The organism is Paenibacillus sp. NPDC058071, assembly GCF_042885235.1.
In the GTDB taxonomy this organism is placed as follows: domain Bacteria; phylum Bacillota; class Bacilli; order Paenibacillales; family Paenibacillaceae; genus Pristimantibacillus.
Genome location: NZ_JBHVSK010000004.1, coordinates 115,343 through 172,004, shown reverse-complemented (window position 1 = coordinate 172,004; position 56,662 = coordinate 115,343). Strand labels below are relative to the sequence as shown.

Genomic DNA, 56,662 nt, shown 5'->3' with positions numbered 1-56,662 from the left:
GGAAGTAAGCTTATTGTGGTACAAACTCGAAACCAGCTTGTCAAGCGTTGTTCTTTTCCCCGTACCGGCCGCTCCCGCAAGCAAGATGACATTCCTTGCCTTGCCTCTTCCGCCATTCACATAGCCTTGTTTATAGGCTGCTATTAGGTCTTTAATAAATGCTTGCTGTCCGACAATACTGTCGTAAAGGTTTCGTTCGGTTGCTAGAAAGATCTGATCCAATTGCTTGGAAGTCAAAGACTGGTTTTGATCCTGCGAATAGGAGCCGGCCGACATAGGGGCCGTAGAAGAAGGCATCGTGCCTTGCCGCTGCGAATGTCCCTGATCGTCAGGCCTAGAGCTGTATTGTTGCGCTTTCAATGGCGGACTCCACGACTGGTCAGCCTCTTCTTTCCGGGCAATAACCCCTTTTTCCCTAACCAGTTCGACTAGTTGCAATTCGGGAAGAAGGAACCTGAGCGTGTTTAATAGTTTTCCCAACTTATCATTCATTTAAGTTTATGACCCCCTACTAATGAGTCTTATTTCCTATATTATAGCACTAGAATAGGCGCGTTTTTACTGTAATTCCAATGTTTCGGCAAATGACGTCAATATATAAAAAAGAGGCAGCTATCGACCTCGATAGCTGCCTCTTTACGGTGAAACTTCATGAAGATTACAGGCTTGGGAAAACGAGCGTTTGGATCGAATGCGCCGGAATCGAACCCTCAGCGATTTGCTCGCGGTTGCGCAGCACGTAAGGCTGCTCTGCATCGGAGCGGTTCAGTACAACAACAACCAGCTCGCCGTTCGGATTGCGGAAAGCGGTTGTGGACAGGTCTTCCGTATATTTCGAGGAAGCAACGCGAACCGCGCCCGGACGAATGTATTTGCTGAAATGTCCGATGTAGTAGAACGAAGATTGGAACGTCAGCGAATCATTTTTCGTATCCGCAATAATTGGAGCGTCGCAATAGTTGCCTACATGGTTCGGGCCGCCTTGCTCATCCAGTACGATATTCCAATCGGTCCAGCCGGACATGCCATTGTTCAGGTTGCCCATGATGTCATGCGCATAGCGCTCGCCGCTTTTCCACGAACCGATCTGCACGCCGCCTTCGTGGCAGCCTTCCGTGAACATGAGCGCTTTGTCCGGATAGCGATGCTTCACCGCCGACAGTGCGTCGAAGTGATCGCCGGAATACCAGTGGAAGCCGATCCCCCAAATGTATTTGGACGCTTCAGCGTCGTCGAATGCTGTTTTCGCACGGTCATAGACGCGTTCCTTGTTGTGGTCCCAGATCATCACTTTCACGTCTTGGCGGCCTGCTTTATGCAGCTCTGGACCCAAGTGATCGCGAACGAAATCGCGTTCTTCCTCAGCCGTGTAAATGCAAGAATCCCAAATTTGCACCGCTTTTGCTTCGTTTTGAACCGTCAAGCCCCATACTGGCAAGCCTTCTGCTTCGTAAGCTTCAATAAACTTGAGGTAGTATTTCGCCCATACGCCCCAATATTCCGACTTCAGCTTGCCGCCGTTGTTCATTTCGCCGTTCGTCTTCATCCAAGCCGGCGGGCTCCAAGGAGATGCATAGAACGTGAAATCGTCGCCTGCGAGTTCCTTCGCTTGACGAATGTATGGAATGATCAGCTCGCGGTCGTGGCTGATATCGAATGTCTCAAGCTCCGTGTCTCCGTCTTGCACATAGGAGTAGTTGCCGAGCGCAAAGTCACAGCTGTTAATGTGCGTGCGGCAAACCGTATAGCCGATCCCGTTCTCTGCGTCATAGTACGCATCCAAGATGCGCTTGCTGTTCGCTTCTCCCAGCTTGGAAGCTGTGACAGCCGATGCTTCAGTAATCGCGCCGCCGAAACCGATAATCGTTTGGTATTCAACGTCATCGTAAACGTTAATGATTTTGTTCTCTACGCCGGCCGTGTCTTCGCGCAGTTCCAGAGGCGCCGATTCAGTCAGCCGATCCTGCGAGCCTTGCGAGGTTTGAATGACTTTTACTTTACGAGTTGTCATAATGGAGTTGTACTCCCCTTCCTGTTCCGTATTTCCTTTATTATAATAGGAGCCAGTCCCGCACTTGAAGAAACAATATGGTCGAATACCTCAACAATCTGATTGAATAAATAAAGCATGCCTTGAATGGAGGCCGTCCGATGAAGGACATTTCGGTCCACTTAAGCGATTATTCGAAGCATGAGGAGCTGTTCCACCAAGAATTCCGCCACGGATTGGATACTTATATCGTGCGGCTTCAAGCCGAAGGTGAGTGCCAAGCTCTGGTAGACGGCGCCATCCGCAATATCCGCCCCGGCGATCTGCTCCTCTTTCAACCGGGTGATATCTACGATCTGCGCATCGGATTCTCGGAGGATAAACCGAAGCTGTCCATCGATTACTACATTATGAGCACCGGACCGGGCATGGAGGAATGGTGGGCGCAGAAAAAGCGGCCGACCTTAGCGCGGATCGCCGAGGACAGCAGACTGCGCGCCGTCTGGCATCAAATCGTGTTGGAGAAAGGCCGGCTCGACGGCGGACAGCCGGGCATTGTCACCTCGCTCGTCTGGTCCCTGCTCCTGTTGATCGACCGTGCGATCGAGGAAGTGCCGGAAGACCATTCTCCGCTTGCCTATCATGCGATTCGTATTCGCCAATTTATCGAGGAGCACGCAGCCGAGCCATTCACGCTTGCGCAAGCAGCCCAGCATACGGGACTTAGCGTCTCGCGAGCGGTTCATCTGTTCAAATCGCATTTCGGCGTCTCTATCATGGGCTATGCACAGCAGCTGCGACTAAGCCGAGCAGTCAAGCTTCTGGAGCACAGCCCGCTCTCGCTTGAGCAAATCGCGGCGGAGGCGGGACTTGGCAGCTACGCTTATTTTCACCGGTTATTCCGTGCACGATACGGCGTTTCGCCAGGCGCTTATCGAAAAAAACAATAAGCGGGGTGCAGTCGTTTCATACAGCCGTTCATCAATGGACGATGCCGCCAAACGCTTGCTTTCCCCTTTTGATTATTTCATACTGAACCCTGTAAGCCTTTCTTAGAGAGAACTATAGACCAAACCAAGGAGAGATGGACCATGACTTTGCAAAACAAAACCGCTATCATTACCGGGGCCGGAAAAGGCATTGGCAAAGCAACAGCCATCGCGCTGGCCAAAGAGGGCGTCAGCCTCGGCTTGCTCGCCCGCACCGTTTCCGATCTTGAAACGCTCCAGGCTTCGCTGACCAGCGAGTACGGCGTCAATGTGTATACGGCCACTGCCGACATTTCGAATAAAGAAGAGGTCGACCAAGCGATCGCCAAGCTGGCGGGCAAGCTGGGCTCGATCGACATTTTGATTAATAACGCAGGTACAGGCCACTTCGGCACTTTGCTCGATATGGATCCGAAGCTATGGGAGCAAATCATTCAAACGAACTTGATGGGCACCTATTATGTAACCCGGGCGGCGCTGCCGACGATGATCGGCCAAAACAGCGGCAGCATCGTGAATGTCGCATCGACTGCAGGCGAGCGCGGCTTCGCGACCGGTTCTGCTTACAACGCTTCGAAATTCGCTGTTATGGGCATGACCGAAGCGCTGATGCAGGAGGTTCGCAAATTCAACATTCGCGTAACGGCTTTGACGCCAAGCACGGTGAACACCGACCTCGCACAGAACGCCGGGCTGAAGATTGGCGATGAAGACCGCATGATGCAGCCGGAAGACGTAGCCGAGCTTATTCTCGCCACGTTAAAGCTGCCTCAGCGCGTCTTTATCAAGACGGCAGGCATCTGGACGACAAATCCGCAATAACGCTGAAGGACGTGGAAATGAAGAAGAACCCGCTGCTTTGCAATGGGTTCTTTCTTTATTTTTTGATTAACGCTGTCGAGAACTGGATCGGCGTACGGCCAATTGCATTCCGTAGAACGCTGCGGAAGACAAAAGCCGCGATATTATTGTAGTTACTGTAGAAGTCGGACAAATCGTCGTTGAAAAATTGCACGACTCGCGCCTTGAACACAGGATAAACGAACGCAGATCCGAACACTGTCTTTGCGGCCGTAAACTGGTACAGCCTATTCGATTGCAGTCCAGTACGGTATAACGACACGATCGTTCTAGGTGAAAGCGGTCCTGGCAGTGGTTTGATCGTTGCGCTCCCCACCCTTACCCGGATATGAATCCGTATATTGCCGAACGCCTTCACCGGAACGAGCAGTGTAGCAAGCGCCTTTGCCTTACGAATGCCGCGAACTTGGATTGTCACTTCATATTCGCCTTTATTCAATGGGGCAAGCGGTCCTACCCGTACAAGCGGATCGCAGCCAATGGAGTATCGAAGCTCGCTGTGAAACGTCGCCTCTGGCGGTGACAGTCCGACTTGCGGACTTTTGGCAGCTGTCTTCATTGTTCGTCCTCATTCCTTACCGGCAACTGCAGCTAACCGGAACTTGAATTTGCTATATTCTATTGCTTCAAGCGCTGCGATGAAACAGCGAATGCCGTCCACACACAGCAAAAAGGCAGTTCTTCGACGTGCCGAAGAACTGCCTTTCCTTTTTGTCCGTTTATGTGCCGCAATACGTTCGATAAGGACGATCCGAATCGCCTGCCGGCGAGGCATACTCCCGCTGCTGATCCGTATGGGCATACGGGTTCTCGAGAGCGGTCAGAAGCCGTTCCATCACGCTGTAATCGCCTTGCTTTTCGGCCGCTTCAAGCGCTTCTTCAACCCGATGATTGCGCGGGATGACAGCAGGATTGCTATTCCGCATCAATTGCCGCGAAGTGGCCTCCCTCTCCGCTCCTCCGCCCGCACGAGCACGCCACTTGACGTACCATTCGGCAAAGCTCGCATGGCCCGATAAGGACGGTTCAACCGGCGTGTCGAACGTGAATGCGAGAAACGTATTCGTATAATCGGCCCCGGCATCGCGCATCATTGTGAGCAGTTCCTCGATCAGCGCTTCATCCTCCGCCTCTTCCCCGATCAAGCCCAGCTTGGCTCGCATGCCTGACAACCAGTTGGCGTAGTAGCGATCGGGAAAAGCATGAATCGCCTCTTCGGCGATTTTAACCGCATGATCCATGCTCTCGTCCAACAGCGGCAGCAGCGTCTCCGCGAATCGAGCCAAGTTCCAAGACGCTATATACGGCTGATTACCATATGCGTATCGCCCTTCGCTGTCAATCGAACTGAATACGGTTCCCGGATGATAACCATCCATAAAAGCGCATGGGCCGTAGTCGATCGTCTCCCCGCTAAGCGCCATATTGTCCGTATTCATAACGCCATGAATAAAGCCGACTAGCTGCCATTTGGCTACAAGCGCCGCTTGGCGCTCCATTACGCCTTGCAGCAAAGCCAAATAACGGCCGCTTCCGCCCTCCTCGGCGATTTCCGGATAATGCCGCGAAACGGTATAGTCAGCCAGTGCCCGAAGCTCCTCCTTCGTGCCCCACGCCGAGACGAATTGGAACGTGCCCACGCGCAGATGGCTCGCCGCCACCCGCGCCAGCACCGCGCCGGGCAGCAGCTTCTCGCGGACAATCGATTCACCCGTTTCCGTTACAGCCAGACTGCGCGTCGTCGGAATACCGAGTCCATGCATAGCCTCACTTATAATGTACTCCCGCAGCATCGGTCCAAGCGCAGCAAGCCCGTCCCCGCCTCTTGAATAAGGGGTGCGTCCCGAGCCTTTCAACTGGATATCGTATCGTTCGCCATTCGGCGCAAGCTGCTCTCCGATCAGCATCGCCCTGCCGTCTCCGAGCCGATTGAAATGACCGAACTGGTGACCGGCATAAGCTTGCGCCAGCGGGAAAGCGCCTGTCGGCATCGCGCCCCCGGCCAACACCGCCGCCCCACTCTCGGTTCGCAACGCCTCAGGGTCAAGCCCCAGCGATAGCGCCAGCCGATCGTTGAGTACAGCCAGCTTAGGCACACTCACCGAACGGGGACCGAGAGGCGTAAACAGCTTCTCTGGCAGCCGGGCGTAGCTGTTATCGAAATGCCAGCCCGTTTCCGCTCCTATTGCCACTTTATCGTTCATCATTGTTCTACATCCTTTTATGCGAGTCTAAATCGTTTTCGATTCGTTATCAGCATCATACCATATTGCTCCGCAACCAATGCGATAGATCGTTGTTCAAGCGAAAAAAGGCCCGCGGATGCCATTCGCTTCCGCGGAGCCTTCTACTGCAAACTTTAAGGCTTCAAGAAATCGGGATGGGCATAGCTTGGGTTCGGATACGTATAAAACCCTTGCTTCGTCGCCCGGCCAAGCTTGCCTTTGTCGATATACTCATTCTTCAGCAGCTCCGCCGCTTTCTTGAATTCTTCGTCCCCGGTGGCTTGCGCCTTGGCCAAACCGATATTATAAGCGGTGTTCAAGCCTACGACATCCAGTATCGCAAACGGGCCGAGCGGCGCTCCCGTGCCAACCATCCACGTCTTGTCGATTGTTTCCGGATCGGCGATTTCACGAACAAGCAGCTTCTGAGCCGCCTCCAGCAACGGCACCAGCAGCGAGTTCAAAATATAGCCCGGCTGCTCCTTCTGCAACGGAAGAGCGACCATGCCAATCGCTTTGGCGAAGGCGATAACGTCCTGGAACACAGCCTCATCCGTTCCGGGATGCCTCATAATTTCGGCTGTGTTGTTCCTCCATATTTCATTGGCGAAATGGAGCGCCAGAAATCGCTCTGGACGTCCTGTCGAATCTGCAAATTGGCTCGGCAGAAGCGTGGATGAGTTGGTTGCGAAAATGGTCTTAGCGGGTGCGACGTTCCCCAACTGCGTGTAAAAATCGGTTTTTATGTTCACCACTTCTGGAATGGCCTCGATGACGAGATCGGCGTCGGCAACCGCCTGCGACAAATCGCTGTTGAAGGCCAGACGATTATACGCTTCGTCTGTGTCTGCTTGAGAAGCACCCAGATCCCTCTGATAGTGGGGCTTTAGCTGCTCGATTCGCTCCTTGGCCTTCGCCAGCGCCTCATCATTAATATCGTACACCGTCACCTGAAAGCCTTTGAAGGCGGTTTGATAAGCGATCTGGCTTCCCAGCACGCCGCTGCCGGCGACCGTCACTTTTTTGAAATTCATACTCTACTCTCCTTTTGTTCTGCTGTACTGCCATAACCGTTAATGTTTCCTCGAATGTGGAATTGCATACCGCTAACGTTTCGTTATCTGGCGGCTTAAATCGCTGCTTTGGAAAATGAAAAAATGATCTGTGCCGGTAGGCACAAATCATTTGAAGTGTTGGAACGTTGGTCATGGATTCACTGAATCTTTTTAGTTGATACGGCTGCTCTACACTGGATTATTGGGTGGAGCTTTCAAACTGTTGCTGTTTTGACTATCAGTAACCAGTCTGTGTATACTTATATAGCTTTATCATTTTGAGAGAGAGGGAGTGTCCGCTTATGAAGAAGAGATCGCGTAAATCCTTGTCATCAGGCTATGGATACTCTATTGCCGTTTTTTTCTAGAAGCCATTTTTACGGGTGAAGTCTGTCCAAATGACTTTTTGAAGCGAAAACTGCCATTCATCACAAAATGACGAGGTGTCTATTCATGAACGAGAAAATTACTAGAAGAAATCCAGCAACAATGCCAGCACCAGTTGGAAACTATACGCATATTACGAAAATCCCTAGAGGCGCAGAGTTCTTCGTCACATCGGGACAAATCGGCGTAAACGCACATGGCGAGATCCCGGCTGACTTTAATGAACAAGTGGTTCATACTTTTGCCAACATTAAAACCGTTTTGGAATCAGAGAGCTTGAATAGTGAACATATTATTAAAGTGAACATATGGGCCACTGAAAAAATAGATTGGGATTTTTTGTACGCGGAGTGGGACAAATTATTCGGTCAAGATTATCCCGCGATGACCGTTGGATATATTACTGAACTAGGCCTGCCTGAAATAAAAATTGAAATCGAAATTTGGGCTGCAAGCGTATAATTGCGAACTCGCTCCCTTCATCCAAGCCGTGAACCTCTACAAGGTTCACGGTTTTTTTTGTATAAGATCGAAATTTCTTTGAAGGGTAACTCGACCGCTTATGCAGCACGCCGTTTTACCTCTTCTCGACCCAAGTCGCTCTTGTATAGCCAATTCTCATTCCCGCTCTCTCCATATTGTTCTGGCTGGTTGAAGCATAGGCGCATTGGCCGACTACGAGCTGGCAACTGTGGGACGCCGCCACCTGCATCCGTTTGCGCAGAAATGCGGATTGCAGCCCGCGCCGCCGATACTGCGGCAAAGTCGCGGCGAACGTCAAGGAGGCAATCCCCTCTGCCATATGCATCGCTGCAACGCCTGCTGGAACGCCTTCGACGAAGCCAAGAAAGATGCGCCAGCCCGGGCGATTGAACAAGACGCGATTGTTTGCGGCAACGTAGGGCGCGCCGCTTTCATTCATCCCGCTTCCTAAGCAATGCAATTTGCCGTATAACTCAAACTCATTCTCCTCGATTTCACGTATGGTGATGTGCGGCGGCGGTTCCTCGTTCGAGACATTTGGCACTCCATACATGGTCGTATGAAACCCGCTTTGATAAAAGCCTCTATCTGCTAATAGCCGCTGTAATTCGGCATTCGACTTCGAGGGAATGATCTCAAACTGACAGGCTCTTTCCCGCTCCTGGTAAAAAGCTAAAATACGGTCCACCTGATCCGCATCCGCCGATGAAAGCCCTTTGACTGTATTAAAAGAGCCCCAAGGCATCGTATTCGCATAATAAGCAACCGCGCCGCCAAACGTTTCAATCTCAACGCCTTCCGGGTTGCCTTCGCGCTCGCGTATAGCCGCCATTCTAGAAGACATGTATTCGATTTCCGATCGTTCCAGACGTTCGGCCAGTGATGGGGTCAGGACTGGTAGAGTCAATGCAGACTGCCTCCTCGTTTGTATTCACTTATACTCTTTTGTTTACAACAATTGGACTATGTTCCTTCTACAACATTCCTCTTGGCGTTGTTCAATTCCTCCTTGCAATAAAGAAAACAGGTCAATCTCATTCGAGCGCGTGGAACAGAGCAGCCCCCCTGTACTAAATCGACTAATCCCCGAATAAGATGGCAGATGAGACGTGCAGAAGGACAAAACCAATGAATTCATGGGGAGGAACAATCCATGGCAGATAACAAGCCGGAATCGCAGAAGCCCGAACAACAGTCGGTACCGGATCAGAGTACCAGCGGAGGCCACGCCTATTCGCGGCATGCAAGCAAGCATTCGGACCTGCTTCATTCACAGACGGTCGGCGAGCGAGGTCCCGCACTGGAGCAGGACAGTGCTACACATGAAACGCTGGAAGCTTTAATTTATGGCAAGCTGTTAGAACGGCCCGTCCATGTCAAAGGCTGCGGCGCCTTCGGCTACTTTCAAACCCTCCATTCTATGACCCCATACACGATGATCCCTTTTCTCCAACAGCCTGGCACGCAGGTCCCGGTAGCAATCCGTTTCTCGCTTGCTGTCAGCAACAAAGGGACACCGGATACTTCCCGCAACGTACGAGGCTTCGCCACCAAATTTTACACAGAACAAGGCGTATTCGATCTCGTCTTCAATCATATCCCGATTTTTTCCGTCAGGGACGCGATTCGTTTTCCTGCGGCGATCAACGCCTTTTTACCTTCTCCAGTCAATAATTTAATCGATCCTAACCGTTTCTGGCGATTCGTCGCTAGTGCGCCCGAGTCCACCCTCTTCGTCGTCTGGCTCTACTCCGATGCAGGAACGATTAAGAGCTTGCGCCATATGCCGGGCCACAGCGTCAATACATATGTTTGGCGAAACCACGAAGGCCAGCGGCTATATGTGAAATATCACTGGCTACCGATAGCAGGCGTTCAATACATCGACAGCCGGGAGTCCGCCAAGCTTTCGGGCGAGAATCCAGACTACGCGGCAAAAGATCTTTACGATACGCTTGCTGCGGGAAAAACGGTGGAATATGGCCTTTATGTACAACTGATGAATCCGCAGGACGAGGCCTCTCTCCCTTACGACCCGCTGGATGCAACAAAAATATGGGATGACCGTCAATACCCGCTGCACCCGGTCGGGCGGCTTGTTTTGAATCAAAATCCGGACAATTATCAAGAACAGGTTGAAAAGCTATCTTTCTCGCCGTCGAACTTGCTGGAGGGCGCCGAATTCTCGGCCGATAAGCTGCTGCAAGGAAGGGCTAATACATACGCCGATTCGCAACGAAGACGTCTCGGTCCCGAATTCCGCAAAATACCGATCAACCATCAACAAAATTGGACCCCTGCCGATCAAATTACGAGCGGCGACGGCGTCTTTGTGGAAGGCCGCTTGCAGCGCAGCGATATTCCGAAGCCGGATAACTTCTCACAGGCAGGCCAATATTACCGTTCTCTATCACCGGCTCAGCAGAACAATCTCGTGAGCAACTTGGCTGGCGATCTATCAGGCGCTTCAGCGGATATTCAAAATGTGGTGCTCAGCTATCTGCACGAAGCGTCCGCTGAGCTAGGAGATAAGGTAGCGGCGAAGGTTCAAGCGCACGGTAATGGGTAATGGGTAATGGGTAATGGGTAATGGACAACGGGCGAGCCGTTAACGGAGAACGGGTGAAAGGTTACGTGAGCGGGTGACGGATTGCGAGTGAGCGTTAATGGAGAGCAGGGGAGAAGGTTGGCCGTGAGTGGGTAACGAATAGCAAGCGATCATTAACCAGGAACGGGTGAGAGTTTACCCGTAAGCGGTTAACAGATAGTAAACGGTAAGGTTAACTGTGAGCCGATATCAGGTGGCAGGTGGCGGCACGTACGAATATTCAAAGCAGCGAGTGTTGTCTCACATAAGCGGCGACGGTTGGCCGATTACAGGGCATCTTCCTGATTACTAGGGGATGCCTTTTCGCATGCAAGTTGTAACGTTATTGCTCCAGAGTAGGGATTAAGGGTACAGTAGGATAGAAATAAGGACGTGTGCTGAGGGGGTCCCGACTTCTAATGCAATGTGTCAGAGTTCGTGTGCTTATAATCTGGATGGAGAGGTGAATGGTTATGAAAATCGGAAGCATTAATCATCTGCTTTTTTCGGTCTCCGATTTAGAGCGATCCATAGCGTTTTACGAGGATGTTTTTGAAGCAAAGCTATTAACCAAAGGCAGAAGCACAGCCTACTTTGATCTCAATGGACTGTGGCTCGCTTTAAATGTGGAAAAAGATATTCCGCGAAACGAAATCAAATCCTCCTATACGCATATTGCTTTTACGGTAGAAGAAATAGATTTTGATGATCTTGTCCAGAAACTCGAGCGGTTGAATGTCCATATCCTCTCGGGACGCACGCGCGACGAAAGAGATAAGCGATCCGTTTATTTCACAGATCCGGACGGTCATAAGTTTGAGTTCCATACAGGATCGCTGCAAGACAGGCTCTCCTACTACAGAGAAGAGAAAACGCATATGACATTTTACGATATGATAGAGGAAAAATAGGGCGGGAATGATTCAGGGGAGGCTCTAGTTGACACTCGTCATGAAACACCAAGCGCCTAGCTTAGGGAGCGGTGCACAGTGCGGAAAGCTTCATGAGGCAGTAACTGCCTTTTTGCAGTTATTTTAGGTCGGGACAGTGGTTTTTCGATGAATAACTGCTTTTTGGTAGTTATTAGGGCACATATGACCTCGCGATGTCCATCGTACGGGAGAATAACTGCCTTTTTGCAGTTATTTCGCTTCGGAGGCGGCAAACCCGAGGAAATAAATGCTTTTCTGCAGTTATTCACCCTGGTTTGCTGTGCCGTCTATCTGAGCCTACCTAGTCACGAATATTGCCGAAAGCCCGATAGCGGATGCTGCAACTGCCCCCGCCCCGTCAAACATCATGCTCCCATCCATTCCGGCTGGTCCTCCGAGTTGGAATATCCGACATCTCTCCAATCCCTCAACCGCGCCATCATCCACCGCCTACTCACCATCCAAACGCACAAAATGATAGAGAAGCAACGCTCATGTCTGCGGTCGGTCAAGCAGATGATTAATGGGCCCTTGCTGGTACAGCCCCCGCGCTTTCCCTCGATCCTCCGCTGCCAGCTTCAATAGCGGCTGTCCTGGCGAAAATGCTCGGGCGTAACGCCAACCGACTTCACAAACGCCCGGTAAAAGGCGCTGCTGCCGGAAAAGCCGAGACTGAGGCCAATGTCCGTTACGGAGCGGTCGGTGCGCTGCAGCAGCCGCTTCGCCTCGTCGATTCGCAGTTGAAGCACATATTGATAAGGTGTCGTTCCGACGAGTGATTTGAACGTCCGAATAAAATGAAACCGGCTGCGCATCGCAATGGCCGCCAAATCCACAATAGCAATCGGATCTTTGTAGTGCGAATGGATATAGTCCATCGCCTGCCCCATGTACGGGTCGCTTCCCGCAGGCTCTCCGCCGCCAACCTTCACGCCTCCTGAGCCCTTGTGGCTGCCAGACAAAGCGCCCGTCAAATAGTCGAGCACCTGCAGCTCGATCTCTTCTTGCGCTAAACGGCTTCCGGTATCGTACGCCAATAATCCGTTCGTCCATTGACGCATGCGGCCGGCGAGAAGCGTGCGGTCAAACTGCTGCCTCAAACCCAGCTCTACCGAATCCCGCCCTACAAACTGCTTCAATCCCTTTTCCTTCACTTTAAAGATGAGAACGCCCGCCTGTTCGCCGATTCCAAAAACGTGACGCTCTCCAGGAGGCTGGACAAGTCCGTCGCCCCCCGCCAATTTATAGTCACGGTCCTCCTGCGTAAACACGCATCCCCCGTCCATCATTACGGTAATTTGAAAATCTTCGTCATGTCGATGAAGATTATTGGAAAAAGGTCCTTCTATTCGCCACAGTTCCATCTGCGGCGTGGAAACTTGAACAATCATGTCTGCTCACCCGATATCATTATAGCAATAATTTCGCGGATACGAAGCAATTATCGCAAAGACGGCCCGTTTCCCTTCCGATAAGATAAGGAAAAAAAGAAAAGGTGATTGTCATGTCTCAGCCCGCAATGGCGGTAACGCCCAGACGAACCGCCAACGTCGTCTTGTTCGGCGTCAGCCTGGCGCACTTGCTCAACGACGCCATGCAAACCGCAGTCCCGGCCGTTTTTCCCATTTTTCAAAAATCGATGCAGCTCAGCTTCGCTGAAATCGGTTGGGTCGCCTTTACGCTCAATGTGACGGCTTCCATTCTTCAGCCGCTGATCGGTTACTACACCGACCACAAGCCGATGCCCGGCCTGCTGCCGCTAGGCATGGTGTTCACACTGCTCGGCATGGTTGGATTGGCTTTCTCTCCAGGGCTCGCAATGCTCCTTGTCTCTGCGGCGCTCGTCGGAGTCGGCTCTTCCGTGCTTCATCCTGAATCTTCCCGCGTCGCCCATCTTGCGGCAGGCAAAGGCAAAGGAACGGCGCAATCCGTCTTCCAGGTCGGAGGCAACACCGGTCAGGCGCTAGCGCCGTTGATGGTCGCGTTCATTATTGCGCCGCAAGGCCAGCTCGGCTTCCTATGGTTTACGCTGCTGGCAGTCGCAGGCATCGGCATTCAATGGTACATCGGCAAATGGTACGGCCAACAAATGACCGCGCAGGCTTTGGCAAATAAAGCCCGCCAAGCCGCCGCGAAGAGTGAGCAGGCGTTCTCCAAAGACTTCGTCGTATTCGTCATGACGATTTTAGTGCTGCTCCTGTTTTCCAAGTTTGTTTATTTGGCAAGCATGACAGGATACTATTCGTTCTACTTTATGGACAAATACGGTCTTTCGTTGGAACGGGCGCAGGTTTCTCTGTTTGCGCTGCAATTCGCCGGCATGGTCGGTACGCTGCTAGGCGGCCCGCTTGCCGACCGGTTCGGCCGGAAGAAAATCATCTGGTTTTCCATTGCCGGTACAGCGCCATTCTCGATCCTGCTGCCCTTCGCTGGACCGGTCGGCTCCATCTTCCTTTGTCTGGCCATCGGCGCTATCTTAATGTCCGGCTTCTCGGTCATTATCGTCTACGCGCAGGAAATGCTGCCAGGTCAAGTCGGCATGATATCCGGACTGTTCTTCGGACTCTCCTTCGGCATGGGCGGACTCGGCTCGGTACTGCTAGGCTGGCTGATCGACCAAACCAGCATCGCGTTCATCATTCAAATTTGTGCATACCTTCCGCTGCTCGGCATACTCGCTGTTTTACTGCCTAAGGACTCCCGGCTAATGGGGCCAGGCCAAAGCGCCAAAGCCTGAATAAGCAGCTAGAAAAAAAAAGATCGGCAGGCACACCCCTCGACTGAGGCGTTGGCTGGCCGATCTTTTTTTTAATGCATCGGCCTGATCGCTTAGCTTATACCGAAAGTGCTATAACCGTTTTATCGGCACGCATATTTCGCAATACCCCTCGATCAGCGCTTTTCCCCTATACCGTTCTACAATGGGCTTATTGTCCATTTGGTAGCCGCTGCTGTGCAAGGCCGGAAAAATATCCGCCCACGCTCGTTCCATATCCTCGGCCGTATGCTTGATCTCAAAGACCATATACTCTCCGCCTGAGAATTGACCCTCGCTGCATGGAGCATCCGCGGGTTCATCGCCTGAAATAACGATGCAAGCATCATATCGGCAGTTCTCTGGAAGCGTGGTCTGCGGATTGTCTTGCGGAATGCCTAGCAGGATGGCCGATTCGGAGAGCTTATTTCTCTCACCCGCCCATTGCTTCAACGTCTCCATCGCCTGCCTGTTTACAGGTCCATACGGACCAACTTGCCTCACGTATGCCACACGGTAGGAGGGCAGCATTTCAACTGTTCTGTTCATTTAATCTTCCTTTCTTTTCTAAATACTAACTGCAAGATGAATCTAACATGATATAAAATAATATTCATTCTATTTTTTTGTAACTAAATTATTTTCATTTTCAAATGAAAATTGTTGTTTTTCGATTTTTTTCTATAATCGATTTGACCACTGTTCCTGTTGAGAATTAATTGGTCATAAAATAAAAAAAGACTTCTCTTGCAGTACCGGCTTTCATGATCGGCAGCTAGAGAAGTCTTTATCTTTTTCAACCTATCTGTAACCCTACGCCAATCGTTATTGGCCCGGATAGATCATCACTTTGATGGCGGAATCCTTTTGCGTACGCGCCGCTTCTACGGCCGCCTTCGTCTCGCTCAAAGGGTATTTATGTGTAATGACTTTTTCAATATCGATGTTCGAACGGGATAAAGCTTGAATAGCGGCTGGGTACGTGTTGGCGTATCGGAATAAGCCAAGCACGTCAAGCTCTCCGTCTACAATGGCGTTGACGTCGAGCGGCACCTCGGAGGACGCCGACAAGCCGACCAGAACGATCCGCCCGCCCCGGTTGACCGTTTTCACCGCATTCGATAGAGCGCTAGCGTTGCCCGACGACTCGATGACAACTGTAATTCCTCTCCCTTCCGTCAGTTCATGAATTCGCTGGGTCACGTCCTCATGCAAAGGATCAATTACATGTGTGACTCCCATCTCTTTCGCCAGCTCCTGCCGGAACGGTACGACATCCGTTGCATAGATTTCGCTCACTCCGAACATTTGGGCAGCTTGAACAGCCAGCAGACCGATTGGGCCAAGCCCTGTGACGAGAATACGATCGCTTGGCGTTACCCGCGCGCGGTTCATAGCATGCAGGCCGACCGACAGCGGTTCAAGCAGTGCACCCTGTTCGTAAGTCATGGCATCAGGAAGCTTGAACAGGAAATCGCTGCGAACGGCGACATATTCAGCCCATGCTCCGTCGACTGGCGGCGTCGCCATAAATACGACGTCCGGACACAGGTTATAGCGGCCCGATTTGCAAGCCTCGCAGCGCCCGCAAGTGACGCCAGGCTCGACGGCCACCCGATCTCCGACTGCAATGTTGGAAACGCTGGCTCCCACCTGAACGACCTCTCCCGCCAATTCGTGGCCGAGAATAATCGGCTGTTCGACGACATACCGGCCTATTCTTCCATGCTCGTAATAATGAACGTCCGAGCCGCATACCCCAATACAATGCACCCGAATCAAGGCCTCGTCTTCTTTCGGAACCGGAATCGGGATCGTCTTCATTTCGATGTCGAGCGGCTTATTGAGAACCGCCGCTTCCATTACGTTCTTCGTCATTTTCGTCCACCTCTCGCATGATGTTCGCACGAATCTTTGACAGCGCTGTCATTAACGCCGGGTCTCAGCCATTTCAATTGCAAACTGGATCTGCGCTTGCCGCATGACTGCACCGACCCAACTAGCTCATATCCGAAATGGAGCCTGCCCGTTACTTCAATATATCAAAGAGACCTGCCACTGAACAGCACCGATATGCGATTGATAAGCTGACTGCGCGACATCAAGCAGTGAACGCCTTGCCCCAGCTCCAGGTATACGAAAAAGGGCCGCTTAACCGCTTTTTGCTCCATCCGATAGATGTTTGCATAGGGGGCACGGTCGCCGCCACCGTGCTGCGTCCTGATCCATGGCGTCTTCGGCGCTAAAACGCGCTCTGGGAGAGGGGCTCGCAAAGAGCCCCTCTCCCAGAGTGCAAATGATATAGCTTCTATGTCAGGTATAATCGTCAGCGGGACGTATCTTGTAGCGATCCCAGTTGCGTTTAACATTGTTCATAACGTCGTCAGGTATTTCTGCAAGCGGCATTGCCTCCTGCTGGCGCAAAGCAATGATGCCGATCTTGGCAACCGTTCCGCCATCGACCAGCGGCTCGGCGCGATCCGTTCTTACGCCGGGGATAATCATCAAATCTTGCTGCGCCCTCATTCGGGCTGCGACTGCCCATTCCACTTCATGCGGATCGTCTATCCGGATATCGTCGTCAACGACTGTCACCTGCTTGACGAGGTTGCAATGGGCGAATGCCGCAAAGACGGCTTTCTGCCCTTCTCCCGGCCGCGGGTTGGCAAGCGACACGACGGCGTGGCAGCGGCCCATGCCGCCTTCCGTAATATAGACCGCTTTCGCACACGAGACCGATTTACGAATGTTCCAAAGCAGCGTCGTCTCAATCGCCATGCCGCCCATGAGAAAATGCTCGTGATATTTGCCGGGCAGAACGAATTGGAAGTACGGATCGTTCCGATGCGTGACGGCTGTTACGCGCAGTACCGGGCTTTTGCCGTAATCGACATACATGCCGTGAAACTCCGACACCAAGCCTTCTTCGTAATATTCGCCGGACTCAAATCTTGCCTCGATGACGATCTCTGCACCAGCAGGGGCCTCCACGTCAACAGTCACGCCCGGTGATAGCCGCAGCGGTTCGCCCAGCATTCCTCCAGCGATTGCAAACTCATCCACTCCGAGATCGACATAAGCGTTAGCAGCGACCAGCACTGCAGGATGGTTGCCAATCGCAATCGCCACTTCCAGTGACTTGCCGAGCCGCTCCGCCTTCAACTTCAATTGATGGAGATGATGGCTCGGTGACATGCCAATCATCAGCTGGTCGGGTCCGAGCAGCAGCAGTCGATTCATGGACACGTTGCGCTTGCCGGTCTCCGGATCTTTGGCAATAACGATATCCGCCGAAATATACGGACCCGCTTCCTTCTCGAAAAAGGTTGGAATAGGAAGCTGTGCCGCCAAATCGATGCCTTCTGTCACAACGACGTCGCGACACGGCGCTTCTGCTGTCAGAACGGGCTCGATGGGATGCTCCAAGCCCCGTGTTATATGATCCAACGACGCCTCAAGCGTCGGCTCGATGTCGCAGCTGATCGCATAATTAATGCGGTCGACGACGTTGCCTACCGCGCGCATCGAAGACCCCGCGATACGGTCGAAAATAACGACATTGCGATTCGGCTGCTGCGCCAGCACTGCGGCCATTTCAAACTTCGGATGCACCTCTCCGGTTACGCGCGACAGTCGGCCCGCCTGTGCAAGACGTTCCAACGCATCCCTTAAGTCTTGTCCTTTGGTCATGTCACACCCCGCTATTTTATCGGATACTTGATTGTTATCTAATTATGAAAACTATATATCAATAATTAATAATATATTGCTGCTTAACCTGTTCGTCAATAAAGTGGACATTTTTGTAATCGTACCTGCTATACATACATTTTCGATGTTGCATCATTGCATCATTCCAATTGCTCTTGTTCTTGATAGCGATGTAATGAAGATCAGCTCTATAATTGGCACCAACAAAAAAATACCCGTTCCAGTGGAACGGGACAGGCCGCACGAAAATTCTCGCAGCCCGGCGCGCGGTGCCATCACGGCACGGTGCTCGGTCACACGTCGGCGGTCAAACCTCGTTCTCTAACTGCAATAAGGCGCAACAGTCGCAACAACCGAAGGCCCTATTTGAAGGAATATGTATGAAAATTCATATATAATCTGATTCAATCCGAAATAAGCGCCTGACTTCAAGAGTGAGAGGGAACGCTGCGGGAAATAGGGTTCTTCCGATCGCTGATCGCTGTTAAAGTCCGAACGGGCAGCGCGCAGATTTCAATAAAAAAACGGCCCTACCCCAGTTAAAGCGGGTAAGGCCGTCTTGGCGATTATTCGAAAACCTAATTCACTGCGTGAAGCTCACGGTCCAGGCCGAGCGCTCGCGAAGTCGAAGCATCAATCTCTTCAATCAACTCCGGTTTACTCTGCAGCGGTACGCCGTACGAAGGAATCATTTCTTTGAGCTTCGGTTCCCACGTTTGGATATGCTGCGGGAAGCATTTCTTAATGACTTCAAGCATGACGGAAACGGCGGTAGACGCACCTGGCGACGCACCGAGCAGCGCAGCTACCGAACCGTCGGCAGCGCTGACGACTTCCGTACCGAACTGAAGCGTTCCTTTGCCTCCAGCTTCCGTATCCTTAATGACCTGCACGCGCTGGCCAGCTACGAGCAGTTCCCAATCCTCGCTCTTTGCGTTCGGAACAAACTGCCGCAATTCTTCCATGCGCTTTTCTTTCGATAACAAAACCTGCTCGATCAGGTATTTGGTGAGCGAAAGGTTTTTAGCGCCGGCAGCCAGCATAGTGAATACGTTATGCGGCTTAACCGAGCTTATCAAATCGAACATGGAGCCCGTCTTCAGGAACTTCGGCGTGAAGCCGGCAAACGGTCCGAAGAGGAGCGATTTTTTGTTGTCGATGTAACGGGTATCCAAATGCGGTACCGACATCGGAGGAGCGCCAACCGGCGCCTTGCCATATACTTTGGCATGATGCTGAGCGACGACATCGGGATTTTTACAAACCATAAACAGACCGCTTACCGGGAAGCCGCCAATGCTTTTGCCTTCAGGAATACCGGATTTCTGCAGCAAATGCAAGCTGCCTCCGCCTCCGCCAATGAAAACAAAGTTTGCCGTATGGCGCTGAACCGAGCCGTTGTCCGTATTGCGAACTTTCAGTTCCCACTTGCCGTCTTTTGTACGCTTAATATCGTCTACGCTGGACTTATACTTGATCTCGACATTTTTCTTCTTCAAGTAGTCAAACATCATACGCGTTAAAGCGCCAAAGTTAACGTCCGTGCCCGTGTCAATTTTGGTAGCCGCGATTGGTTCTTTCGATGCCCGGTCTTTCATAATGAGAGGAATCCATTCCTCCAGCTTGGCCGGGTCGTCGGAAAACTCCATTCCTTTAAAGAGAGGATTAGCCGACATCGCTTCATGGCGTCTCTTCAGAAACTTAACGTTACTTTCCCCTTGAACCATACTCATATGAGGAATAGGCATAATAAATTCGTGCGGATTGCGGAGCCTACCGCTTTCCACCAAATAAGACCAGAACTGTCTCGACACTTGGAACTGCTCGTTAATTTTGACCGCTTTGCCGATATCGACCGATCCGTCCGCTTTCTCATCGGTATAGTTCAGCTCGCACAACGCGGCATGCCCCGTTCCTGCGTTGTTCCATTCGTTCGAGCTTTCTTCCCCGGCGCTTCCCAGCTTCTCAAACACTTTGATGTCCCAGTCCGGCGCCAATTCTTTCAGCATCGACCCTAAAGTCGCACTCATAATGCCGGCACCGATTAAGATTACGTCTGTTTTGGTTTGTCTGTCATCGCTCATTTTAACCGTCCTTATACACTAATACTTTGTTGAAAAGACGCAGACGCTTCAAAGCAGGCCGGGAAATACCCGACCTTGCGTCTTTCCACGATACGCTGCCTACCGACCATCGTGTACCCTTATTAGCAATTGATTAATCTATACACTATTATATGATAGTTAGATATGTTTTAAAAGCAGGTAAATTTCAGGGGATGAAATCGTGTTGCAAATCCGCAGCCAAACTGCAAAACAACCGGCTGCCTCCTGAATAAAAGTGGAAAAATATCCTATCCTTCTAAATGAGGGAACTCTTTCAAAGACAAAGGAGGGTATCCGGTTGCGGATTCCCTCCTAGAATTAAGCTTTACGCATTCGTTTCAGCAAAGAGCCTTCCGATGCGCCGTTCTCCCCTTTCACGAATGTGGTCATATATTGGCTGACATAGCTGCCGTAACGAATATGCTTGTCCACTGCCAGCAGTTCGTCTACATAATGTACGCCGCTCGGCACATTATCGAGCATCAGCGTGCAGACGGCGGCATACACCCCGCAGGCCACTTGCAAATAGGTCGCATTTGTTCCAAATTGCTGATAGACGGATTGGCTGTTCATCACGTTGTACATGTACCGCTCCTTATCTTCGTACACCAAGAGCACGCCGACCAAATCCTCCCCCTCCAACAGCGCTTCAGCCGGATCGAACACTTTAGCTTGCAAGCTCCATAGATAGTCCTTCTCGTGCAGGTAATCCCGGATCTGTTGCGTCGTATACTCGTTGACCTTATAAATAAAGCCGAATTCCATCGGATAGAGGCGGCCCAAGGTGAGCACCTCTTCATGAGGCACCAGACTCCCGTAAAACTGAATATCTCCTAGCGTAACCTTGAATTCTTGCGCGTAAACCGGCGTGTATAAATGAATAGGCGTATGCTGTTGCACAAACATCGGATAGTTATCGATCGCTTCATCGAGATAACATTCGGGAGACCACGAGGCGTACAAGCTGTCCTCACGAGCAAGCGATTTATCTTGAAAAAACGTATCATCCCTTTCCACGATATAGCAGGCTAGAGGGGTCTCATCGGGAAATTCGTTCATTCTTTCATGCGCCATCCATTGCACCACGCCAGGGTTCATGCCCGAACAGATCAGTCCTTTCATGCCGGTGAACCGGCTTCTGACGCTCTCCATTCTCGTATACCGCTCCATTAGCGTGTAGCCGTCCAGCGTCTCGTCCCGATCAACCTCCGCGCTTTCCAAAGCTGAGTTCACATAGGCAATTCCCAGCTCATTGCATATAGATAGCATGTCCACCGTATCGGCCCAAGAAAGATCGATTACCAGCCCCGTTCCGGTATCCGACAAATGCCTGCGAACCTCTGCCAAATCGTCCAGATCAAGCGTATAAAGCGTACTGCGCGGCATTAAAAAAGGGCAGATCCGCTCATAATCCTCGATGCTCTTCTGTTTTCGATCAATCAAATGCAGCTTGCTTTGCTTAAGCAAAGGATGGAGAGGATCATCCGGGTCCTTTGCCGTTTTGTTTAATACAGACAGGACTGCCTTCGCTACTCCACCGGCGCTTCCAAAGACGGAAATGTCTATAACACCGTTTTCCAAATCTATCATCTCCTTTCTAAAATTTTGGCTTTAAAATGATAGAGGAATCGATGCTATATCGTATGAAAAGGAAACCGAACCGCGACGGCGCTTGTCCAAAATAGGTTGTCCAAACAAAAACGGCGGTACAGGGGATAACCTCCCTAGTACCGCCGTTTCTTCATTTTCTTATTCAGCAAACAAATTATTTCGTCTTTCAAGTCAAACCTTTGATCTTACGTTCGAGTTTGCAGCAACCCTTGCAGGATCACTTCCAGCCCCCAGCGGAACCGTTCCCTCGAGGCGATATCGCCGGAGAACATTTCATTATTCAGACTGGCGATCATCGGGTAGCGGTTCGGATCGGCAGACAGAAATGACTGTTGAATGGCCGACACCTGCATGCTTCCATTCTTCTGTCGGGACGCCTGCTCAAAGGCAATAGACGAGACGTACACCATGAACAGGTCCAATCCCCAAGCCGCAGACCTTGGTCCCAGCCCGGCCTCGTGCAGGGAAGACAGAATATACTCGGTCAAGTGGAGGTAGTTCGGCCCTATCGGAAACGTCGTAAGCGACAGCTCAGCAAGTCCGGGCTGCTCGTACAGAAGCATTAGGTAGGCATTAAGGGCGCCAAACAGTCTCTCCTTCCATGCCGCTTCCCCCTCATTCTCGGCAGGCAAGACAAGCTCACCCAGCCCGTGATCCATGACATAGGCGTTTAGTTCCTGCACATTTTTAAAATAGACGTATAGCGAAGACGGTCCGGTATCCAGCTCTTTCGCTATTTTCCGCATCGTCAGGCCCGGCATTCCTTCTTCCTTGAGAAGGGTATACGCCGTCTTGACGATTTGCTCATGGCTAAGCGGTTCTTTGGCCGGACGGGAGCGCCGGCTTACAACTGATCGTTTTGGATTCATCATACTTTCCTTATATCATATCAATAGCTATTAGTAAATTTGCGGTTGTGAGTTAATGCACGCCGTGTTCCTCATAGATCCGATTCATTAAGTCGGTCAGCTTCTGGGCAGCGCCGTCGGAGAACGTCAATTTCAAATTGTCGTCCGACTCCTTGGCTTTTTCGGACGTATACTGGTACATTTTCGGCTCATAGGCCTGAATAGCGGCATTGATGTCGTCATGCTCCACCAAAGCGAGTGCAAGCTCCAACGCGTCCAGCATCGCCAGGTTGACGCCCTCTCCCGCAAAAGGAGACATGACGTGGGCCGCATCCCCAATCAGCGTCACTCCCGGCTGATGCTTCCATGTGAAACCAACAGGAAGCATATAAATTCTTCTCGGTAAAATAGCGCCGTCCGCGTAACGGATATAATTTTTCAACGAATCATCCCAGTCTTCGAAAAGCTCAAGCAGCCGCTGTTTGGCTTCCTCCGGCCGTTCGAACGGTATGCCGCAGTTATCCAACCAGTTCTGCTCCGCCTCAAAGCTCGCATAAACCTTAATCCGGCCGTCGCCGTTCAGTTGGCCCAAAATGCCTTTGCTGTCGCTTAGCGCAAACAGCTTGCCGCGCTTGTTCAACGCAGCCAGATCGGGATGGCTCTGCGCCGCATTCAGAACGTTCAGCTCGATCATTGTCAGGCCCGAGTATTCGGCTCTTGCATCCGAGAGCAGCGGACGCACTTTCGAGAAAGCGCCGTCGGCGCCAACCAGCATATCTACCGTATCGACTTCCCCATTCTCGAAATGAAGCTCCGTCCTCCCGTCGCCGAGCGAAACGGCCCGCTCCAGCTTATAGCCATAACGGATGCAATCGGGATCAAGAGCGTTCATCAGCAAATCGCATAAATCGCCGCGATCGATTTCCGGCCTGCCTCCCGACGAATCCATCTCTGCGTCTTCATCGATATAGATTTTGCCCGTTTTGTCTAAAACCCGGAAATCCTCCCCTTCAAGCCGGATGATTTCCTTAAACTTCTCGTACAGGCCAGCCTCTCGAAGCGCTCTTTGGCCCGACTCCTCATGAATGTCCAAGGAGCCCCCGCGCTGGCGATTCGAATTTTGCAGTTCCCTTTCGTAGACGACGCTCTGGATGCCGTGCTTTTGCAAAATCAGTGCCAATGCCATTCCGCCGGGACCGGCTCCGATAATAGCGATACGTTTTTGTGCGGATAATGTGTGGGTCATAGGTGATCTCTCCTTCATTTTCTCGTTGTATTGTTTGCTTTTAAGACCGATCGGATGCGTTTTGTTGAGATGCTTGCGGCTTTTTCAAGAAAAGGCTTAACAGGAAAGCAATCAGCGCGAAAGTCAGCGTAATCCAAAAGGTATGGCCAAAAACATTGCCGAACTGCTCCAGCGAATGGTGCTCCGGTAAATTCCGCAGCTGCCGGGAAAGATAAGCGGTCGTCAGCGTAATGCCGAACGAGGACATAATTTGCTGCGCCGCGGTTGTAATCGGGGTTACACGGCTGACGAGCTCTTTCGGCGCGGACTTCAGCACATGCGTGTTGATCTGCATCATCGTCAGGCCTTGGCCAAGACCGACAAGGGCGAAGCTTGCCATGATATATAATGGACTGCTGTGAGCTGAAAGCTGAGTTAATGTGAATAACCCGCAGGCGAGCGAGGCAACTCCGGCGATCGCGACAGGACGAATGCCAAATTTGTCAAACAGCTTGCCGCCAACGTTAATGCCGATCGTCGACAAGATGGCCTGCGGAATAACGTACAGACCAGCCGTAAGCGGCGATAGACCTTTCACCTGTTGCAAATAAAGCGGGAACAACAGCAGACTGCCGAACAAGGCGATTTGATTCGTCCAGGCAAGCAAGATGCCGTGTGTAAAGGATGGCGAACGGAACACTCGCAGCTCCAGCAGCGGCTGTTTCCGGCGCAATTCCTGCCAGATGAACAAGAGGAGCGCAATAACGCCAACAGCCAACGTAATAATAGCCGCTTCGTTCGACCATCCCTTGTCTCCCGCCTGATGAATGCTGTAGACCAGCGAGGCAAATGCTATTGGAGCAAGTAAAGCGCCCGCCAGGTCGAGCTTCATGCCTTTCTGCGGCACGGCCGCCGGGATGTACCGCCAGGCCATCCAGAAGGCAAAGAGGCCGACAGGCAGATTGATGAGGAAAATCCAGTGCCAATTGACATACTCGATTAACCAGCCGGATAGAACCGGTCCAAGTATCGGCGCCAGCAGCATCGGGATCCCCAGAATGCCCATAACCGAGCCGCGCTTGTCGGGCGGGGAAACCTTGAACACTGTAGCTATGCCAATTGGTGCAATCATACCTCCGCCTAGTGCTTGCAAAATCCGAAAAGCGATCAGCTGCTCCGGCGTCTGGGCCAGCGCGCAAAGCAAGGAAGCAATTACGAATAACACGATGCTCCATAAGAACACCCGCTTCGCCGCGAATCGGTCCGAGAACCAGCCTGCCAACGGAATGACAGCCGACAATGCCAATGTATAAGCTGTAATTACCCATTGAATCATGCTAAGGCTGGAGTCGAACGACTCCACAAGCTTTGGAATCGCTACGTTCATCACCGTACTGTCCAAAATAACGAGAAACATACCGGATACGACGGCTAGTAGAACCGGCAGTATTTGTTTGATCGAAAAATTCGTACTGTCGCTTGCGGACTGTACCATAGTGGCGATCACTTCCTTTGTATCTTCGTCGTTTCGATGCATCGATTGATATAGTTATAACACAAACGAACACCGTTCGTAAAGAACAGTGTTCGTTAATAGTGAAAAATTTTTTTTGACTCTAAGTAAGGAGAAGCACTGCGGGTCAGAGGGTTCTTCGCTTTACTCAACTTTTCCGTCAAGCAATGATTTTAAGTTTGATCCACTTCTACAGCATCTTCTCTCGGGCTAAGCAAGGCCGTTCAAAGGAAAGAGGCGCGGATGCTTGCAGCATCAACGCCCCTTCAACTGCTCCTCCACAAAATGAATGAAAACTTGAGCCGCATGGCTAAGATACTTATCTGACCGATAAATGATGCTCGTTTCTCTGACCGGAGGATGATCATTTATTGGGATATACCGCAAATTGAGATTGTCGATCGATTCAAGCAGCGATATCGCCACGATTGTAATACCGAGATTTGCTTTTACAAATTGGAACAGAGACGGATTCGAGCTCGTTTCGACCACGACATTCAGATTGAAACCGTGCTGCTGGCACCAATTCTCCAGAAAGTCTCGGCCCCAAAATCCTCTTGGATACATGACGCTCGGCAATGCCTGCAGTTCAAATAAAGAAACTGACTCCCTATTCGCCAGCTCGTGATCCTTCGAAACTACAATCCCATACTCGTCTCGAGCTAACGGCCGTACGACTAGTCGAGGATTGAATAAAGGCGTCACCGATATGCCGATGTCAATTTCGGTGCTCAGTACAAGCCGTGTCAATTCGACTTCCGATACGATTTTCAGCCTGATGTTTGGGTACTTCTGAAAAAATCGGATAAACATCGGAGTTAGCCGGAAATCCAGCTCGGACGGCAGTGCGCCGATACTCAAGCTCCCTCCCTGCTTATTTTTCAGCTCATCCATCTCTTCGAGCCCGTTTTGGAGGTTTTGAAACATCGCCCGCACATGTCTTTTCAAAATCAAGCCCGCTTCCGTCATCTCGATTCGCTTGCCAATTCGATCGAATAGCGGCATGCCAAGCTCCTCTTCCAGTCCTTTAATAGACAGACTTAAGTTAGGCTGAGAGATGCCCACTTTCTCGGCGGCTTTCGTAAAATGCAGTTCCTCGCATGCCGCAAGAAAATATTCCAGCTGCCTAAGCTCCATAATTTGTGCTCCCTTGCCCTTCAATAATTTGTTTCATAAATGGTAACTATTAATTTCATAGAATTGATAAATGATCGCTCCCTAAGTATGATTTGTGAGTGACGTATCGTCAACGAGAGGGAGTAGAGTCATCATGAGAAAAAACGTCTTATTAATTATAGCATTATTTATCGCCGCATTAAATTTGCGTCCGGCCATCAACTCCATCGCGCCGCTGCTCGAGAGCATGCGTGCCGACCTGGGCATGAGCGCCGCCGTTGCCAGCTTGCTGACTTCTATCCCGGTCCTTTGCATGGGTTTATTTTCACCTTTTGCCGTTAAAGCAGGAGGCCGTTTCGGCATCGAACGGGTCATGGGTTTGTCGCTTCTTGTGATCGGCGTAGGTACGTTTCTTCGACTGTTTACAGGCTCCGTGCCTTTCTTGCTCCTTACCGCATTAATCGCAGGTATCGGTATCGCTGTTATTGGGCCTCTATCGTCCGGTTTTATTAAGCAGCACTTTCCGAATAATGTTCCGACGATGATTGCCGTCTATTCCGTCGCTCTTACTTTAGGGGCCACACTTGGCTCTGGGTTATCCACTCCGCTCGAGAGGGCCTTCCATTCGTGGAAAGGCTCCCTTGCTTTCTGGGCCGCTGCCGCTTTTCTCGCGGCAATTGTGTGGCAACTGTTCGTTCATACGCAGATCAAGCCGACGGCTCGAATGGCTTCGGGAAAAACCCAAACCAATTTGCCTTGGAAGAGCGGCAAAGCTTGGATGCTGACCCTATCGTTTGGTTGTATGAGTATGCTCTTCTATTCGTTTACCGCCTGGCTGCCTCAAATTGTCGAGGGTATGGGCTACTCGAAGGCTTATGCGTCCACTGCGTTAACCTTGTTCGTAGCGATTCAAATTCCGGTCAGTTTAATACTGTCGCTTCTGCTGAGAAAATTTCCTTCTCGCCGGTTGTGGCTGCTCGTCGAAGCTTCATTTGAGCTTTTCGGATTGCTGCTGCTGGCATTCCGTGTCGAGCCTTTGGTGGCTGCCGCATTTATCGGCATCGGTGCAGGCGGACTGTTCACGCTAAATCTTCTGCTGCCGATCGACGCGACCAGCAACCCGCATGAAGCCGCCTCCTGGTCGGCCATGACGCAATCTGTAGGTTATGTTATAGGCGCTACAGGGCCGTTCCTTCTCGGCTGGATTCATGATTATACGAACAGCTTCACGTCGGCCGTATTGGGCATGATGGGCATCGTTGTCCTGATGATGATCGTACAGTTCACGGCGACCTCTCGAAAGCTGAATCCGCTCCGTTTGGCGGAATCGCATTAACTATTTCATAGGACAACCCTTCGTGAATTTTGCGGAGGGTTGTTTGATTTTGCTGGCGTGCTGCATGGAGAAACGAGAGCTGTTTAGAATTTGTTTAGTTGAACCGGCTAGAATAGGTCTTGCAGCCTATGAACCGGACGGAGTGAAACGCCTTTGAAGGAAACCATCTTAGAAGAAATGCGCAAATTCGAACATGATGACGACAGAAGATACCAGCTGCTGCTGCGTTATTTGCGAATCGTCAATGCTGAAAACAAGCAACGCGGATTTTTCAAGAAGCTCAAAAGAAAATGGTGGGGTAGAATGAAGAAAAGTTAAACCGAGCGGCCTTATTCGTTGTCCGCCCATTTCCGTGAGAATTGGTAGAGTAATTTTTTACGCGCCCTTGCCAGCCGTTGGGTCAGGGCGTCTTCCGACACATCCAGCATCCGGCATATCTCCCGATACGACTTTCCTTTTACGTAGAAGAGAAGCAAAATCGTTCGGTAAGCCGACTTCAACTCATCCATAGCCTGATAGAGCAGCTTGTCTCTTTCTCTTAACTCGACTTCACCGGCTACGCTCGCTTCAGCGAAGGCGGCAGCGCCAATCACAGCGCAGGAGGACGGGGCCGTCATCTGGCGGTCCCGTTTTAATTTCCTAAGGTAATCTAAGGCGGTATTGCGAGTCAATCGCTTAATCCAAGCGGGAATATTGGCATCCGTTCGCATCTTAGGTCCCTTGGTTATCGCTTTGATGAAGGCATCCTGAATAATATCTTCCGTAAGCGCATGGTCGCGGACGAGAAAATGAATATCCCGATAAACGAATTGGTAAAAAGAACGGTAAACCCTCTCTTGCGTTGAGGGATTGAGATCATCCAGTGGGCTTCGCAGGCAAGTAAACCATTGTTCCATAAGACTCCCCCGTTATATAGATAGTAGAAGAAGATCAGACGGGCCGAATCGGCCAGCGTCAACAATCATACCACATTTTTGGAAATTGTAGGTAAATGAGAGATTAAAATTTTGTATATTTCAGATTAACATTCCTTTTTGTGGATTTTGTGAAACAAACTGTCACCTCTATGCGTTTAGAAAGTACGATACCGACAGGAGGCTATGTTCATGATGAAAAAACCGATCGTTTTATTCATTTTGGCGATTTTATTAGCCGTGTCAGGAGGGTGCGGAACGATGGAAAAAGGGAATAAACCAACAAATCCCGCTAGTTCGGAGCAGGAGCTTACTCTACTCGAGCTGAGAGACAACATTTTAAAGCTGGCGAATGATGGGGTTTTGGATGTGCATGGGGTCGGCATAGACTCTAAGGAAGGCAAGATCAATATTTATTTATCGCCAGACTCCTTGGATGCGAAAAAAGCGGAGGTTCTCAAGTATATCAAGGAAGAGCAGGTGAACTGGGTCGTAGAAGAGAAGCTCACGCTCGTTGAGCAAGATAAGAAGACAGACTGATCACGGATAGAGGCCGGGCGAGTTCGCCCGGCTTTTTTTGCGCGAGGAAATAGGTGTTCGATAAAATTAAATATTTTCGTTAGATTCTATTAAGCTCGTACGTTATATAGATAGACAACGAGAATGAGCGGAGCTTCTGATAGACGGATTGGGCTCGGGAAGGGAGGCTGGCTCGGAGATTGGCTCGACATCTGCATCGGGCTTGAGCGATACCTAGTTTCGAAGATTCATATTCAACGAGGAGGAAAAATAATGTTGAGAAGATCGAAAAAATGGGCAGGGTCTATATTAATCGCGGCCTCATTACTTTTAACAAGCAGCTTGGGGTCCGTATTTGCGCAAGGGAGCGCGGACGGAAATCCAATTGTCTATTATTATGATGGCAAAACATATACAGCTACGCCGATCGAAGCGGAGCCCTCGGCGCAGTTCAAGGAGGGGCAAAGCCTTTCTGCAAGCGAGGTACAGGCAGCCAGCCTTCAGAACGACCTCGCAAACGTGCAGGAATGGGTGAAAGCAAACAATGCCGATATTTTTGGAGGAGCCTATATCGACGAGGACGGCACAAACGTAGTAACGCTGACGAAAGAATCGTCCAGCACAGATCGCGGCATTGCATCCATTAGCTCGTTCCCGGATAAAATCACAATCAAATATGTAAAATATACGGAAGCTCAAAACGTCGAAGTCAAACAGCATCTCCTGAAACTGGCCGAGGACGGACAAATTCAGTTAGGAGCTGTTGGGATCAATCCGAAATTAAACAAAGTTAATGTGTACTTATCGAAAGACCAGCTGGCCGAAAGCAAGGATCAAATCACGCAACTGGCCGCAGATGATCAAGTAAACTTCATCATCGAGGATGTAAAGGTCGTCGAGCAAGCAACCGTAACGCCAGGCGGAGAAATCACCTATACAAGCGGCTCCTCCACCTATGCCTGCACTGCCGCTTTTCACGCCGTTCGCAGCAATACGGATGTCTTTTTTACGGCAGGCCATTGCGGAGGGGTCGGAACAAGCTACAAAGTTGGCTCGACTACGGTTGGAACAGTTGTCGCCGCCCGCAACAGTACGACTACCAAGGAAGATGCCGCAGCCGCTTCACTGGGCAGCAACGGTACACGGACTGTCTCTGTTCGGGGCACGACGCTGACTATCGGCACGTTCGATTACAACGGCGCTCGCCAAACAGTCGGTTCGGCTATCCGGTTCAGCGGCCGTTCCGGCAACTACAATAGCGTCACCGTGGTCGATAACGCTTATTCAGTCCCGGGCTCCAACTATGATATGATCCGGACTTCCGTAGCCAACACGCAAGGCGGCGATAGCGGCGGTCTGTGGTATTCCATTATTACGAAAAATAATAAAAACTTCGCCGTTATCGAAGGCATTCATAAAGGGATTTTGCAGGATGCGAACGGCAACAACCTTGGCGCCGTTTTCTCCAAGCTAAGCAATGTTTACGACGATATGGGCATTAGCTCGATTTACATCGATTCGACTTACCCAGGTTAATGATTGTTACAGCTACTAAAGAGCAGCACGCCTTCATTGGCGTGCTGCTCTTTTTCGGATTTTAAAGACATATTAAATAGTCCCGTTTAGACTTCGGGTTCGATTTCGAGTTCAACTTCGATTTAAACTTCGACTTCAATTTCAACTTTCGTCGCCTTCCAAATGCAAAATTGCAGTTATTGCTTACGACTTGCTCGCAGACAGGGATGCAACTACCACAATAACTGCCATATGGACGTTATTCTTCCCAATTCGGGTAAAATGCAAGGCAATAACTGCGAAAAAGCAGTTATTCCCTGCGACTTGCTCGCAAACAGGCTGGTAGCGGCCGCAATAACTGCCATATGGACGTTATTTCTCACGATTCGGGTAAAAGGCAAGGGAATAACTGCGAAAAGGCAGTTATTCCTTGCGACTTGTCCGCAAGCAGGCGGGCAGCTACCGCAATAACTGCCATATGGACGTTATTCTCCCCGCTTCGGGTAAAATGCAAGGCAATAACTGCGAAATCGCAGTTATTGAGCCCGCCCTACCTGCAAATCAACATTCACCCCGGCACAACTTCCACCCTGCGGCAGCTCACGAAGAAAGTAATAAGCTGTGCCGCCCAATAAACAACTCACAGTTGTCCCCACGGCCTAGAGCTGCAACGTCTTCTCCAGATGAGTCGCTTGATCGCTTACACCAGCAACGCCCTTTGCAGACGAGCCGCTTGTTCGCTTTCACCAGCAACACCCTTCGCAGACGAGCCGCTTGTTCGCTTTCACCAGCAACGCCCTTCGCAGACGAGTCGCTTGACGCTTACACCAGCAACGCCCTTCGCAGACGAGCCGCTTGTTCGCTTTCACCAGCAACGCCCTTCGCAGACGAGCCGCTTGTTGGCTTACACCAGCGACGCCCTTCGCAGACGAGCCGCTTGTTCGCTTACACCAGCAACGCCCTCCACAGACGAGCCGCTTGTTCGCTCTCACCAGCAACGTCTTCCGCAGACGAGCCGCTTGATCGCTTTCACCAGCAACGCCCTTCGCAGACGAGCCGCTTGTTCGCTTACACCAGCGACGCACACTCACCCAGCAGAAGAAACAAGAAATTGCTCTAGAGGATTACTCTTGCTTCAATTTTGCGGTTTCTTCATGAAACCGTTCGAGCAGTTCCTCGGCATCTACCTCTTCGTTCGCATCCAATTGTTCAAATTGCTCAATTAACTGGCCCTTACGCTCCAATTCTACTAATACCCTTTGAACAACGGCGGCGTCATCAGAACCCTCTCGCCCCACGTAATAAGAGCTTTCAATCGCGTACATATCTTTATAGGCTGCAAAAACGGCGGAGAATTGCTCCCTCGCGCTTGGCGGCTCTATCTCCGCCTTCAAGTCGGCGGCTTTCGTCGCCAATTCCTTCAGCCGCTGCTCATCCTCTGTCGTCGCGCCAGGCGAATCGGCTATTTTCTTCTGCGCTTCATAGCTTGCTGTCGCATCTGAGAAGCGCTCAATCAGATCCGAGCTGGCCACCTCCGCCCGATCTCCGTTAGCAGCAGCCAGTGTCAAGCCGCCAGCCACGACCGAAAAACATACAGCGAGTGCAATCCATGCTTTCTTCCTCAACTCTTCTCACTCCTTCTGCAGGAATCAAATCAGATCGATACCTCAAACTCATTTACATAAACGGCCGTTCCGGTTATCTCGACCTGGTCGCCATTAGTTACCGTAACCTGCACTCTGCCATCCCTGCCAATCTCCTGGCCCTGCTCGATCCAGAGTTGAACAGGATTATCCGCTTGCCTATATTTTGCCCAATAGGCGCCCATTACGCCGGATGCCGTACCAGTGACCGGGTCCTCAATCGTGCCAGAATACGGCGATGAAAAATGGCGTGCGTGCATATGTGCGCTTGAATCGTACGTCTCCGTGCAAAAAGGATGAACCGAGGACGCAGGCATTTCTTCCAAAATAGCCGGGAATCGCTTGTTATCCGGCTTCATCCGCTCGCAGGCAGACAGACTCTTCACAGGAACCAACAAAGTCCATGTGCCCGTGCTGCCATATACGATCGGCCATTCCGTCTCCAGATCACTCTCATCAATTCCGATCGAGGCAGAAAGCTCCTTCAACGAACCCTCAAAGGGTTGAAATTGAGGTGCCGCTTGCCTCATCGTGATATAGAGTCCGTCTTCGGAGTGAAGAAGGCGAATGGGCAAAATCCCCGCTTTTGTCTCTATCGTAAAGTCGGTTTTACCGTCTAATAGCCATCTTGTTGCTAAAGCATATATGGTTGCCATAGTGGCATGACCGCAAAGATTTATTTCATGTCCCGGGGTGAAAAACCGAATGCGAAGATCAGCCTTATCAGAGGCAAGCGGAAACGCCGTTTCGTTAAACCCGACCTTCTCGGCTACCTCCCGCATTTGCTCATCTGTCAGATGACCGCCATCCAAGACGACTCCTGCCGGGTTTCCTTTATCGGGAATCGAACTGAATGCATCGTAATGAAATACCTTCACTTTCACTTGTGACATCTCCATCCTCTCGCCTCCTGCCAATCAATCGGATTTCTTCCTTCTTTTTCACTCTATTACTATCACACTATTATACTACTATTTGCTAAAATTTCCGATCCTTGAGTCGTCATAGCCGCCCCAGACAGCCTGCTGTCCCAGCGTAAAACATAAAAAGCTGCCGAACACGCTCCAATATACAGAGAGCGAACAGCAGCTTTTAGATGCGGTGATGAGAAACGTACTTTATTTTGCCGGAAGCATATTGTTGTAAATACGCGTTGCATTGACTTTACCCGTGCCTAGATCGTCCGTCGTAAACCCGGATACGATATTGCCGACTTTAAATTCTTTTTGCAACAGTTCTTCGGAAGGTTCGGCCGCCGTTGGACCGTCGATGCCCATTTTCGTTTCCGGCGTTACGGTTACCCATAGGTCGCCAACCTTGAAGCTTTTGCCGTCCGCGCTAACTTCGGAGATTACACCATCGATATTGACAGCCACTTTCCCTTGAATAGGAGGCTGCGTGATCGTGGTTGAAGGCGGAGGCGTGATCGTTGAAGGATTCTGATTCATTGCGATCATACCGACCCCTAACATCGCGCATGCTGCAATTCCGATAGTCCAACCTGCCAATTTCCGTTTCTTTGCTGTTTCCATGTGTAACCGCTCCTTTTGATGATGTCCGTTATTTTGCGTTCCTGTTTCCTTTTCCATTTCCTGCATCAGCTTCTTATAGGTTTCCTCTTTAAAATCCTCGCTCGTTCTCACGCGTGACATCGCCGATTTATACACTGTTTTCTTCATTGTCCGGGCCTCCGATCTTCTCCTTTAAGAGTAACCGGCCTCTTGCCAGCCATGTTCCTACCGTTGCGGACTTCGCCTGTAAAATAACTGCAATTTCCTGAATCGAATAGCCTTCGTAATAGTGCAGATGAATCGGGATGCGATACTTCTTGTCCAAATCCAGCACGGCCCGTAAAACCTCGTTTTCTTCCTTGGGAAGGTAGCTTAGGTCCTCGGGAACCGGATTTCTGCTTTTGAACCATCCCGCTTTCAACATATTTTTGCTTTTATTAATCGTTGTTCGTATCAGCCACGCTTTTTCATGCTCTCCACTTTCAAACACCGGGCGCTTTTGCAAGTACGTCAGAAAAACTTCCTGCGTCACTTCTTCGGCGTCGGCTATATTTTTCAAATAAGTAAAAGCGACTTTAATCAAGCTTTGCGAATATAGATCCAAGGCACGTCGTACAGATTCATTGAGCTCATATGAATTGCACACCTCCGTTCCCCCTTTCGCTTTTAATACAACTGACCACCCCGTTATTTTTCATTTGCCGGTTATTTTTTTAGCATTCACTATTTTCGGCCAATCCATAAGACATGAAAAAGCCCGCTTCCTTCATACGGAAGCAGGCTTTTTCTACTTATTCAAACAGCTACTTGCTTGCCAGACTTCTGGCGATCAGTATCGGCTTCAGGTCATATAAGATATGAATGACAATCGGCAGTGCCAGACTGCCGGTCATGAGCGTAAGCAACCCCATGGCGAAACCAAACAAGCACGAATTGACGATCCCGCGAACCCCTTGCATAAAGTGACTTAAACCGAATATAACCGCTGTTATCGAACAAGCGGCCAACTGCCCTACCGATAATTCGTCAGCCGCGAACGACATCAGAAACCCCCGGTACATGACCTCTTCCCCAATGCCTACTGTGACCGCAACGAATACGAACATCATCAGCTGCCTGCCGGTTACCGGGTATAGCCGATCGTCGTAGCTGCTCCTCACAGATTCGCGAAGCGTACTATTAAAAGGCAGTAATATCAGCGGGAGGACTGTGGTTAGGAGGATGTAAGCGACGATAATCCAGAAGAGAATAAGCGACCAAGCAGGCAATGTATCAACAGGCAAACGGCCATTCCACAATTCTCCCCAAAACAAGGCTATGATCAGGAACACGACTCCGTAGACGATATAAATTTCAATATATCCACGCTCTTTGACAACATGATTATTTTGGGACCGGATGGATCGAGTGCGTAAAAAGTTATACAGCGGGATTACGAGAATGATTAAAAACAAGATGAGAAAAGGCACCAGAGCAACAATTCCACCTTTCACATAAATTATCATTTCATGTATTTATTATACATCTATCTGTAATGGGGTGTATAATAATAGAAACCGAGCAACCAGGGGGAGATGAAATTAATAATGCTTGATTTAATCGTTAAGTATGGAATCACGATCGTATTTTTTGGCGCCCTTACTTGTTTGATTTTTGCTCTATTCAAATTGCCAATAAAACATAATGATAAGCAAATCGCTTTGTTTGCCGTAATAGTAGGCTCTATTAGTTTCTATTTTAAATATATTGTGGAGTCGCCTTATGTGTTTGCCTATCAAGTGATTACCTTCGTGATCCTGCTAATTGTGTTGAGAAGATATCCTGTCTTGTACGCCATCATTGTAGCTTCGAGCGGATTCGTAGCCGTTTCGTTAGTTGATGGCACTGTGACCCTCACACTACAAGCGTTGAACTTGTTTAATTCCGGCCAGTTGGCGCATGATCTGCGAGTCTACTCCCTCCTTCATATAACGATTACTATCATGTACATGCTGATTACATACGCATTATTGAAACTGGATATAGGCTTCTCGTTTGTAAAACGCCGATTTTCAGGAAAGCATCAGCTGTCTAATATCAATTATGTTTGGTCTTTTCTATTGATTGCCTCCATGCTTTTTATGACCGTGCTTACACAGCCCGCTGTAATCGAGTCCTTGAATCTATATATTATATTGCTGGTAACCATCTTGTTTTTGGGCAGCACCCGGTACGCCTATAAGCAAAATAAAGTGTCCTTACAGGATCGATTCGGCAAGGAGGCGGAATAAGTGACCTTTGTAGAAAAAATCTCTGAACGTATTGCCATATCCATTCATCGCTCAACCCCCAATGCCTCATCGGTAGCTGTTCTACGATACTCGTTGATCAATCTCATCAATCTTTGGATATTCATGGCTATTGTGCTGCTGATCAGCGCCTTCACCGGCCATTTTACCGGTGCATTATTATCTATCATTGCTTTTCCTCTAACCAGATACTTTAGCGGCGGAATGCACTTTAAATCTATGAATGTTTGTAATATTGTTTCCAGTGTATTAGTTTTAATTTCTATATATTTACCAATTCATTTTTGGTATACTGGATTTGTAATAAATACGCTGGCATTACTAATTCTAGTAATTACTGCACCAGCCAATGTTACACGCAGCAAACTTGAAAAGAAGCATTACCCTATTTTAAAGGTAATCGTGGCTTTAATTGTTTCATCGAATTACCTTTTCAACTCAGAGATACTGGCGCTCGTTTTCTTTATTCAAGCTCTTACTACGATTCCAGTCTGGCAGAAGCTACTGGATAAGTACCAGATCTAAGAGAGAAAGGAATGATTTGAAGATGAAGACTTTTGTTGCGCAACTGGCAAACAAGGCACTTACGTCGGTAGCAAATGTATTGGTGAAAACCAACTGTGTATTCATTTGCCACCGCCCAGAAGCTCCCGAAGAACTGTTCTAGTTCCATACAATAACAAAGAGCCAGGAGGGAAACCTCTTGGCTCTTTGTTTAGGTTCTATCGTATCGCGATTTTCTCTGAATAATCGAGTTGATGACCATTCTTGAAAACCGGCTTAACTCCGGCACTTCGAATGCTCTGTCAATATCTTCTTTCCGAAGAACCTTGTCTATCCCTCTATCGGCGTGATGATGTTCAATGAGCAGCTGCACAGCATCTTCTTGCCGATCCAAGTCCATCTCTGAATTAATGACGATCTGATAACCGCCGAGATAAGAGTATATCCCGACTACCCGATCACCCAGCGAAAAATAATCAAGGCGTATTCCTAACTGCCGAGCTGTTTCGAATGGCGTTATGGATTCTTCTTCTTTTCGGAACAATGGCTTCCTCTCCCCATATCCTTATTGCAATACCGATTTGTTGTTCCCCTCTACAAAGACGGTCTTTCTGCTGGACGACTGCTTGTATACGGTAGTTATTCTATTCCGCGTCCCCTCTTAAGAAATGAGGTTGAAAAACAAGGCCCGATAGAGCATGAAGAAGCGAATTCTAAGGAGTTAGACACATCGTCTATGGGGGTGAGGATCGCGCCGCAATAACTGGTTTAATTTGTAATTAGAATATAACACTTGGAAACCGAGGAATTTGTCATAGTTTGTCGAAGTCTTATATTTTTTTTCGATTCATGTTTTGTTGGGAAAGAAACCCTAGAAAATCAACGGCTGATTTTAAATCCTCGCATCTTAAATCCTCTTTCAAAAGATCGGACAATCTGTAAATGACCTGCTTTTGCTCCGGGGTAAGCTCCTCATCAATCGAGTAAAGTTGATAGGGGTCTTCTGTTCTTCCCGCTAAATAATCAATGGATACATGGAACAGGTCAGCAAGTTTTGCTATGGTTTCAATATGCGGAACCGTCCCTTTGGTTTCATAGGCCGCAATATCCGAACGGCTTTTATCTACTGCGATCGCAACATCGTTTTGCGTCATCTTCTTTTTTTCCCGCAGCTGTTTAATACGTTCTCCAATTAACGTGGCGGTCATGTCGCCTCTCCTTTTATGTGTTTTGAAAACTCATATAATCTAATTCAAACATGTTTTTAATTTAATATACCACTAGCAAACTGAATTGTCATGTGTTTCAAAAACACATCAAAACAGGTCATTCAGCTAAAAATTGGGATCAAAATTAAAATCAGTGCTTGACGGAAAAAGAGAGAACAGCGAAGGGGCAGTGGGATGCTGGAATCAGGCTTTAATGGCGATCAGAAGAACCCTCTGACCCGCAACGCTATTCGCCTGCACAAACTGCTGGGAGAGCTTGCTGCCGCAAGTGTGGTTTTCATTCCGGGTGGGCATAATGCGAATTAGGAGGGGGGCTAACGGATGCAAGCTTACGTCGATATTCTGATTCGGACCATTGTTTCTATTCTACTGCTGTTATTAATCGCGCGATTGCTCGGCAAACAGACGATCTCCAATATGACCTTTCATGATTTTGTGACCAGCATCACGATTGGCGCTGTTGCGGCTAATTTGGCGTTTAACGAAACGATCAAATGGCCCTTTTTGATTTTATCGCTTGGCGTCATTACCGGCATTTCGTACCTGTTGTCCATCGTCGCCATTAAGAACCGCAAGCTAAGGGGCTGGATTTCCGGTTCGCCCACCGTACTTATACAAGATGGAAAGATTCTCGAAGACAATATGAAAAAAATACGATATACGCTCGATTCCTTGGATCAGGCATTGCGGGAAAACGGGGTTTTCAATATCGATGAAGTGGATTATGCGGTTCTTGAAGATAACGGTATGGTTTCGCTTTTGAAAAAAGAAGAGTACCAGCTTGTGACAAAGAAGGATTTAAAGCTAACGGTTCAACAGCAAAGCTTTCCGGTTGAGCTCATTATGGACGGAACGGTTATCAAGGAAAACCTAACGGATAACGGCTTGACTATGGATTGGCTCGAAAGTGAAGTTCACCGCAAAGGAAAACAGATCTCCGACGTATTCTACGCCGTAAGAGGCACACGGCAAAATTTGTTTTTCGACTTTTATGAAGACAAGATCCTCAAGCCGATTGATAAGGAATAGACGTTAGCGAACGAAAGAGGGCGTCCTCATTAGACGCCCTCTTTCGTTCGTTTTTTGTATCCTCCCTTTTAACCCTGGTTCTTCCGCTCAACGCAACTCTTCAAGAATCGCTTCAACCGAATGATCGATGAAAGATCGTTCAGGCCGCGACTTCATCATAACGGTGATGCCGATTAAGGATACGACCAGCGTCTGCGCCATCGTTTTGGCGTTTAAATGACCGGACAATTCTCCTGACTGTATCCCTCGTTCCAGCTCCTCTTGAAAGACAGCCGCAAGATACATTTGATGCTCTCGCGTCAGAATGGCGAATTTATCGTCGTGAGGGGCCAGCTCCACCATCGTATTGATGCAAAAACAACCGTGGCTGGGGCCTTCTTCACGGTACTCTTCTTCGACAAGGCCATTGAAGAAACTTCGAAAAGCCTCCCTGACGGATGGTTTGTTATGAAGCTTGTTATAAACCTGAGAAGCGTGAAATTTCGTATATTTGCGAAGCGACGCTTCGAATAATTGCTTTTTATCCCCGAATGCCGCGTAAACGCTAGGCCGCTGAATACCCATCGCCGACGTCAAATCGCTTAGCGACGTTGCCTCGTATCCCTTCTCCCAAAAAAGCCGCATCGCCGCATCCAATGCCCGTTCTTCATCAAATTCGCGAGGACGAACCATTCAAAGCTCACCTTTTCCATCCCAAATATTGTACTGATCGATATATTATAATCTTACTTTCATCCCAGTTATAAGTCAACAACCACCCTAATAGCGTTCTGTCCTTCTTAACTATTGACAACTTTTTCGATTAGAGCTATCTTAATTGCAAGTTAGTTTTGTACCGTTCGGTATTAAATAATCGCAATGAACTACAGAAAGGAAGCAACAGGCAATGGAAGGAAACCATGTTTATGTAAAGGAGGATAAAGCTATGGCAAACATAAGCCTCGGCAAGGAGGACAACATAATCGTACAGCCTCCTCCCCCGACAGAGGAGCCAGCTTCCGGCCGTTCCATCTCGCGCAAGACTGCGCTGCTCTTCGCCGTTGCGAGCGGGATGGCCGTTGCGAATATTTATTATGCTCAGCCGCTACTTGATGCGATGGCGAATGAACTCGGCCTGAACCATTCCATCATCGGCATCGTCGTAACCGTGACGCAAGTTTGCTATGCCTTAGGCTTGCTATTATTAGTCCCCCTTGGGGATCTCATGAATCAGCGGCGGCTCATTATAGGGCAAATGCTATTATCCGTAGCCGTACTTGTCCTCGTTGGAACGGCCCCTTCAGGTACTGTACTGCTGGCAGGCTTAGCGGGCGTTGGCCTTCTCGCCGTCGTAACGCAGACGCTTGTTGCGTTTGCGGCATCGTTAGCTGCCCCCGCAGAACGAGGACGCGTTATCGGACTTGTCACAAGCGGTATCGTCATCGGAATCTTGCTCGCCCGCTCCGCAGCCGGTCTATTGACCGATCTCGCGGGCTGGCGATCGGTTTATCTCGTATCGGCCTCATTGACGCTTCTTTTAATTATGGCTTTGTTTAAAGCTCTGCCGAATGTCGAGCGACGAGAGCAAGCGGCCATATCCTACTTCCAATTGCTTCGTTCTATGTTCGAGTTATTGGCGCAAGAGAGGACGCTGCGCATTCGCGGCGTGCTGGGGCTGCTTATTTTCACGGCTTTTAGCATTCTGTGGACCTCGATGGTGTTGCCACTAAGCTCGCCGGAGCTTGCTCTTTCCCATAGCGCGATCGGTGCGTTCGGCCTCGCGGGAGTTGCTGGCGCTCTTGCGGCGGCAAGAGCGGGAAAACGGGCCGATCGCGGGCTTGGGCAACGAACGACCGGTATCTCGCTCGCCTTGCTGCTGGCCGCTTGGGCGCCTATTAGCTTGACCGAACGCTCCTTATGGAGCCTAATCGTGGGCGTTATCGTGCTGGATTACGCGGTACAGGCGGTGCATGTCACGAACCAGAGCATGATCCTGCGCACGCGACCGGACTCGCGAAGCCGATTGACGGCCTTATATATGGTTTTTTATTCGATCGGGAGCGCCTCCGGAGCCATTGCTTCTACTACTGTCTACGCGTACTACGGCTGGTATGGGGTAAGCTGTCTTGGCGCTGCGGTCAGCGCGCTTGCCCTGCTCTTCTGGGCACTAACTCGCCGTTGACCGGCAGCTTCCCACTCTAGTGCAGTCAACGACAACCAGTTGGATAATAGGCAAATATACGTCGGATCGGCGGCGTTGCCATGGAATTATGGAACCAACCATTTCCCATTTTGCATTTTGGTCCCGTTTGTGCGACCTTCACAGGGAATAACTGCATTTTGGCAGTTATTCCTCCTGTTTTTTTCGATAAATACAAAATAACTGCATTTCTGCAGTTATTCCTCGCTTCCCACCGCCTTTTGCGTGTATCCCCCTCCAATAACTGCATTTCTGCAGTTATTGGCTCATTCTGGGGGTCAATCAGGCGAAATAACTGCGCTTCTGCAGTTATTGCTGTCATCGCAGTATTGCAGTTACTGCTGTTACTGCTGTTACTGCTGTTACTGCTGTTACTGCTGTTATCAGAGTTATTGCTGCCACTTGATCGGCACAATACGCCGCTGTTGCTTGGTAACGGCTTTACCACGACTCATTTGTGCGTACCCGGACCCGCCGCTGTCTCATTCCTCCATCACTTAGTGAAGTCTATCATCATACATAAGCTGGATTTGAATGCCGAATGGGTCCTCAATAATTCCATAAGCTCGGCTGAATAGATTGCTCGATAAAGGAACGATCACATGCACTCGTTCGTCCGCGGTCAAACTACCGTAAAACTGTTCGATTTCTTCCAGGTCCGCGCTTTGAATGCACAACGAGGTATTGTTGCCAACCGTATATTTTTCTTTTGCATCCATTGTATCCTCGGCCAGCATCAACTTTGTTTTTCCGATCAGCAGAACGGAGTGGGAAATCGAATGCTTATTTTCATCCGTAATCGGAAACGAACTGTCACGTCTCGCCATGTCTTCATAAGTAACGAGCAATAGTTGTTCTGCCCGGAAATGCTTTTTGTAGAAATCGATCGCCTCTGCCGCTTTGCCGTTCATGGATAAGAAAATAGCCGCTTCCAGTGTTGCGCTCATCGTATCAGTCTCCTTATATATAACGTGATTGAAGGTCATTGATATTGGCCTTGAGGTTATTTTAATATGTAAAGGTAGCAGAACATGACACCTTTATTAAAGGGGATTAGAATGAAAAAATCGGAACGATTAAACGACATGATTCGTTATTTAAACGGCCGGGAATTTTTTAATTTAAGCGACCTCATGAATACATACGCTATTTCAAAAAGTACGGCTCTGCGCGATATCCGCTCGTTGGAGCAATTGGGCATGCCCATTTATGCGGAGCACGGCAAGCATGGACGATACGGCCTTTTAAAAAACAGGCTGCTATCGCCCATTATCTTCACAATTGACGAAGTGTATGCGCTATACTTTGCGATGCTGACGCTGAACGCTTATCAATCGACACCGTTTCATCTAAGCGCTACGAAGCTGAATGAGAAGTTTGAGAACTGCCTTTCCGCCGAGCAGGTCAAGCAGATTCATCGTATGAAGAAAGTATTGCAGCTCGAAGTGTATCCGCATCCCCATGTGAGCCGTTATCTAGATCAACTATTAAAATGCATTCTGAATGAGAGCAGCTGTACCCTTCGATACGCCAAAAACAAGGAGGAAAAAAGCTATCGCGTTCAGTTCTACAACATTTCCGCCAAGTTCGGTCAATGGTATGCGGCTGGAGTCGATTTGCAGACGAATCAACATCGCGTTTTTCGTTGTGACAAGATTACTTTTATCGAAGAAGCAGAGCTCGACTCTCCCTTTTCATTAGATGATCTCGTTAACCGCTCATTGGATATTTATCGTTCGAAGAAAAGCATAAACTTTGAAGTGGAAATTTTAGAGCAAGCGAAGGATCTTTTTTATAAAGAGCATTATCCCTCGATGACACTAGAAGAAGGGGAACAAACGGTTATTAAAGGGTTTTACAGTCCGCGGGAAGAGGAGTTTATAGCCGACTATTTCATGAGATACGGCCTTTCGATTCGATCCGTGCAGCCACAATCATTGAAAAAAATGATCCGCAATCGGGCGCAGCAGTTACTCAATCACTATGACCAATTATAACAAGAGGAGACACCCACCCAGCCGGTTCTCCCTCATCGGATCAAAAAAGTCATTGCAAATTGCAATTGAATCAATTATTATGGATACCACAGGTCCATATTATAGATAATGCAGCAAAGGAGAGGGGGAAACATGCAGTTCTCCAAAAATACCGATTATGCTCTGCACGCCTTCATACATCTCGGGCATTTAGAGCGTTGCAATAATGTCGGGTTCAAGTACAGGAGGAAAATGAATGTCGAGTGGTAGAAGTGATACATTTTTTTGTTCATATTATGGATATTACAGGTCTATATAATCTTGTACAGGAACTGCGAACACAGAATCTTTCTTGGAGGAGAAACTTATGGTTGATTTAAACAATATAAAACGCGGTCCGATCATGCTCGCCCTGATCGTCGGGATGTTCGTCGCCGCTTTAAATGAGACGTTAATGGGCAATGCCCTTCCTGAATTAATGAGATCGTTTGATGTGTCTGCTACGACAGTCCAATGGCTTTCCGCTGCCTACTTGCTCATCGTTGGCGTGCTCGTGCCGGTGACGGCGGTCTTGCAGCAATGGTTTACGACCCGACAAATGTTTCTGTCGGCCATGACTCTGTTCTTCATCGGCACAGTCGTCTCGGCGGTGTCGCCAGGATTTGGCGTACTGCTGGGAGGGCGGATTATTCAGGCGATAGGAACCGGGATGATGCTGCCGCTGACCATGAACGTCATTATGACCATTTACCCGCCGGAAAAACGGGGAGGCGCGATGGGGATGTTAGGGCTCGTCGTCATGTTCGCCCCGGCGATCGGTCCAACTGTTTCGGGCTTGATTGTTGACAGTCTTTCATGGCGCTGGCTGTTCTACCTTGTACTGCCGTTTGCGCTGCTCTCGATTATCGTTGGGCTTGCCGTCATGAAAAACGTGTCAGAAGTCACGCGACCACGAGTAGACATCCTGTCCATCGTGCTGTCCACTATAGGCTTCGGCGGAATTGTCTACGGGTTCAGCAAGGCCGGTGAACTCGGCTGGTCAATGCCGGAGGTGATTTGGACCATTACGGCGGGGGGCATCGCTTTGGCCCTGTTCGTTTGGAGGCAATTGCTGCTTAAGGAGCCCATTATGGATTTACGGGCGTTCCGATATCCTATGTTCGCGCTCGTCGCGGTGCTGCTATTCGTGCTTCTCATGACATTCTTCTCGTCAGCGATCATGCTGCCGATGTTTATGCAAGGTGTATTGTTGATGACGGCATTCAAGTCCGGTTTGATTCTGCTTCCAGGGGGTGTCGTGAACGGGCTCATGGCTCCAATTTCCGGCAAGCTGTTCGACAAGTTTGGGCCTCGCGTCCTTGTCATCCCCGGCCTTATCATTGCCGTTGCCTCATTGTGGCTATTCACCCGATTCGACGAAACAACGAGCACCGGCTTCCTCGTTACGGTGCACATTGCGCTGATGGTTGGAGTCGCGCTAGTGATGATGCCTGCACAGACAGCCGGGCTTAACCAGCTGCCGCGCCATCTGCACCCGCACGGGACGGCGATCTTGAACACGCTGCAGCAGGTGTCCGGCGCAATCGGCACGGCCTTGTACTTCAGCATTATGTCGGGCGGACAGAAACAGCATTTGAGTGGAGTGAGCGATCCGCAATCTCCAGCGGAAATCATCAAAGGACTGGCATCCGGTATCAATAACGCATTCTGGATCGGCTTCTTCATCGCGCTCGTTGCGCTTGTACTCGGTTTCTTCCTTCGTAAAGGGAAATCGCCGGAGCATGAACAGGCGGCAGAATGAGTCTGAACGTCCATTTAGGGAAATTATAAAGGAAACGGAAAGAGAGGCATTACGATTATGAATGACTTTTTCAATGCAGCGATTTGGGAAAAAGCATGGGAAGAGGATTCCGATACCGTCTTGAAAAAGATGCAAAAAGCCGGAATCGATCCTTCCCGCTCCTTTGACCCTAAGGCAAAAACTTTCAACGAACAATCGTTTAGCGAAGAAGGAAAAAAAAGATCCAAGCGGATCCTGAGCTGGCTCGAAGGACAAGGCGTTTCGTTCGAAAACGCCACTGTCTTAGATATTGGCGCCGCTTCGGGCGTGTTCACCGTGCCTATTGCGGAACGAGGGGCAATTGTAACAGCTATAGAGACGTCTCCCCCTCAGATCGAATTGCTGGAAGAAAACATCTCGAAGTTCGCCGAAGATCAGGTGAAAATTGTATCCGAAAGGTTTGAAGATATCGATGTGCAGGAAAGGGGCTGGGACCAGGCTTTCGATCTCGTCTTTGTCTCGATGTGCCCCGTCGTTCACAATTGGGCTAGCGTTGAAAAGATACTCCAATGCGCTCGGAAGTTCTGTTATATCAGTATGCCGGCAAGCTCTCACGAGAACAGCCTAATGAATGAGATCTGGCCGCTCGTCACCGGTCAACCTTACCCCGCAAAACCTATGGAGATGGGCTACCTGATGCATCTGCTGTATCTTAAAGGATATGCTTACGAATCGCTAATTACGCGGGAATCCAAAACGACAGAAGTTACCAAAGAGAAGGCGTTGGAGGAAGCGATGAATTGGCTGACCCATCACCGTTTGCCCGCCGATGAGCGGAACCGGGGCATCATTGCCGATTATTTGGAGCAAGCCTACCCGTCCGGCAAAGTAGCTATCCAAGAGGGCGGGCGCTTCGGCAAAGTATTGATTCGATTGCAGGATCAGAACATGTATACGAAAGAGAACGGAGTCTAACAGGGAACGGTTGCGTACTCATTTCATTCCAGAAAAATGCCGAAAATGCCGAATACAAAAAGGGCTCCATCTCGATAAGAGATTGGAGCCCTTTTCCACCCTAAAGTGCTTCGCCGTAAAAAGAGAGCAGCGAAGGGTCAGAGGGATTCTGGAGAAACGATAGTGTTCGCCTTTAAAGCCTGATTCCTACCGCAAACTACGAATAAATAAAGGAATCTGGCTTTAACAGCGATCGGAAGAACCCTCTGACCCGCAGCGCTCCCCCTTTCAGGCGCTGTTTTCGTTACCCTACTATATCGCGTCTTGCCTCTTGCTCGGCAATAATTTCGTTGTCCTCGGCGTTATCCCGCGTCACTTTCTGAACGCCAATGGCGCTGTAGGAGATCAACAAGATGACGGCGATGTAGTAGCCTTTTACATTCAATTCGAACGGAGCGTTGTAAAGTCCGATAAAAAACATCGCATACCCGATAATCAGGCCCGCAATCGCCATACCGGTGAAGGCTCCCGTATTGCGCATCCGGTGCTTCGGATTGTCCAGACGCAGATCCTTATCCTCCGAATTGTCGCGAACGACCTTTTGCACCACGATACAGCTAATCGTAATTAATACCATGCAAAGCAGATAATACCCTTTCACGTTCAGTTCCCAATCCGCGTTGTACACGCCGAGACAGAACAGGAAAAGACCCGCTGCCAAAGCAAAGTACGATGCTAGCGTAAAGGCTGTCGTATTTCTTTTACGGTATCTCTGATTCATCCGATGACCTCTCCCAATGCATAATAATAGCGGCGTTATTGCCTTCTTCACTATACAGTGGAACATTGGCAAAAATCTACCCTTTAATAGATTTTATTGGAAATAATTCCGGAGCGAGCCGCGAATAAATTGCCAGTTAAGCGGCGTCGCTTAAAAATTGCTTGGATAATCTTATGAATAATTCCATAGCAGGCGTCATCCATTTGTTTTTATGATAAACGCAGACTGCTGTTATTTTTCGATCAGCCAGCCCTGTCTCGAGCTCTTGCAGCGAGCCGCTTTCCAAATCATGCTCCACGACAAAACGCGGAAGATAAGCAACGCCCAGCGTACTCATCACGCTCCGCTTTATCGTCTCGATACTGCCCAGCTCCATCATGCCGTCCAGCGTAATGTCCTTTTCCTTCAAGTAGTAATCGAACATCTCTTGATAAATGCTTTCCCGGTCGTTGGTAATCAGGCAGACGTCGTTTCGTTGACCCGTCGATGTAAAATCGCAATATTGACCATCCAACGTCGGGCTCGCGATAAGCGCCAAAGGAAAATCCGCGATTTCTTCAATAACCATCGATGAGCTGTAGCCGCCAACGTCATAATGGACGCCAATGTCCGCGCCGCCGTTCACGATTTGATCGCGAATGGTATAACAGTTCAGCGCTTGAAGAGAGAGCTTCACGCCGGGCGCTTGTTCTCGGAAAGCTTTTAAAACCGGCTGCATGCGATACGTCAGCAAGGTCTCCGGCATCGCAATCGTCAATTGGCCTTTCAGCTCCGTGCTACCCTTCCCGTAGTTCTTCAATTGCTCAACCGATTGCAAAATGGTATCTACAGACGGCAAAATATCTTTTCCCGCCTGGGTAATCGCCATCTTCCTGCCTATTTTCTCAAACAATTTAATCGAAAGCTGCTGCTCCAGCTGCTGGATTTGAAAAGTAACCGTCGACTGCGTGTAGTTTAACTTTCGAGCGGCGCCAAGAAAGCTTCCCGCTTCTAAAATCGTTCTGAAGGTTTGCAAATATTTGAGTTCCATGGTCCCCTCCGTTCAAATATATCGAATTTAAAATTCAAATTATTCAATTTGATCGATATATTCTTTGTTGTTACTATAAGGGAACGCGAGGTGAGATTCAAGTGAGTCATAGTGTCTGGATAGCCTTTTTTTCCTATATGGTCGTTACGGCTCTCTCGCCGGGACCGAACAATATTTTAGCGCTGCATTCGACTGGAAGTCTTGGATGGCAGCGAAGCCGGAAATTATTGTGGGGGATTTATACCGGATTTCTGGTCGTTATAGCCGTTTGCGGGATGTTTAGTGTTTTTCTGATCGAAGTTTTGCCAAGCCTGTCAGCCTATCTGAACTATGCGGGGGCCGCCTACATCGTCTGGCTAGCCTGGCATGTTGCGGGCAGCAAACCGCTGGAGGCTGCTGAAATCAGCATTTCACCGTCATTTTGGCGAGGTTTTTTGCTTCAATTTTTGAATGTCAAAATCATTTTAACCGGCATTACTGTCTTCACCAGTTTCGTCTTGCCTTCTTATGATTCTTTCATGGCGATAGCGGGATTTATTCTTTTGACGGCGCTTATCGGCAATGGAGCCACTCACGTTTGGGCGGTTGCCGGATCGGCGTTCAGCAGCTTCCTCCAAAAATATTGGCGTATAGCCAACATCGTCATGGCCGCACTGCTGTTGTACAGCGCCGTAAAGCTAATTTTATAAGAGAGGTGAATCGCTATGGCCTTTGAGCGAGTTCAGCAATTTTTTATCGATCGTCACTTGAAGAATCGCATCCAAACCTTCGGGGAGTCCTGCGCAACGGTAGAGGAAGCGGCGAAAACAATCGGGGTCGTCCCGGCAAGAATAGCCAAAACGTTGACGCTGCGTTATGACGAGGGGTGCATGATGCTTGTAATGGCGGGCAATGCAACGATTGACAATAAAAAATTCCGGCACCAATTCGGCATGAAAGCACGAATGCTTACAGCCGATGAAGTGACAGAAATGACCGGACAAACGGTCGGCGGCGTAAGCCCTTTTGCTATCCCGGCCTCTATCCCCGTTTACATCGACAGCTCCATAAGACCGTATGAAACGTTGTTCCCCGCTTGCGGCAGCCCCTATTACGTGGTCGAACTATCGCCGGAAGAGATTTTCCAATACGGGAATGCCGTAGAATGGGTGGATGTGAGCAAGGAGCCGCAGCTTGTTTCGCCTTAACGTTTGTTTCGAGCTTGCAGCAAAAGCACGACGCTATTGCCGATCAATCCAAATAAGGAAACAAACGACATGGTCATCCAGAGGCTAAGCTGACCGCCATCCTTGTTGTAATTGTAACTAAAACCGGCAGCGATCAAGGAAATCAGAAATGCGGCTGCGCAGATAGATACCAACATTCGTCTTCTCTTCAACTGAAAGGCCTCCTTTCATTCTTGTCGCACGGCCTCCATTATCTTGCAGCCGTTTATTGGAGGCGCCCGCTCGGGGCGCCTTCTTCTTGTCGGTTCAGCGCTGCCATACTTCTCTATGCTGCGCCAAACCATTCTTTTACACCGTGTATCGAGCGTGAGCTATAGATCCTTTTTCAAGTAATAATGCGTATGTCTGGCGGCATTCTCAATCGTACCGAACACTTCGAAGCCATGTCTTTTATAGAAATCCAACGCTTGAAAGCTCAGCGTATCCAGCTTTATAAACTCGCATTTATTTTCTTTCGCCAGTTTTTCGGCCTCTTGCAGCAATTTCGTGCCGTAGCCCGATTTTCGGACACTCTCGTCCACAAAAAGAATTTTAATCTCCAGCCAGTTCCAGCATATTTCGCCAAGAAGCCCGCCATAGACGCGATTGTCCGCATCCTTCAAATACAATTGAACTTCCCGGTAGTTGCCGTTCAAGTCACTCGCAACATGGCGGCGATTGTAATGGATTAATCCGTTTATGACATGCGATTTACCGGCATCATTTGCGCCGTTTGCTATATACAAATCCACAGTATTCTCTCCTGTTCGAAATCATTTTGTGCCTAGACCGCCTGCTTGATTATTCATTGAAAATGCAATCCCATCTAATTATACCATGTCATGGAAATCAATATCGCATAATAGAAAAGAGACGCCTCTTAGAACAAAACACACATTTTTTTCAAATTGTTGGAACAAAATTCGGTTTTGCTTTGTCTAATCCCTGGAGGTGAAATCGTGGAGGAGCAATACTGGAAACATCTAAGCAGCATGGATGCCGAACTGCTTCGAGAGCTTATGACTCAATTCGGGCAGGAAGTGTGGAATTTGGCTTTTATTTTAACGAAGCGTCATGATCTGGCTGATGATATTACGCAAGACGTATTTTTTAACGCCTATCGCAATATCCGGACATTCAGAGGGGAGTCCTCCATACGAACGTGGTTGCTATCCATCACGCGCAATACGTCCATCAATTATTTACGCACCGCTTTCCTACGCAAAGTGACGCTGATGGAGTGGGTAAGCGACCTCGGAACCAGCCCATCAGCCGAGACAGAAGTGTTGGATCAATCTTTCACTGATGATCTATGGCTGGCGGTGATGGAGCTCCCTCTTAAATATAGAGAGGTGCTCATTCTTTTCGGCAAATACGACCTATCCATTAAGGAGATCGCTAAGACGCTCGGCGTTTCGGATGGGACTGTAAGATCGAGACTATCGCGGGCGCGCAAGAAGATGAACAACTGGAATGAAGGGGTGGGAACTTATGAGCGATCCTAAAACCGAATGGATGAGGAAGCTGAAGGCGACCGATCCATTGCGAAAAAAAACCTTCACTCCTGAAAAAATGGAGGCTATTGCGATGAAAATTGTAGATAACAAAAACAGATCGCCAAGAAATAAACAAAGGTCGCGAGTGGCAGCTTATGTAGCAGGAGCAGTCGTTGCCGCTGTTCTTATCATCGGATTTTTGCCCTCCGGTTCCTATACGGGATGGCTGCTCAATATGCTTGGAAGCGATTCGGAAAAGCACACAGCGCCGCCGGTCTCGACCGCACCGCCAATCGCTACGGAACAGCCGATGCCTGAACCGCCGAAGGAGACTGCCCCGCCTGCAGAAACAGCGCCGTTAACCGGCAAGCTGAGAGAGCATTTGCCGTTCAATACGGAGAGCGAGATGACGATTTCGATCCATGACAATCAAAGCGGCAAAGATTATGAAATACCGGCAGACCGAAAGTACGTGATTTTGCAAAGTATGAACTGGGTAGACTTAGAGGCTGCAAAAGCACCAAAAGCCGAATCCCCTGCGAGTGTGCTCCTTCGATTCACGGTAGGCGATCAAACCTACGAGATTCCATACTGGCTCGAGTCGAATACCGTGGAATGGCAAGGGCAGTCCTTTTATATGAATGACCGTACTTTACTGCTCGCTTACGGTTTGCTTCAGCCAGAGTCCCAGCTGGGCATCATCGATCAACGGTTTGAACAGGCGCGGCTGGAACAGGAGAACGAGCAAATGTCACGGAGAAGTTATGTCTACGAGTCGGACCGTCTTGAAGTAAACGGGAAGGATTATGACGGTTGGGAGAAGGAGCTCGCGCAGCTTACGCCAGTCAGCAAGCATAAATTTTATGATACCGGCACGGAAAAGATGGATAGCGTCCGGCAATATGAGTCCGGCATCGTGACCTTGAGTTTAACTCTTGTATTCGAGGACTCCGCCTTCCAGACGAAAGATAAAATTCGAGTCGGATTAACAGATACGGAAGTCCTCGAAGCGCTTGGCAAGCCAAACCACAAATCGGCTTCGCAATGGAGTTATACGATCGGCGACTTCAGCCGATTCCATCTCTATTTCCAAGATGGTAAGGTCGCATTTGTCGTCATGACCACGCCGCTGTAGAGCTTCCTATCGTTAGTTAGGCCGTCCTTAACGGAGAAGCCGTCGTCACCTTTCAATGACGACGGCTTCTTTTGTCTGTTGCCTTTTGCTGATTGGTTAACCGAGAGCTCACGCAGTTAATCCTCGAAAACGGCAAACATTCCAGTCATGTGCGGTTGCCCAGCAGTGGCTTCGCAATTCTTTGTCGGGCTGATTGCTTCCCAGTTACCGAGCTCCAGAGCCGGCGGTTACTCTCCTACAACGAGCCTAGCAAACTTCCGCTTACCCGCTTGAATGATATCGCCGCTCTGGACCTTCACACGGTCATTAGGATCGCTAAGCTTCTCTTCATTGATTTTAACGGCTCCTTGAACGACCAGTCGTCTCGCCTCGCTGCTGGAAGCGGCAAATCCAAGCGCAACCAGCAGCTTGCTCACCGCAATCGTCCCTTCTTCCAGAAGCTCCTCTCCGACACTTCTCTCTTCAATTTCCTCGGGGAGGGCGCGCTTTTGGAATACCGTAATGAAATGCTGCTCCGCTTGCTCAGCTTCCTCCTCGCCGTGATACATACGAACAAATTGTTTAGCCAGCCTGATCTTCGCATCGCGCGGGTGAGTATGGCCTTCTTCAAGACCCTTTTTCAGCTCCAGCAGCTCCTCGTTCGTCACGCCGGTGCTAAGCTCGAAATACTTCACCATCAAGTGGTCCGGGATCGACATCGTCTTGCCGAACATTTCATTCGGCGAGTCATTGATGCCGATGTAGTTGCCCAGGCTTTTGCTCATTTTCTGAACGCCGTCCAGCCCCTCCAGCAGTGGCATGAGGAGGGCTATCTGACCTTCTTTAGAACCATAGGCGCTTTGCAACGTTCTGCCCATCAAAATATTAAAGGTTTGATCCGTACCGCCAAGCTCAATATCGCTCTCAAGCGCCACCGAATCATACCCCTGCATTAAAGGATAAAAGAACTCATGGATATGAATGGGCTGGCTGCTCGTATACCGCTTGGCAAAATCATCGCGTTCCAGCATCCGAGCAACCGTCACTTTAGCGGACAGCTCCAGCACATCCTGAAAATTCAGCTTTTGAAGCCATGACGAATTGAAATGAAATTTCGTCCGTTTCGGATCAAGGATTTTATATAATTGCTGCTGGTAGGTGGCTGCGTTTCGTTTCACATCTTCCTCGGTCAGTTGTTTTCTCGTCTCGGACTTGCCTGTAGGGTCACCGATCCGCCCGGTAAAATCGCCAATAATGAGCTGTACCTCATGCCCCAAGTCTTGAAACTGCCTTAACTTATGCAGTACGACCGTATGCCCGATATGAATATCGGGGGCAGACGGATCGAGCCCAAGCTTGACTCGCAAAGGCTTGCCCGTCGCGACGGAAGCAGCCACCTTTTGAACAAGGGCATCCCCTGGTATGATCTCGACAGCCCCTCTTCGAATGATCCTTAATTGCCGTTCCACCTCTTGCTTTTGCTCTTCCGTAAGCTGCTTTATTGCATCCATCTGCCTTCCTCCTTCATTATCGTTAAAATAAAAAAAGACAACCTTCCATCCCAAAAGGGACGAGAAGATTGTCTCGCGGTACCACCCTAATTAAAGAAGCATTCCTAGCTTCTTTCACTTATTTATGATAACGGTATCTTGAAGATACCGAGAAAAGCTGCTTTAGCTTAAGGCCTGTTCGCTTTTCCAGCTCCGGGCTGTAATTCGGAAAGAGGACCGCACCGGTTCGCACCTTCCACCGGCTCTCTGAAGCTTATTCCTATCTTCCCTACTAGAGGTCATCGACCTCGCTCCATCATCGCTTTATTTAGTATTCAATTTTTACCATTTAAACATATGCGCAAAAACATGTCAACTACTGGAACTTCATCCGTTTAATTGTTTGAAGGCTCGCTATCATCCGTTTCATAAATGCTCCCGGTGCAGCAAATCGATGTATTGTATTTGATTTGAACGAATACTTCGTCGTTCTCGGTCCCTTTAATAAAACGCTGCTTCAGCTTTCCTTCTTGCCGTTCATGGATATACGACACCTCTACGTCTTTGTAGCCTTTTACATAACTATATTTATAGCCATCGAGATCGATATTGTGGATTTTAATCTCTTGATCTTCTTTTGCGTCATGAAGCCATTTCTGTAATTCAGCCTCGTGCTTGGGATCGATTTTGTTGAATTCATAGGAAAGGATAAAAGGCTTTTCTTCTTTAGGGCTGCTGCATCCGGTTATCAAAAATAAAATCAGGAAGGTTGCTGTTATTAACTTCAAGCGTTCCGCCTCCGCACTATAGTAAGGTTAAAATCCAATACTCTTCCCCGCGTTCGCCTTCTTCCTTCACTTTCGTCCAGCCGTTCTTCTCGTAGAAAAGCATGGCTTTCTGATTGGCGGATACGCATTTCAATCGAATCGGTTTATTCAATTTTTCAGCCGCATAATCGACCAAACGAGTACCAACGCGCCGTCCCGTATGTTCAGGATGAACAAACAGCAGATGGATGAAATTTTCAGGCAAATATAACGATATAAAGCCCAGAATGCGGCCTTTTTCCTCTGCCAAAACAATAGATTCGTCTATCGTGTCCTGATCAAAATCGTCCAGACTCATTTCATCCTTATTCGCCCAGTAAAAGCTAGTTCGGCGCGATTCTAAATAGATCTGCCTTAATTCATGATAGTCCGATTCACGCGCTTCTCTTATGTCCATGAAAGGTGTTCCCCTGTCTTATTTCAGTAGGCCAGTTACAAAAAAGACCCTGTTATTTCCATAATTATATCATGAAAAGCATCAAGCCAAAAAAAAACCCCTGAAGTCCGTCTTCAGGGGGATACGCCGCGCAGCTATATAGCGCTTAGCTCTATCTTCTTCAACTCAAGTCTACCGCTCCTGCTTTTGAACAAGCTCATGCGCTAGGCTTTCAAGCTCGGTCTTCTCGATAGCATCAGAATCGCTGCCAACGCTGTAAATGAGAGAATAGTTGTCCCGGCTTTCCACCCATGTGACCTCCTGCAGCTTATTGGACTTTGAGAACATAAATGGCTCCGTGCGCAAATAGTACGCCCGAACGCCCTCTAGATTAAGCTCCTCCGACTCCAATAGACTGGAGTTGATCCGCTGCTCGGTGTTCTGTTCGATAATCGTAACGCTCACATAAAGCTCAGTCTGGCTTCCGTTTCGATAAAAGGCCGTAAGTACATTCGGGAAAGGATCATCTTTCGTCCAAGGCGCCTTTTTCCATGCCGCTGCGCCGTTCTTGCTGGCCGATTCCTGCTTCAGCTCCTGAAGCAAATGCTGCTGGGCAATATCAATATTGCCGCCATAAGGCGCTTGCTTCTGTCCCCGATCGAATGTCCACTCGCCTACTGTTAACGGAATCGGTTCATTTCCCGCTATCTGCTCGGACACAACCGTTTTCCACGCTTCATGGTCAACAATCGGTTCCGGCTGGGAAACCGCTATCAGCGCCATCTCCTCGTGGCCCGGGAACCGTTTGGCCAGCTCCGGCACGTAGACAATCGCGGTCTCCCCAACGGCAAGCTGATCTCTCGCTTCCGACAGCACGCCGTAGGTACGGGCCGACTCCGCCGTATCAAACGCGGTAGACGCGGATTGATTGTATCGGATATCAATCCGTTCATCGCTGATCTTCAAATAATAGTACCCGGTAAAGCCCGATACCACTGCTACGATCAAAGAAACGACAGCAGCCTTATACAGCTTGGAGCTGCGGATCCCCCTAGCTCTCGAGCGATTGTTGAACTGTTTATCGTACATTTGACGTATCCGTTGCTCATGGCCGGTCGGCGGTTGTATTTTCGAAGCTTGCAATTTGTACTGCTGTGTTAATTGATTGCTATTGAACATGGACAGATGTCCCCCTTTCAGTCTTGGCGGCTTCCAGCAGCCCGCGCAGCTTGTGAATCGCCGCATGATGGCGGGATTTCACGGTGCCGACCGGTATTTGCAGCACAGAAGCGATCTCCTCGAATGAACTCTCGTGATAATAGCGCAGCACAATGACTTCCCTCAGCTTCATGGACAGCCGGTCGATCAGCTCCAGCATCTCGTACCGGCTTTCTTGGCGAAATACCCCGTCCTCCGGTAACGCATGGACAGGAGACTCGAACGGCATCAGCCGCTCGACTTTGAAGCTTAACTTCATTTTCCTCCATACTCTCCGCTTCCAACTGCTCGTTTGGCGCAAAATGATGCCATTCAGCCAAGACTTGAACGGTTTGCTGAAGTCGTAGCCGGGGAGCGCTTGAAACAGTGCCGCATAGACCTCGTTTACGACATCTTCAGCTTCGTTTTTATTTTGCATCAAAAAATAGACTGTGCGGTAAACGTGAAGATGAATACGGACATACACCTCATGAAAAGCATTTGTGTCGCCTTCCAGCATGCGCCGCAGCCATGCTGTCAACTCCTTGTCTTCTACTTCCCCCACCTCCTTAAGAATAGCGATGCAAGTCATTTATTTGTGCCTACAACTGTATATTGGTTCAATCCGAGAAAAAGGTTCGTTTTACCAGGTGACGGGAAATCCGCCTTCGCATAAGGGGTTAAATACTCGCTATGTAATGCATTTATCCCACCTTTAATCACGGACAATAGGCCGCCAAAACGGCGGCCTGCTCGTAAACTATGCCTTTCTTCTAACCGGTATCCATACTTCGCAAATCGATTCGGTATGACTGTCATCCGTCCAGTAGTATTTCTCCACACACGGCCCTTCTACTTGTTCGAAATGAGAGGACGGAAACCATTCCGAATAAATTCGTCTCCAAACTTTAGCGATCTCCGATTCGGATTCCTGGTCCTCCAAAAAAGGCTCCCGGCCTTCGAACACTACATAGGTCTGTTTTGGAATGGAAATAGATGCAAGGTCATCTGGAACGTTTTGCCCCTCCGACAGCTCCATTCCCATCAAATAGCGTCGCGTTCCGTCTTCATTGAAATCATAGTGATAACCGTATAACAGGGAACCGGCCGGTCTGCCGACAGCCTTATTAATCCAATCATGCGTGCCGTCGTTCCATATCCTCTCTACGAACACCGGGATTTCCACGAACGGGTCCTTCTCAATGAAAACATCCTTGCCAACCACCGTAGATGCCTTTGCTTCTACAATTCGATAATTCATTTCCGTTTCCCCTTTGATCTGAATTTGAAAGGATATCCGAGGAAACGCTTTGAGTTTTACATTGTTTTTCTTAGCGGCAATCGGCGTTATGCCGTGCATCCTTTGAAACGCTTTA

General features: G+C 49.4%; 61 protein-coding genes, 2 pseudogenes and 1 other annotated feature (2 of these 64 cut by a window edge). Of the genes and pseudogenes, 24 read left to right on the top strand and 39 right to left on the bottom strand.

Going from position 1 to position 56,662, the window contains the following annotated elements; translation table 11 throughout:
• On the bottom strand, positions 1-492 hold the 5' end (the start) of the coding sequence (locus ACFVTB_RS08470; protein WP_387747409.1) for an AAA family ATPase. 3,108 nt of this gene lie to the left of the window's left edge; 492 of the gene's 3,600 nt are visible here — the first part of the coding sequence; its start codon is at positions 490-492; the stop codon falls past the left edge of the window.
• A 166-nt stretch (positions 493-658) separates the two neighbouring features.
• Positions 659-2,011 (bottom strand): glycoside hydrolase family 30 protein, encoded by a 1,353-nt coding sequence (locus ACFVTB_RS08465; RefSeq protein WP_387747407.1) that lies wholly within the window; start codon positions 2,009-2,011, stop codon positions 659-661.
• A gap of 140 nt (positions 2,012-2,151) precedes the next feature.
• Between ACFVTB_RS08465 and ACFVTB_RS08460 the strand changes: the two genes are divergently transcribed.
• Both ACFVTB_RS08460 and ACFVTB_RS08455 read left to right on the top strand, forming a co-directional pair.
• Positions 2,152-2,940, top strand: coding sequence for an AraC family transcriptional regulator (locus ACFVTB_RS08460; RefSeq protein ID WP_387747405.1), 789 nt, complete (start codon positions 2,152-2,154; stop codon positions 2,938-2,940).
• A gap of 141 nt (positions 2,941-3,081) precedes the next feature.
• Complete coding sequence (locus ACFVTB_RS08455) at positions 3,082-3,801, top strand: 3-ketoacyl-ACP reductase (protein WP_387747403.1); 720 nt, start codon at positions 3,082-3,084, stop codon at positions 3,799-3,801.
• Between the two features lie 55 nt (positions 3,802-3,856).
• Here ACFVTB_RS08455 and ACFVTB_RS08450 read toward each other — a convergent pair whose 3' ends face one another.
• From ACFVTB_RS08450 to ACFVTB_RS08440, 3 genes are all read right to left on the bottom strand, one after another.
• Positions 3,857-4,399, bottom strand: coding sequence for a hypothetical protein (locus tag ACFVTB_RS08450; RefSeq protein WP_387747401.1), 543 nt, complete (start codon positions 4,397-4,399; stop codon positions 3,857-3,859).
• A 160-nt stretch (positions 4,400-4,559) separates the two neighbouring features.
• Positions 4,560-6,044: a protein adenylyltransferase SelO gene (locus tag ACFVTB_RS08445; protein WP_387747907.1), complete on the bottom strand. Its 1,485-nt coding sequence runs from the start codon at positions 6,042-6,044 to the stop codon at positions 4,560-4,562.
• 155 nt (positions 6,045-6,199) lie between these two features.
• On the bottom strand, positions 6,200-7,099 hold the full coding sequence (locus ACFVTB_RS08440) for a 3-hydroxyacyl-CoA dehydrogenase (RefSeq protein ID WP_387747399.1): 900 nt from the start codon (positions 7,097-7,099) through the stop codon (positions 6,200-6,202).
• Positions 7,100-7,573: 474 nt separating this feature from the next.
• Here ACFVTB_RS08440 and ACFVTB_RS08435 point away from each other — a divergent pair, with 474 nt between their 5' ends.
• Complete coding sequence (locus ACFVTB_RS08435) at positions 7,574-7,969, top strand: RidA family protein (protein ID WP_387747397.1); 396 nt, start codon at positions 7,574-7,576, stop codon at positions 7,967-7,969.
• A 115-nt stretch (positions 7,970-8,084) separates the two neighbouring features.
• On the opposite strand, the gene ACFVTB_RS08430 is transcribed toward ACFVTB_RS08435, so the two are convergent.
• Complete coding sequence (locus ACFVTB_RS08430; RefSeq protein WP_387747395.1) at positions 8,085-8,897, bottom strand: GNAT family N-acetyltransferase; 813 nt, start codon at positions 8,895-8,897, stop codon at positions 8,085-8,087.
• A gap of 246 nt (positions 8,898-9,143) precedes the next feature.
• Between ACFVTB_RS08430 and ACFVTB_RS08425 the strand changes: the two genes are divergently transcribed.
• Both ACFVTB_RS08425 and fosB read left to right on the top strand, forming a co-directional pair.
• On the top strand, positions 9,144-10,559 hold the full coding sequence (locus ACFVTB_RS08425) for a catalase (RefSeq protein ID WP_387747393.1): 1,416 nt from the start codon (positions 9,144-9,146) through the stop codon (positions 10,557-10,559).
• A gap of 491 nt (positions 10,560-11,050) precedes the next feature.
• Entirely contained in the window at positions 11,051-11,488 is a 438-nt protein-coding gene (gene fosB / locus ACFVTB_RS08420; protein WP_387747391.1) for a metallothiol transferase FosB, read from the top strand.
• Between the two features lie 599 nt (positions 11,489-12,087).
• On the opposite strand, the gene ACFVTB_RS08415 is transcribed toward fosB, so the two are convergent.
• Positions 12,088-12,900, bottom strand: a complete 813-nt coding sequence (locus ACFVTB_RS08415; RefSeq protein ID WP_387747389.1) for a helix-turn-helix domain-containing protein — start codon at positions 12,898-12,900, stop codon at positions 12,088-12,090.
• A 113-nt stretch (positions 12,901-13,013) separates the two neighbouring features.
• Between ACFVTB_RS08415 and ACFVTB_RS08410 the strand changes: the two genes are divergently transcribed.
• Entirely contained in the window at positions 13,014-14,246 is a 1,233-nt protein-coding gene (locus tag ACFVTB_RS08410; RefSeq protein WP_387747387.1) for an MFS transporter, read from the top strand.
• 111 nt (positions 14,247-14,357) lie between these two features.
• Here the strand turns inward: ACFVTB_RS08410 and ACFVTB_RS08405 are convergent, their stop codons facing one another.
• The 10 genes from ACFVTB_RS08405 to ACFVTB_RS08360 all read right to left on the bottom strand — a co-directional run bounded on the left by ACFVTB_RS08405 (position 14,358) and on the right by ACFVTB_RS08360 (position 26,414).
• A complete protein-coding gene (locus ACFVTB_RS08405) occupies positions 14,358-14,813 on the bottom strand; it encodes an AraC family transcriptional regulator (RefSeq protein ID WP_387747385.1) in 456 nt (151 codons plus the stop codon).
• A gap of 276 nt (positions 14,814-15,089) precedes the next feature.
• Positions 15,090-16,142: an NAD(P)-dependent alcohol dehydrogenase gene (locus ACFVTB_RS08400; RefSeq protein ID WP_387747383.1), complete on the bottom strand. Its 1,053-nt coding sequence runs from the start codon at positions 16,140-16,142 to the stop codon at positions 15,090-15,092.
• A gap of 164 nt (positions 16,143-16,306) precedes the next feature.
• On the bottom strand, positions 16,307-16,537 hold the full coding sequence (locus ACFVTB_RS08395; protein WP_387747381.1) for a hypothetical protein: 231 nt from the start codon (positions 16,535-16,537) through the stop codon (positions 16,307-16,309).
• Between the two features lie 40 nt (positions 16,538-16,577).
• Positions 16,578-17,954 carry a UbiD family decarboxylase gene (locus ACFVTB_RS08390; RefSeq protein ID WP_387747379.1) on the bottom strand — a complete coding sequence of 459 codons (1,377 nt, stop codon included), beginning with the start codon at positions 17,952-17,954 and terminating at the stop codon, positions 16,578-16,580.
• Positions 17,955-18,553: 599 nt separating this feature from the next.
• Positions 18,554-20,059: a malate:quinone oxidoreductase gene (locus tag ACFVTB_RS08385; protein WP_387747377.1), complete on the bottom strand. Its 1,506-nt coding sequence runs from the start codon at positions 20,057-20,059 to the stop codon at positions 18,554-18,556.
• A 339-nt stretch (positions 20,060-20,398) separates the two neighbouring features.
• Complete coding sequence (locus ACFVTB_RS08380; RefSeq protein ID WP_387747375.1) at positions 20,399-21,670, bottom strand: S-adenosylmethionine decarboxylase related protein; 1,272 nt, start codon at positions 21,668-21,670, stop codon at positions 20,399-20,401.
• Between the two features lie 206 nt (positions 21,671-21,876).
• On the bottom strand, positions 21,877-22,563 hold the full coding sequence (locus ACFVTB_RS08375; protein ID WP_387747373.1) for a TetR/AcrR family transcriptional regulator: 687 nt from the start codon (positions 22,561-22,563) through the stop codon (positions 21,877-21,879).
• Between the two features lie 49 nt (positions 22,564-22,612).
• A complete protein-coding gene (locus ACFVTB_RS08370) occupies positions 22,613-23,785 on the bottom strand; it encodes an FAD-dependent oxidoreductase (RefSeq protein WP_387747371.1) in 1,173 nt (390 codons plus the stop codon).
• A 40-nt stretch (positions 23,786-23,825) separates the two neighbouring features.
• Positions 23,826-25,259: an MDR family MFS transporter gene (locus ACFVTB_RS08365; RefSeq protein WP_387747369.1), complete on the bottom strand. Its 1,434-nt coding sequence runs from the start codon at positions 25,257-25,259 to the stop codon at positions 23,826-23,828.
• 273 nt (positions 25,260-25,532) lie between these two features.
• Positions 25,533-26,414, bottom strand: a complete 882-nt coding sequence (locus ACFVTB_RS08360; protein ID WP_387747367.1) for a LysR family transcriptional regulator — start codon at positions 26,412-26,414, stop codon at positions 25,533-25,535.
• 133 nt (positions 26,415-26,547) lie between these two features.
• Here ACFVTB_RS08360 and ACFVTB_RS08355 point away from each other — a divergent pair, with 133 nt between their 5' ends.
• Both ACFVTB_RS08355 and ACFVTB_RS08350 read left to right on the top strand, forming a co-directional pair.
• Complete coding sequence (locus ACFVTB_RS08355) at positions 26,548-27,729, top strand: MFS transporter (protein ID WP_387747365.1); 1,182 nt, start codon at positions 26,548-26,550, stop codon at positions 27,727-27,729.
• Between the two features lie 153 nt (positions 27,730-27,882).
• Entirely contained in the window at positions 27,883-28,047 is a 165-nt protein-coding gene (locus ACFVTB_RS08350) for a hypothetical protein (RefSeq protein ID WP_387747363.1), read from the top strand.
• 11 nt (positions 28,048-28,058) lie between these two features.
• Here ACFVTB_RS08350 and ACFVTB_RS08345 read toward each other — a convergent pair whose 3' ends face one another.
• Complete coding sequence (locus tag ACFVTB_RS08345) at positions 28,059-28,625, bottom strand: RNA polymerase sigma factor (protein ID WP_387747361.1); 567 nt, start codon at positions 28,623-28,625, stop codon at positions 28,059-28,061.
• A 210-nt stretch (positions 28,626-28,835) separates the two neighbouring features.
• Between ACFVTB_RS08345 and ACFVTB_RS08340 the strand changes: the two genes are divergently transcribed.
• A complete protein-coding gene (locus ACFVTB_RS08340) occupies positions 28,836-29,183 on the top strand; it encodes a hypothetical protein (protein ID WP_387747359.1) in 348 nt (115 codons plus the stop codon).
• A gap of 252 nt (positions 29,184-29,435) precedes the next feature.
• Positions 29,436-30,698: a chymotrypsin family serine protease gene (locus tag ACFVTB_RS08335; protein WP_387747357.1), complete on the top strand. Its 1,263-nt coding sequence runs from the start codon at positions 29,436-29,438 to the stop codon at positions 30,696-30,698.
• A gap of 722 nt (positions 30,699-31,420) precedes the next feature.
• Here ACFVTB_RS08335 and ACFVTB_RS08330 read toward each other — a convergent pair.
• From ACFVTB_RS08330 to ACFVTB_RS08305, 6 genes are all read right to left on the bottom strand, one after another.
• On the bottom strand, positions 31,421-31,762 hold the full coding sequence (locus ACFVTB_RS08330; protein WP_387747355.1) for a hypothetical protein: 342 nt from the start codon (positions 31,760-31,762) through the stop codon (positions 31,421-31,423).
• A gap of 39 nt (positions 31,763-31,801) precedes the next feature.
• On the bottom strand, positions 31,802-32,302 hold the full coding sequence (locus ACFVTB_RS08325; protein WP_387747353.1) for a hypothetical protein: 501 nt from the start codon (positions 32,300-32,302) through the stop codon (positions 31,802-31,804).
• A 29-nt stretch (positions 32,303-32,331) separates the two neighbouring features.
• The gene (locus ACFVTB_RS08320) at positions 32,332-33,219 is read right to left on the bottom strand and encodes a PhzF family phenazine biosynthesis protein (protein ID WP_387747351.1); all 888 of its coding nucleotides are present in this window, start codon (positions 33,217-33,219) and stop codon (positions 32,332-32,334) included.
• A 219-nt stretch (positions 33,220-33,438) separates the two neighbouring features.
• The gene (locus tag ACFVTB_RS08315; protein ID WP_387747349.1) at positions 33,439-33,999 is read right to left on the bottom strand and encodes a hypothetical protein; all 561 of its coding nucleotides are present in this window, start codon (positions 33,997-33,999) and stop codon (positions 33,439-33,441) included.
• Positions 33,980-34,477, bottom strand: a complete 498-nt coding sequence (locus tag ACFVTB_RS08310) for an RNA polymerase sigma factor (RefSeq protein ID WP_387747347.1) — start codon at positions 34,475-34,477, stop codon at positions 33,980-33,982. The genes ACFVTB_RS08315 and ACFVTB_RS08310 overlap by 20 nt, the downstream gene beginning before the upstream one ends.
• A 157-nt stretch (positions 34,478-34,634) precedes the next feature.
• The gene (locus ACFVTB_RS08305; protein WP_387747345.1) at positions 34,635-35,324 is read right to left on the bottom strand and encodes a CPBP family intramembrane glutamic endopeptidase; all 690 of its coding nucleotides are present in this window, start codon (positions 35,322-35,324) and stop codon (positions 34,635-34,637) included.
• A 93-nt stretch (positions 35,325-35,417) separates the two neighbouring features.
• Here ACFVTB_RS08305 and ACFVTB_RS08300 point away from each other — a divergent pair, with 93 nt between their 5' ends.
• Genes ACFVTB_RS08300 through ACFVTB_RS08290 form a run of 3 tightly spaced genes read left to right on the top strand, consistent with a single transcriptional unit; the run spans position 35,418 to position 36,786 of the window.
• Positions 35,418-36,101 (top strand): hypothetical protein, encoded by a 684-nt coding sequence (locus ACFVTB_RS08300; RefSeq protein ID WP_387747343.1) that lies wholly within the window; start codon positions 35,418-35,420, stop codon positions 36,099-36,101.
• The gene (locus ACFVTB_RS08295) at positions 36,102-36,644 is read left to right on the top strand and encodes an accessory gene regulator B family protein (protein ID WP_387747341.1); all 543 of its coding nucleotides are present in this window, start codon (positions 36,102-36,104) and stop codon (positions 36,642-36,644) included.
• A 22-nt stretch (positions 36,645-36,666) separates the two neighbouring features.
• On the top strand, positions 36,667-36,786 hold the full coding sequence (locus ACFVTB_RS08290) for a cyclic lactone autoinducer peptide (RefSeq protein WP_387747339.1): 120 nt from the start codon (positions 36,667-36,669) through the stop codon (positions 36,784-36,786).
• A gap of 48 nt (positions 36,787-36,834) precedes the next feature.
• Here ACFVTB_RS08290 and ACFVTB_RS08285 read toward each other — a convergent pair whose 3' ends face one another.
• Both ACFVTB_RS08285 and ACFVTB_RS08280 read right to left on the bottom strand, forming a co-directional pair.
• Positions 36,835-37,167 (bottom strand): hypothetical protein, encoded by a 333-nt coding sequence (locus ACFVTB_RS08285; protein ID WP_387747337.1) that lies wholly within the window; start codon positions 37,165-37,167, stop codon positions 36,835-36,837.
• Positions 37,168-37,453: 286 nt separating this feature from the next.
• The gene (locus ACFVTB_RS08280) at positions 37,454-37,831 is read right to left on the bottom strand and encodes a helix-turn-helix domain-containing protein (protein WP_387747335.1); all 378 of its coding nucleotides are present in this window, start codon (positions 37,829-37,831) and stop codon (positions 37,454-37,456) included.
• A gap of 195 nt (positions 37,832-38,026) precedes the next feature.
• On the opposite strand from ACFVTB_RS08280, the gene ACFVTB_RS08275 reads away from it, so the two are divergent.
• Together ACFVTB_RS08275 and ACFVTB_RS08270 are read left to right on the top strand one after the other, a co-directional pair.
• On the top strand, positions 38,027-38,158 hold the full coding sequence (locus tag ACFVTB_RS08275) for a hypothetical protein (protein ID WP_387747333.1): 132 nt from the start codon (positions 38,027-38,029) through the stop codon (positions 38,156-38,158).
• Positions 38,159-38,173: 15 nt separating this feature from the next.
• Entirely contained in the window at positions 38,174-38,881 is a 708-nt protein-coding gene (locus ACFVTB_RS08270) for a DUF421 domain-containing protein (protein WP_387747331.1), read from the top strand.
• 87 nt (positions 38,882-38,968) lie between these two features.
• Here ACFVTB_RS08270 and ACFVTB_RS08265 read toward each other — a convergent pair whose 3' ends face one another.
• Positions 38,969-39,553: a TetR/AcrR family transcriptional regulator gene (locus ACFVTB_RS08265; protein WP_387747329.1), complete on the bottom strand. Its 585-nt coding sequence runs from the start codon at positions 39,551-39,553 to the stop codon at positions 38,969-38,971.
• Positions 39,554-39,806: 253 nt separating this feature from the next.
• On the opposite strand from ACFVTB_RS08265, the gene ACFVTB_RS08260 reads away from it, so the two are divergent.
• Complete coding sequence (locus ACFVTB_RS08260) at positions 39,807-41,042, top strand: MFS transporter (RefSeq protein WP_387747327.1); 1,236 nt, start codon at positions 39,807-39,809, stop codon at positions 41,040-41,042.
• Positions 41,043-41,557: 515 nt separating this feature from the next.
• Here ACFVTB_RS08260 and ACFVTB_RS08255 read toward each other — a convergent pair.
• Entirely contained in the window at positions 41,558-42,007 is a 450-nt protein-coding gene (locus tag ACFVTB_RS08255) for a VOC family protein (RefSeq protein ID WP_387747325.1), read from the bottom strand.
• Positions 42,008-42,118: 111 nt separating this feature from the next.
• Here ACFVTB_RS08255 and ACFVTB_RS08250 point away from each other — a divergent pair, with 111 nt between their 5' ends.
• The 4 genes and pseudogenes from ACFVTB_RS08250 to ACFVTB_RS08240 all read left to right on the top strand — a co-directional run bounded on the left by ACFVTB_RS08250 (position 42,119) and on the right by ACFVTB_RS08240 (position 45,791).
• The gene (locus ACFVTB_RS08250; RefSeq protein ID WP_387747323.1) at positions 42,119-43,057 is read left to right on the top strand and encodes a helix-turn-helix transcriptional regulator; all 939 of its coding nucleotides are present in this window, start codon (positions 42,119-42,121) and stop codon (positions 43,055-43,057) included.
• 132 nt (positions 43,058-43,189) lie between these two features.
• Positions 43,190-43,276: pseudogene (locus ACFVTB_RS27620) on the top strand (transcriptional regulator); the annotation flags it as partial.
• A gap of 127 nt (positions 43,277-43,403) precedes the next feature.
• Positions 43,404-44,837: an MDR family MFS transporter gene (locus ACFVTB_RS08245; protein WP_387747321.1), complete on the top strand. Its 1,434-nt coding sequence runs from the start codon at positions 43,404-43,406 to the stop codon at positions 44,835-44,837.
• 57 nt (positions 44,838-44,894) lie between these two features.
• Positions 44,895-45,791, top strand: coding sequence for a class I SAM-dependent methyltransferase (locus ACFVTB_RS08240; RefSeq protein ID WP_387747319.1), 897 nt, complete (start codon positions 44,895-44,897; stop codon positions 45,789-45,791).
• A 283-nt stretch (positions 45,792-46,074) separates the two neighbouring features.
• Here the strand turns inward: ACFVTB_RS08240 and ACFVTB_RS08235 are convergent, their stop codons facing one another.
• From ACFVTB_RS08235 to ACFVTB_RS08225, 3 genes and pseudogenes are all read right to left on the bottom strand, one after another.
• Complete coding sequence (locus ACFVTB_RS08235; protein ID WP_387747905.1) at positions 46,075-46,311, bottom strand: YiaA/YiaB family inner membrane protein; 237 nt, start codon at positions 46,309-46,311, stop codon at positions 46,075-46,077.
• A gap of 57 nt (positions 46,312-46,368) precedes the next feature.
• Positions 46,369-46,551, bottom strand: a pseudogene (locus ACFVTB_RS08230) (YiaA/YiaB family inner membrane protein); the annotation flags it as partial.
• Positions 46,552-46,687: 136 nt separating this feature from the next.
• Complete coding sequence (locus ACFVTB_RS08225) at positions 46,688-47,581, bottom strand: LysR family transcriptional regulator (protein ID WP_387747317.1); 894 nt, start codon at positions 47,579-47,581, stop codon at positions 46,688-46,690.
• Between the two features lie 101 nt (positions 47,582-47,682).
• On the opposite strand from ACFVTB_RS08225, the gene ACFVTB_RS08220 reads away from it, so the two are divergent.
• On the top strand, positions 47,683-48,270 hold the full coding sequence (locus ACFVTB_RS08220; RefSeq protein WP_387747315.1) for a LysE family transporter: 588 nt from the start codon (positions 47,683-47,685) through the stop codon (positions 48,268-48,270).
• Between the two features lie 15 nt (positions 48,271-48,285).
• A complete protein-coding gene (locus ACFVTB_RS08215; protein ID WP_387747313.1) occupies positions 48,286-48,768 on the top strand; it encodes a YbaK/EbsC family protein in 483 nt (160 codons plus the stop codon).
• On the opposite strand, the gene ACFVTB_RS08210 is transcribed toward ACFVTB_RS08215, so the two are convergent.
• On the bottom strand, positions 48,765-48,959 hold the full coding sequence (locus tag ACFVTB_RS08210; protein WP_387747311.1) for a hypothetical protein: 195 nt from the start codon (positions 48,957-48,959) through the stop codon (positions 48,765-48,767). The genes ACFVTB_RS08215 and ACFVTB_RS08210 overlap by 4 nt on opposite strands.
• 159 nt (positions 48,960-49,118) lie before the next feature.
• Positions 49,119-49,538: a GNAT family N-acetyltransferase gene (locus ACFVTB_RS08205; protein WP_387747309.1), complete on the bottom strand. Its 420-nt coding sequence runs from the start codon at positions 49,536-49,538 to the stop codon at positions 49,119-49,121.
• A 207-nt stretch (positions 49,539-49,745) separates the two neighbouring features.
• On the opposite strand from ACFVTB_RS08205, the gene ACFVTB_RS08200 reads away from it, so the two are divergent.
• Positions 49,746-50,291, top strand: a complete 546-nt coding sequence (locus ACFVTB_RS08200; protein WP_387747307.1) for an RNA polymerase sigma factor — start codon at positions 49,746-49,748, stop codon at positions 50,289-50,291.
• A complete protein-coding gene (locus ACFVTB_RS08195; RefSeq protein ID WP_387747305.1) occupies positions 50,278-51,417 on the top strand; it encodes a hypothetical protein in 1,140 nt (379 codons plus the stop codon). Before ACFVTB_RS08200 ends, ACFVTB_RS08195 begins: the two co-directional genes overlap by 14 nt.
• A gap of 227 nt (positions 51,418-51,644) precedes the next feature.
• On the opposite strand, the gene tyrS is transcribed toward ACFVTB_RS08195, so the two are convergent.
• The 6 genes from tyrS to ACFVTB_RS08165 form a co-directional block, all read right to left on the bottom strand.
• Positions 51,645-52,907: a tyrosine--tRNA ligase gene (tyrS, locus tag ACFVTB_RS08190; protein ID WP_387747303.1), complete on the bottom strand. Its 1,263-nt coding sequence runs from the start codon at positions 52,905-52,907 to the stop codon at positions 51,645-51,647.
• A gap of 52 nt (positions 52,908-52,959) precedes the next feature.
• Positions 52,960-53,199 (bottom strand) — a binding site (T-box leader).
• Positions 53,200-53,281: 82 nt separating this feature from the next.
• Positions 53,282-53,674: a hypothetical protein gene (locus tag ACFVTB_RS08185; RefSeq protein WP_387747301.1), complete on the bottom strand. Its 393-nt coding sequence runs from the start codon at positions 53,672-53,674 to the stop codon at positions 53,282-53,284.
• Positions 53,675-53,690: 16 nt separating this feature from the next.
• Positions 53,691-54,110 carry a GNAT family N-acetyltransferase gene (locus tag ACFVTB_RS08180; RefSeq protein WP_387747299.1) on the bottom strand — a complete coding sequence of 140 codons (420 nt, stop codon included), beginning with the start codon at positions 54,108-54,110 and terminating at the stop codon, positions 53,691-53,693.
• Positions 54,111-54,281: 171 nt separating this feature from the next.
• Entirely contained in the window at positions 54,282-55,268 is a 987-nt protein-coding gene (locus tag ACFVTB_RS08175) for a hypothetical protein (RefSeq protein ID WP_387747297.1), read from the bottom strand.
• Positions 55,258-55,827 (bottom strand): sigma-70 family RNA polymerase sigma factor, encoded by a 570-nt coding sequence (locus ACFVTB_RS08170; protein ID WP_387747295.1) that lies wholly within the window; start codon positions 55,825-55,827, stop codon positions 55,258-55,260. Before ACFVTB_RS08170 ends, ACFVTB_RS08175 begins: the two co-directional genes overlap by 11 nt.
• A 219-nt stretch (positions 55,828-56,046) precedes the next feature.
• Positions 56,047-56,662 carry the 3' portion of an AraC family transcriptional regulator gene (locus ACFVTB_RS08165; protein WP_387747293.1) on the bottom strand. Its footprint extends 266 nt past the window's final position, so the window shows 616 of its 882 coding nt (coding positions 267-882); its start codon lies off the right edge, out of view — the gene reads right to left on this strand; it ends in the stop codon at positions 56,047-56,049.

Coding starts and splice junctions, on each gene's coding strand:
- ACFVTB_RS08465 (WP_387747407.1), bottom strand. CDS start 2,011: ATGACAACTCGTAAAGTAAAAGTCATTCAAACCTCGCAAGGCTCGCAG.
- ACFVTB_RS08460 (WP_387747405.1), top strand. CDS start 2,152: ATGAAGGACATTTCGGTCCACTTAAGCGATTATTCGAAGCATGAGGAG.
- ACFVTB_RS08455 (WP_387747403.1), top strand. CDS start 3,082: ATGACTTTGCAAAACAAAACCGCTATCATTACCGGGGCCGGAAAAGGC.
- ACFVTB_RS08450 (WP_387747401.1), bottom strand. CDS start 4,399: ATGAAGACAGCTGCCAAAAGTCCGCAAGTCGGACTGTCACCGCCAGAG.
- ACFVTB_RS08445 (WP_387747907.1), bottom strand. CDS start 6,044: ATGAACGATAAAGTGGCAATAGGAGCGGAAACGGGCTGGCATTTCGAT.
- ACFVTB_RS08440 (WP_387747399.1), bottom strand. CDS start 7,099: ATGAATTTCAAAAAAGTGACGGTCGCCGGCAGCGGCGTGCTGGGAAGC.
- ACFVTB_RS08435 (WP_387747397.1), top strand. CDS start 7,574: ATGAACGAGAAAATTACTAGAAGAAATCCAGCAACAATGCCAGCACCA.
- ACFVTB_RS08425 (WP_387747393.1), top strand. CDS start 9,144: ATGGCAGATAACAAGCCGGAATCGCAGAAGCCCGAACAACAGTCGGTA.
- fosB (WP_387747391.1), top strand. CDS start 11,051: ATGAAAATCGGAAGCATTAATCATCTGCTTTTTTCGGTCTCCGATTTA.
- ACFVTB_RS08415 (WP_387747389.1), bottom strand. CDS start 12,900: ATGATTGTTCAAGTTTCCACGCCGCAGATGGAACTGTGGCGAATAGAA.
- ACFVTB_RS08410 (WP_387747387.1), top strand. CDS start 13,014: ATGTCTCAGCCCGCAATGGCGGTAACGCCCAGACGAACCGCCAACGTC.
- ACFVTB_RS08405 (WP_387747385.1), bottom strand. CDS start 14,813: ATGAACAGAACAGTTGAAATGCTGCCCTCCTACCGTGTGGCATACGTG.
- ACFVTB_RS08400 (WP_387747383.1), bottom strand. CDS start 16,142: ATGACGAAGAACGTAATGGAAGCGGCGGTTCTCAATAAGCCGCTCGAC.
- ACFVTB_RS08390 (WP_387747379.1), bottom strand. CDS start 17,954: ATGACCAAAGGACAAGACTTAAGGGATGCGTTGGAACGTCTTGCACAG.
- ACFVTB_RS08385 (WP_387747377.1), bottom strand. CDS start 20,059: ATGAGCGATGACAGACAAACCAAAACAGACGTAATCTTAATCGGTGCC.
- ACFVTB_RS08380 (WP_387747375.1), bottom strand. CDS start 21,670: ATGATAGATTTGGAAAACGGTGTTATAGACATTTCCGTCTTTGGAAGC.
- ACFVTB_RS08375 (WP_387747373.1), bottom strand. CDS start 22,563: ATGATGAATCCAAAACGATCAGTTGTAAGCCGGCGCTCCCGTCCGGCC.
- ACFVTB_RS08370 (WP_387747371.1), bottom strand. CDS start 23,785: ATGACCCACACATTATCCGCACAAAAACGTATCGCTATTATCGGAGCC.
- ACFVTB_RS08365 (WP_387747369.1), bottom strand. CDS start 25,259: ATGGTACAGTCCGCAAGCGACAGTACGAATTTTTCGATCAAACAAATA.
- ACFVTB_RS08360 (WP_387747367.1), bottom strand. CDS start 26,414: ATGGAGCTTAGGCAGCTGGAATATTTTCTTGCGGCATGCGAGGAACTG.
- ACFVTB_RS08355 (WP_387747365.1), top strand. CDS start 26,548: ATGAGAAAAAACGTCTTATTAATTATAGCATTATTTATCGCCGCATTA.
- ACFVTB_RS08345 (WP_387747361.1), bottom strand. CDS start 28,625: ATGGAACAATGGTTTACTTGCCTGCGAAGCCCACTGGATGATCTCAAT.
- ACFVTB_RS08340 (WP_387747359.1), top strand. CDS start 28,836: ATGATGAAAAAACCGATCGTTTTATTCATTTTGGCGATTTTATTAGCC.
- ACFVTB_RS08335 (WP_387747357.1), top strand. CDS start 29,436: ATGTTGAGAAGATCGAAAAAATGGGCAGGGTCTATATTAATCGCGGCC.
- ACFVTB_RS08320 (WP_387747351.1), bottom strand. CDS start 33,219: ATGGAGATGTCACAAGTGAAAGTGAAGGTATTTCATTACGATGCATTC.
- ACFVTB_RS08315 (WP_387747349.1), bottom strand. CDS start 33,999: ATGAAGAAAACAGTGTATAAATCGGCGATGTCACGCGTGAGAACGAGC.
- ACFVTB_RS08300 (WP_387747343.1), top strand. CDS start 35,418: ATGCTTGATTTAATCGTTAAGTATGGAATCACGATCGTATTTTTTGGC.
- ACFVTB_RS08290 (WP_387747339.1), top strand. CDS start 36,667: ATGAAGACTTTTGTTGCGCAACTGGCAAACAAGGCACTTACGTCGGTA.
- ACFVTB_RS08280 (WP_387747335.1), bottom strand. CDS start 37,831: ATGACCGCCACGTTAATTGGAGAACGTATTAAACAGCTGCGGGAAAAA.
- ACFVTB_RS08275 (WP_387747333.1), top strand. CDS start 38,027: ATGCTGGAATCAGGCTTTAATGGCGATCAGAAGAACCCTCTGACCCGC.
- ACFVTB_RS08270 (WP_387747331.1), top strand. CDS start 38,174: ATGCAAGCTTACGTCGATATTCTGATTCGGACCATTGTTTCTATTCTA.
- ACFVTB_RS08265 (WP_387747329.1), bottom strand. CDS start 39,553: ATGGTTCGTCCTCGCGAATTTGATGAAGAACGGGCATTGGATGCGGCG.
- ACFVTB_RS08260 (WP_387747327.1), top strand. CDS start 39,807: ATGGCAAACATAAGCCTCGGCAAGGAGGACAACATAATCGTACAGCCT.
- ACFVTB_RS08255 (WP_387747325.1), bottom strand. CDS start 42,007: ATGAGCGCAACACTGGAAGCGGCTATTTTCTTATCCATGAACGGCAAA.
- ACFVTB_RS08250 (WP_387747323.1), top strand. CDS start 42,119: ATGAAAAAATCGGAACGATTAAACGACATGATTCGTTATTTAAACGGC.
- ACFVTB_RS08245 (WP_387747321.1), top strand. CDS start 43,404: ATGGTTGATTTAAACAATATAAAACGCGGTCCGATCATGCTCGCCCTG.
- ACFVTB_RS08240 (WP_387747319.1), top strand. CDS start 44,895: ATGAATGACTTTTTCAATGCAGCGATTTGGGAAAAAGCATGGGAAGAG.
- ACFVTB_RS08235 (WP_387747905.1), bottom strand. CDS start 46,311: ATGCGCAATACGGGAGCCTTCACCGGTATGGCGATTGCGGGCCTGATT.
- ACFVTB_RS08225 (WP_387747317.1), bottom strand. CDS start 47,581: ATGGAACTCAAATATTTGCAAACCTTCAGAACGATTTTAGAAGCGGGA.
- ACFVTB_RS08215 (WP_387747313.1), top strand. CDS start 48,286: ATGGCCTTTGAGCGAGTTCAGCAATTTTTTATCGATCGTCACTTGAAG.
- ACFVTB_RS08195 (WP_387747305.1), top strand. CDS start 50,278: ATGAGCGATCCTAAAACCGAATGGATGAGGAAGCTGAAGGCGACCGAT.
- tyrS (WP_387747303.1), bottom strand. CDS start 52,907: ATGGATGCAATAAAGCAGCTTACGGAAGAGCAAAAGCAAGAGGTGGAA.
- ACFVTB_RS08180 (WP_387747299.1), bottom strand. CDS start 54,110: ATGGACATAAGAGAAGCGCGTGAATCGGACTATCATGAATTAAGGCAG.
- ACFVTB_RS08175 (WP_387747297.1), bottom strand. CDS start 55,268: ATGTTCAATAGCAATCAATTAACACAGCAGTACAAATTGCAAGCTTCG.